The sequence below is a fragment of the Pseudomonas frederiksbergensis genome (assembly GCF_003732705.1).
GTDB classification, from domain to species: domain Bacteria; phylum Pseudomonadota; class Gammaproteobacteria; order Pseudomonadales; family Pseudomonadaceae; genus Aquipseudomonas; species Aquipseudomonas frederiksbergensis_F.
The window spans coordinates 1-57,671 of the sequence record NZ_MOBR01000007.1 but is presented as its reverse complement, the minus strand read 5'-3'; the positions used below and the strand labels follow the sequence as shown (position 1 = coordinate 57,671).

At 55.8% G+C, this 57,671-nt stretch carries 50 protein-coding genes and 6 pseudogenes (1 of these 56 running past the window's edge); 29 read left to right on the top strand and 27 right to left on the bottom strand.

What is annotated here, in order from left to right:
• Positions 1–686: the 3' portion of a DeoR/GlpR family DNA-binding transcription regulator gene (locus tag BK667_RS08040; RefSeq protein WP_123597276.1), read on the top strand. Its footprint begins 76 nt before the window's first position; only the last 686 of its 762 coding nucleotides appear in the window; its start codon lies beyond the left edge, outside the window; it ends in the stop codon at positions 684–686.
• 8 nt (positions 687–694) lie between these two features.
• Here BK667_RS08040 and BK667_RS08035 read toward each other — a convergent pair whose 3' ends face one another.
• A complete protein-coding gene (locus tag BK667_RS08035) occupies positions 695–1,864 on the bottom strand; it encodes a Gfo/Idh/MocA family protein (protein ID WP_123597275.1) in 1,170 nt (389 codons plus the stop codon).
• A gap of 467 nt (positions 1,865–2,331) precedes the next feature.
• Between BK667_RS08035 and BK667_RS08030 the strand changes: the two genes are divergently transcribed.
• Positions 2,332–3,198 carry an XRE family transcriptional regulator gene (locus tag BK667_RS08030; RefSeq protein WP_123512810.1) on the top strand — a complete coding sequence of 289 codons (867 nt, stop codon included), beginning with the start codon at positions 2,332–2,334 and terminating at the stop codon, positions 3,196–3,198.
• Positions 3,199–3,206: 8 nt separating this feature from the next.
• On the opposite strand, the pseudogene BK667_RS08025 reads toward BK667_RS08030, so the two are convergent.
• Both BK667_RS08025 and BK667_RS08020 read right to left on the bottom strand, forming a co-directional pair.
• A pseudogene (locus tag BK667_RS08025) lies at positions 3,207–3,359 on the bottom strand (twin-arginine translocase TatA/TatE family subunit); the annotation flags it as partial.
• A gap of 27 nt (positions 3,360–3,386) precedes the next feature.
• Complete coding sequence (locus tag BK667_RS08020; RefSeq protein ID WP_123597274.1) at positions 3,387–4,670, bottom strand: thiamine pyrophosphate-dependent enzyme; 1,284 nt, start codon at positions 4,668–4,670, stop codon at positions 3,387–3,389.
• Between the two features lie 516 nt (positions 4,671–5,186).
• Here BK667_RS08020 and BK667_RS08015 point away from each other — a divergent pair.
• From BK667_RS08015 to BK667_RS08000, 4 genes are all read left to right on the top strand, one after another.
• Complete coding sequence (locus BK667_RS08015) at positions 5,187–6,347, top strand: ABC transporter substrate-binding protein (protein WP_123512806.1); 1,161 nt, start codon at positions 5,187–5,189, stop codon at positions 6,345–6,347.
• Between the two features lie 134 nt (positions 6,348–6,481).
• Positions 6,482–7,417: an ABC transporter permease gene (locus tag BK667_RS08010; protein WP_123597273.1), complete on the top strand. Its 936-nt coding sequence runs from the start codon at positions 6,482–6,484 to the stop codon at positions 7,415–7,417.
• A 29-nt stretch (positions 7,418–7,446) separates the two neighbouring features.
• The gene (locus BK667_RS08005) at positions 7,447–8,238 is read left to right on the top strand and encodes an ABC transporter permease (RefSeq protein WP_123512802.1); all 792 of its coding nucleotides are present in this window, start codon (positions 7,447–7,449) and stop codon (positions 8,236–8,238) included.
• A gap of 5 nt (positions 8,239–8,243) precedes the next feature.
• Positions 8,244–9,323: an ABC transporter ATP-binding protein gene (locus tag BK667_RS08000; protein WP_123512800.1), complete on the top strand. Its 1,080-nt coding sequence runs from the start codon at positions 8,244–8,246 to the stop codon at positions 9,321–9,323.
• Positions 9,324–10,895: 1,572 nt separating this feature from the next.
• Here BK667_RS08000 and BK667_RS33930 read toward each other — a convergent pair.
• From BK667_RS33930 to hisD, 3 genes and pseudogenes are all read right to left on the bottom strand, one after another.
• Positions 10,896–11,435, bottom strand: a pseudogene (locus BK667_RS33930) (methyl-accepting chemotaxis protein); the annotation flags it as partial.
• 318 nt (positions 11,436–11,753) lie between these two features.
• Positions 11,754–12,749: pseudogene (locus BK667_RS33925) on the bottom strand (methyl-accepting chemotaxis protein); the annotation flags it as partial.
• 441 nt (positions 12,750–13,190) lie between these two features.
• Positions 13,191–14,474 carry a histidinol dehydrogenase gene (gene hisD / locus BK667_RS07975; protein ID WP_123597268.1) on the bottom strand — a complete coding sequence of 428 codons (1,284 nt, stop codon included), beginning with the start codon at positions 14,472–14,474 and terminating at the stop codon, positions 13,191–13,193.
• 396 nt (positions 14,475–14,870) lie between these two features.
• Between hisD and BK667_RS07970 the strand changes: the two genes are divergently transcribed.
• Genes BK667_RS07970 through BK667_RS07960 form a run of 3 tightly spaced genes read left to right on the top strand, consistent with a single transcriptional unit; the run spans position 14,871 to position 18,990 of the window.
• Entirely contained in the window at positions 14,871–15,587 is a 717-nt protein-coding gene (locus BK667_RS07970) for a ThuA domain-containing protein (RefSeq protein WP_123512794.1), read from the top strand.
• Positions 15,584–17,371, top strand: a complete 1,788-nt coding sequence (locus tag BK667_RS07965) for a thiamine pyrophosphate-binding protein (RefSeq protein ID WP_123512792.1) — start codon at positions 15,584–15,586, stop codon at positions 17,369–17,371. The genes BK667_RS07970 and BK667_RS07965 overlap by 4 nt, the downstream gene beginning before the upstream one ends.
• A gap of 17 nt (positions 17,372–17,388) precedes the next feature.
• The gene (locus BK667_RS07960) at positions 17,389–18,990 is read left to right on the top strand and encodes a GMC oxidoreductase (protein WP_123597267.1); all 1,602 of its coding nucleotides are present in this window, start codon (positions 17,389–17,391) and stop codon (positions 18,988–18,990) included.
• 62 nt (positions 18,991–19,052) lie between these two features.
• Here BK667_RS07960 and BK667_RS07955 read toward each other — a convergent pair whose 3' ends face one another.
• Positions 19,053–20,138: a LacI family DNA-binding transcriptional regulator gene (locus BK667_RS07955; protein ID WP_123512788.1), complete on the bottom strand. Its 1,086-nt coding sequence runs from the start codon at positions 20,136–20,138 to the stop codon at positions 19,053–19,055.
• 56 nt (positions 20,139–20,194) lie between these two features.
• The gene (locus tag BK667_RS07950; protein ID WP_123597266.1) at positions 20,195–21,322 is read right to left on the bottom strand and encodes an MFS transporter; all 1,128 of its coding nucleotides are present in this window, start codon (positions 21,320–21,322) and stop codon (positions 20,195–20,197) included.
• A gap of 284 nt (positions 21,323–21,606) precedes the next feature.
• Here BK667_RS07950 and BK667_RS07945 point away from each other — a divergent pair, with 284 nt between their 5' ends.
• Positions 21,607–22,887 (top strand): MFS transporter, encoded by a 1,281-nt coding sequence (locus BK667_RS07945; RefSeq protein ID WP_123597265.1) that lies wholly within the window; start codon positions 21,607–21,609, stop codon positions 22,885–22,887.
• A gap of 20 nt (positions 22,888–22,907) precedes the next feature.
• Here the strand turns inward: BK667_RS07945 and treS are convergent, their stop codons facing one another.
• Positions 22,908–24,974 (bottom strand): maltose alpha-D-glucosyltransferase, encoded by a 2,067-nt coding sequence (gene treS / locus BK667_RS07940; protein WP_123597264.1) that lies wholly within the window; start codon positions 24,972–24,974, stop codon positions 22,908–22,910.
• Between the two features lie 118 nt (positions 24,975–25,092).
• Positions 25,093–25,293, bottom strand: a pseudogene (locus BK667_RS33815) (Lrp/AsnC ligand binding domain-containing protein); the annotation flags it as partial.
• On the opposite strand from BK667_RS33815, the pseudogene BK667_RS33205 reads away from it, so the two are divergent.
• Positions 25,290–25,522 (top strand): annotated as a pseudogene (locus BK667_RS33205) (LysE family translocator); the annotation flags it as partial. The pseudogenes BK667_RS33815 and BK667_RS33205 sit on opposite strands and share 4 nt — an antisense overlap.
• A gap of 327 nt (positions 25,523–25,849) precedes the next feature.
• Here the strand turns inward: BK667_RS33205 and BK667_RS07930 are convergent.
• Positions 25,850–26,539 carry an SGNH/GDSL hydrolase family protein gene (locus tag BK667_RS07930; protein WP_123597263.1) on the bottom strand — a complete coding sequence of 230 codons (690 nt, stop codon included), beginning with the start codon at positions 26,537–26,539 and terminating at the stop codon, positions 25,850–25,852.
• A 578-nt stretch (positions 26,540–27,117) separates the two neighbouring features.
• On the opposite strand from BK667_RS07930, the gene BK667_RS07925 reads away from it, so the two are divergent.
• Positions 27,118–27,954 carry a Crp/Fnr family transcriptional regulator gene (locus BK667_RS07925; protein WP_123597404.1) on the top strand — a complete coding sequence of 279 codons (837 nt, stop codon included), beginning with the start codon at positions 27,118–27,120 and terminating at the stop codon, positions 27,952–27,954.
• A gap of 189 nt (positions 27,955–28,143) precedes the next feature.
• Here the strand turns inward: BK667_RS07925 and BK667_RS07920 are convergent, their stop codons facing one another.
• Positions 28,144–28,776: a trimeric intracellular cation channel family protein gene (locus BK667_RS07920; protein ID WP_046047628.1), complete on the bottom strand. Its 633-nt coding sequence runs from the start codon at positions 28,774–28,776 to the stop codon at positions 28,144–28,146.
• Positions 28,777–29,444: 668 nt separating this feature from the next.
• Between BK667_RS07920 and BK667_RS07910 the strand changes: the two genes are divergently transcribed.
• Positions 29,445–29,630, top strand: coding sequence for a ribbon-helix-helix protein (locus BK667_RS07910; RefSeq protein ID WP_123597261.1), 186 nt, complete (start codon positions 29,445–29,447; stop codon positions 29,628–29,630).
• A gap of 69 nt (positions 29,631–29,699) precedes the next feature.
• Here BK667_RS07910 and BK667_RS07905 read toward each other — a convergent pair whose 3' ends face one another.
• Positions 29,700–31,355, bottom strand: a complete 1,656-nt coding sequence (locus BK667_RS07905; protein ID WP_056744499.1) for a SulP family inorganic anion transporter — start codon at positions 31,353–31,355, stop codon at positions 29,700–29,702.
• A gap of 140 nt (positions 31,356–31,495) precedes the next feature.
• Here BK667_RS07905 and BK667_RS07900 point away from each other — a divergent pair, with 140 nt between their 5' ends.
• The 4 genes from BK667_RS07900 to BK667_RS07885 all read left to right on the top strand — a co-directional run bounded on the left by BK667_RS07900 (position 31,496) and on the right by BK667_RS07885 (position 36,078).
• Complete coding sequence (locus BK667_RS07900) at positions 31,496–31,726, top strand: hypothetical protein (protein WP_046047630.1); 231 nt, start codon at positions 31,496–31,498, stop codon at positions 31,724–31,726.
• Between the two features lie 729 nt (positions 31,727–32,455).
• Positions 32,456–33,700 carry a malic enzyme-like NAD(P)-binding protein gene (locus BK667_RS07895; protein ID WP_123597260.1) on the top strand — a complete coding sequence of 415 codons (1,245 nt, stop codon included), beginning with the start codon at positions 32,456–32,458 and terminating at the stop codon, positions 33,698–33,700.
• A 258-nt stretch (positions 33,701–33,958) separates the two neighbouring features.
• On the top strand, positions 33,959–34,720 hold the full coding sequence (locus BK667_RS07890; RefSeq protein ID WP_046047632.1) for a YoaK family protein: 762 nt from the start codon (positions 33,959–33,961) through the stop codon (positions 34,718–34,720).
• 344 nt (positions 34,721–35,064) lie between these two features.
• Complete coding sequence (locus BK667_RS07885; protein ID WP_046047633.1) at positions 35,065–36,078, top strand: isocitrate dehydrogenase; 1,014 nt, start codon at positions 35,065–35,067, stop codon at positions 36,076–36,078.
• Between the two features lie 540 nt (positions 36,079–36,618).
• Here the strand turns inward: BK667_RS07885 and BK667_RS07875 are convergent.
• Positions 36,619–36,849 carry a hypothetical protein gene (locus BK667_RS07875; RefSeq protein ID WP_045060682.1) on the bottom strand — a complete coding sequence of 77 codons (231 nt, stop codon included), beginning with the start codon at positions 36,847–36,849 and terminating at the stop codon, positions 36,619–36,621.
• 521 nt (positions 36,850–37,370) lie between these two features.
• Between BK667_RS07875 and BK667_RS33030 the strand changes: the two genes are divergently transcribed.
• The 8 genes from BK667_RS33030 to BK667_RS07835 all read left to right on the top strand — a co-directional run bounded on the left by BK667_RS33030 (position 37,371) and on the right by BK667_RS07835 (position 45,389).
• Positions 37,371–37,637, top strand: coding sequence for a hypothetical protein (locus tag BK667_RS33030; RefSeq protein WP_076030514.1), 267 nt, complete (start codon positions 37,371–37,373; stop codon positions 37,635–37,637).
• A gap of 773 nt (positions 37,638–38,410) precedes the next feature.
• Complete coding sequence (locus BK667_RS07870) at positions 38,411–39,865, top strand: tyrosine-type recombinase/integrase (protein WP_123597258.1); 1,455 nt, start codon at positions 38,411–38,413, stop codon at positions 39,863–39,865.
• Between the two features lie 89 nt (positions 39,866–39,954).
• A complete protein-coding gene (locus BK667_RS07865) occupies positions 39,955–41,145 on the top strand; it encodes a hypothetical protein (RefSeq protein WP_123597257.1) in 1,191 nt (396 codons plus the stop codon).
• 170 nt (positions 41,146–41,315) lie between these two features.
• Positions 41,316–41,525: a hypothetical protein gene (locus tag BK667_RS07860; protein ID WP_123597256.1), complete on the top strand. Its 210-nt coding sequence runs from the start codon at positions 41,316–41,318 to the stop codon at positions 41,523–41,525.
• Between the two features lie 294 nt (positions 41,526–41,819).
• A complete protein-coding gene (locus BK667_RS07855; RefSeq protein WP_185058183.1) occupies positions 41,820–42,224 on the top strand; it encodes a response regulator in 405 nt (134 codons plus the stop codon).
• An 889-nt stretch (positions 42,225–43,113) separates the two neighbouring features.
• Complete coding sequence (locus tag BK667_RS07845; RefSeq protein ID WP_123597253.1) at positions 43,114–43,497, top strand: hypothetical protein; 384 nt, start codon at positions 43,114–43,116, stop codon at positions 43,495–43,497.
• Positions 43,498–43,602: 105 nt separating this feature from the next.
• Complete coding sequence (locus BK667_RS07840; protein ID WP_123597252.1) at positions 43,603–44,745, top strand: sensor histidine kinase; 1,143 nt, start codon at positions 43,603–43,605, stop codon at positions 44,743–44,745.
• Between the two features lie 233 nt (positions 44,746–44,978).
• The gene (locus BK667_RS07835; RefSeq protein ID WP_123597251.1) at positions 44,979–45,389 is read left to right on the top strand and encodes a DNA-binding transcriptional response regulator; all 411 of its coding nucleotides are present in this window, start codon (positions 44,979–44,981) and stop codon (positions 45,387–45,389) included.
• A gap of 566 nt (positions 45,390–45,955) precedes the next feature.
• Here the strand turns inward: BK667_RS07835 and BK667_RS07830 are convergent.
• The gene (locus BK667_RS07830) at positions 45,956–46,729 is read right to left on the bottom strand and encodes an alpha/beta fold hydrolase (protein WP_259697957.1); all 774 of its coding nucleotides are present in this window, start codon (positions 46,727–46,729) and stop codon (positions 45,956–45,958) included.
• A 115-nt stretch (positions 46,730–46,844) separates the two neighbouring features.
• On the bottom strand, positions 46,845–47,276 hold the full coding sequence (locus BK667_RS07825; protein WP_123597249.1) for an HhH-GDP family DNA glycosylase: 432 nt from the start codon (positions 47,274–47,276) through the stop codon (positions 46,845–46,847).
• Between the two features lie 416 nt (positions 47,277–47,692).
• Here BK667_RS07825 and BK667_RS33490 point away from each other — a divergent pair, with 416 nt between their 5' ends.
• Positions 47,693–47,902: a hypothetical protein gene (locus tag BK667_RS33490; protein ID WP_375539167.1), complete on the top strand. Its 210-nt coding sequence runs from the start codon at positions 47,693–47,695 to the stop codon at positions 47,900–47,902.
• 532 nt (positions 47,903–48,434) lie between these two features.
• Here BK667_RS33490 and BK667_RS07815 read toward each other — a convergent pair.
• Complete coding sequence (locus BK667_RS07815; RefSeq protein ID WP_123597403.1) at positions 48,435–48,638, bottom strand: DUF2934 domain-containing protein; 204 nt, start codon at positions 48,636–48,638, stop codon at positions 48,435–48,437.
• Positions 48,639–48,718: 80 nt separating this feature from the next.
• Positions 48,719–48,946, bottom strand: coding sequence for a PLD nuclease N-terminal domain-containing protein (locus BK667_RS07810; RefSeq protein WP_123597247.1), 228 nt, complete (start codon positions 48,944–48,946; stop codon positions 48,719–48,721).
• Positions 48,947–49,309: 363 nt separating this feature from the next.
• Between BK667_RS07810 and BK667_RS07805 the strand changes: the two genes are divergently transcribed.
• On the top strand, positions 49,310–49,528 hold the full coding sequence (locus BK667_RS07805; RefSeq protein WP_123597246.1) for a DUF2934 domain-containing protein: 219 nt from the start codon (positions 49,310–49,312) through the stop codon (positions 49,526–49,528).
• 452 nt (positions 49,529–49,980) lie between these two features.
• Here the strand turns inward: BK667_RS07805 and BK667_RS33485 are convergent, their stop codons facing one another.
• Both BK667_RS33485 and BK667_RS07790 read right to left on the bottom strand, forming a co-directional pair.
• Positions 49,981–50,232 carry a hypothetical protein gene (locus BK667_RS33485; protein ID WP_375539164.1) on the bottom strand — a complete coding sequence of 84 codons (252 nt, stop codon included), beginning with the start codon at positions 50,230–50,232 and terminating at the stop codon, positions 49,981–49,983.
• A gap of 18 nt (positions 50,233–50,250) precedes the next feature.
• Positions 50,251–50,952, bottom strand: coding sequence for a glycosyltransferase family 2 protein (locus tag BK667_RS07790; RefSeq protein WP_123597244.1), 702 nt, complete (start codon positions 50,950–50,952; stop codon positions 50,251–50,253).
• Positions 50,953–51,654: 702 nt separating this feature from the next.
• Here BK667_RS07790 and BK667_RS07785 point away from each other — a divergent pair.
• Positions 51,655–52,065, top strand: a complete 411-nt coding sequence (locus tag BK667_RS07785) for a response regulator (protein WP_123597243.1) — start codon at positions 51,655–51,657, stop codon at positions 52,063–52,065.
• A gap of 225 nt (positions 52,066–52,290) precedes the next feature.
• Here the strand turns inward: BK667_RS07785 and BK667_RS07780 are convergent, their stop codons facing one another.
• The 6 genes and pseudogenes from BK667_RS07780 to BK667_RS07755 form a co-directional block, all read right to left on the bottom strand.
• Positions 52,291–52,824 (bottom strand): hypothetical protein, encoded by a 534-nt coding sequence (locus BK667_RS07780; protein WP_221179156.1) that lies wholly within the window; start codon positions 52,822–52,824, stop codon positions 52,291–52,293.
• Between the two features lie 265 nt (positions 52,825–53,089).
• Positions 53,090–54,617, bottom strand: a pseudogene (gene tnpC, locus BK667_RS07775) (IS66 family transposase).
• Positions 54,618–54,679: 62 nt separating this feature from the next.
• On the bottom strand, positions 54,680–55,015 hold the full coding sequence (gene tnpB, locus BK667_RS33480; protein ID WP_185058182.1) for an IS66 family insertion sequence element accessory protein TnpB: 336 nt from the start codon (positions 55,013–55,015) through the stop codon (positions 54,680–54,682).
• Positions 55,016–55,145: 130 nt separating this feature from the next.
• Positions 55,146–55,319, bottom strand: coding sequence for a transposase (locus BK667_RS07765; RefSeq protein ID WP_123597242.1), 174 nt, complete (start codon positions 55,317–55,319; stop codon positions 55,146–55,148).
• Positions 55,320–55,378: 59 nt separating this feature from the next.
• Complete coding sequence (locus tag BK667_RS07760) at positions 55,379–55,582, bottom strand: hypothetical protein (protein ID WP_259697955.1); 204 nt, start codon at positions 55,580–55,582, stop codon at positions 55,379–55,381.
• A 149-nt stretch (positions 55,583–55,731) separates the two neighbouring features.
• On the bottom strand, positions 55,732–56,070 hold the full coding sequence (locus tag BK667_RS07755; RefSeq protein ID WP_375539163.1) for a DUF1652 domain-containing protein: 339 nt from the start codon (positions 56,068–56,070) through the stop codon (positions 55,732–55,734).
• A gap of 93 nt (positions 56,071–56,163) precedes the next feature.
• Between BK667_RS07755 and BK667_RS07750 the strand changes: the two genes are divergently transcribed.
• Positions 56,164–56,373, top strand: coding sequence for a hypothetical protein (locus BK667_RS07750; protein ID WP_123597240.1), 210 nt, complete (start codon positions 56,164–56,166; stop codon positions 56,371–56,373).
• Between the two features lie 864 nt (positions 56,374–57,237).
• Here the strand turns inward: BK667_RS07750 and BK667_RS07740 are convergent.
• Positions 57,238–57,444: a DUF3606 domain-containing protein gene (locus BK667_RS07740; protein ID WP_123597238.1), complete on the bottom strand. Its 207-nt coding sequence runs from the start codon at positions 57,442–57,444 to the stop codon at positions 57,238–57,240.
• Positions 57,445–57,671 lie beyond the last annotated feature (227 nt).

The following is a 57,671-nucleotide window of genomic DNA, read 5'->3' as shown; positions in this document are numbered from 1 at the left end:
TGGCGGGCGATCTGGCCCAGGAATTCAATGTTTCCGAGCATTCGATCCGGCGCGATCTGGCGGCACTGGCAGAAGCGGGTATCTGCAAGCGGGTCTATGGCGGGGCTATTTCCGTGGCACCGGTACGCGGTGGCGACCATGCACAGGCTGATCGCAAAAGCTCACTTGGGCTCGCGGCAGCGGCGCTGATCCAGTCCGGCCAACATATCTTTATCGATGGCGGCACCACCAACGCCTCGATTTCGAGCGCAATCGATCACAACCTCGCAATTTCCATCACCACCAATTCGCCAGCGATTGCACTGGAACTGGAAAAACTGCCATTGGCCGATGTGATCTTGCTGGGTGGGCGCCTGCACAAGGCGACCGGCAGCACCGTCGGGCTAACGGCGATTCAGCAGTTGTCGAACTTCAATTTCGACCTGTGCTTTTTGGGCGCCTGCGCGATTGATGCGGTAAAAGGCGTGACGGCGTTCGACATGGACGATGCGGAATTCAAGCGCACGGTGGTTTCCCGAAGCGGCCAGATCGTGGTCCCCGCGACCAATGAAAAACTGTCGAGCATCGCGCATTACCAGGTCGCGTCCTGTGAGGAACTGGGTGTATTGGTGGTGGAAAAAGACGCCCCGGCCGAACGCCTTGGCCCGATTCAGGCCAAGGTTTCAAACATCGTGGTCGCGTCCTGACCACGGGTTTACCGTTCAGGAAAAACCACCCAGGCACGCCGTCGACTGGATTCGACGCAAGCCTGGGACAGCAACACGCCACGCACGCCCTCATGAATATCCGGCAACGGCACGGACGTCGCCGTGCGCCAACCGTCCCCGGCATCGAGTGCCTCGGCGAAATCGGCATAGAGCACGGCCAACGCCTCCAGATAACCCTCGGTATTGCCCGCCGGCAGACTGGTGAAGGTCAGTGTCTGCGCCGCGTTGTCGCTCTGGCCGCGACGGTAAATGCGATCGGCGCCGTCGATGGGGGTGAACAACAGTGTTTCCGGCGACTCCTGGCACCACTCGAGTGACGCCTTGCTACCGACGATCTTGAAACGCAATCCATTGCGATGACCCGGTGCCGCGAAACTGGCCCACAGCAGGCCGTCCGCGCCACCCTCAAATTCCAGTTGGACCACACAGGTGTCGTCCAGGCCCCAGCCGGGTACGACGGTGCTCAACTTGGCGTTCAGGTTCGTGCAGCGTTGGCCGGAAAGGAATTCGAGCATGTTGAAAGCGTGGGTCCCGACATCGCCCAACGCGCCGGTCGGGCCGGCCTTCTGCGGGTCGCCACGCCACGCGAGACTCTTGCTCAAGCCGTCGACGCCCGGCGCCAGCCACTCCAGCAAATACTCGACATACATAAAGCGGATGTCACCCAATTCCCCGGCCTGGATACGACTGCGCGCATCCCGGACCATGGGATAGCCTTGGTAGGTGTAGGTCACCGCGAAAAACGTGTTGTTGTATTCAGCAAGGCGCGCGAGCTCGTGGGCTTCCTGCGGGTCATTGACCAATGGCTTGTCGCAAATGACCGGGATCCCGGCTTGGAGAAACAGTCGGCACGGTTCGAAATGCAAGTGATTGGGCGTGACGATGATGACCGCGTCGATGGGGTCTGGCCGACGGGATTCGGCGGCGGCCATGTCCGCAAATGACAGGTAAATCCTGTCTGGCTCAAGACTGAACGCCGCTCCGGCCTCACGGCACTTGTCCGCGTCCGAAGAGAAGGCGCCGGCGACAATATCAAAGCGATTGCACAAGCGCATGGCCGCACGATGATAACTGGCGAAATAAGCGCCCTGCCCTCCGCCCACCATGCCGACCTTGAAACGCCTTTGCCGTGGAATGTCGTCGGTTAACCTTGCCATTGTTCAAAGACTCCAATAGATAAGTACGCCCCACGAAGTATCAACCGTGCCTCTTTTTATCTCCATTTCGCACGCCTTCGATACATGACGCGTACTGAAGCACCCGGACCGCCAAACAGTATCTTTCAGACGAAACAACATCAGTTGTTACCTACGAAAAATCAATGTGTTACTGGCTGGGGTCGGGAGTAACCCGAAGGCTCTGGACTGCCCCGTCCGGCCAAGGTTTTCCAAGGATTATCAGCACCAATCAAAGCGAAAACAGGCTGCATTCGCCTGTTTATAAAAGATCCCTGTGAATTGAATAAACCGGCATAAAACCTGCTTGGCTTAATGGCAGGAAATTCAAGCACTTGTGGTTAAGCAAAGGGTTATTTCGATAACTGCGCTATAACTTTTATAACCGACTTCTTAATTAACCAGACCCCATCGAGATAACAATGCCCAGCCGAGGAGATCAGCCCCCCATGTCGTTGACTGCCGCCACCTCGCATCCCGAGCGACAACAGGTTCGCAGTGACTTGCAGGCCAATGTGCAAAAGAACTTGAGTACCCTGGTCGAGTCCTGCCGGTCAGTGGCCGACATGTGCCGCAAGGTCGACGTCAATCGCCAGCAGTTCAACAAGTACCTGGTGGGTCAGCACGTTCCTTCGCAGAAGATCCTGCAGAAGATCGGTCGCTATTTCATGATGGAAGCCGAGGATCTGTTCCGCCCACCGGCTGAATTCAAGAAGTTTTATGAAGGGTATGAAAACGAACTGCCGACGGACTTGCGTGCCTCGGCGCAATTCAATCACTTCCTGCCACTGGCCAAGCAGTCGGCCGATCTGCTCGAAGACTATCTGGGCGTCTATTACCGGTACCACAACTCATCGATCTACAAGGGCCGGATTCTGCGTTCGGTCACGTGCCTGTATCGCGCCGATTCGATGGTGCAGTACGTCACGGTAGAACGTTTCCCGTTACTCGATGGCAGCGGCAAGATTGGCTACTCATTTACCTATCACGGCTTTTGCCTGTTGCTGGGGGACCGTTTGTTCCTGGTGGACTTCGAAGGCAAGCAACGCAACGAGATGACGTTTTCGATCCTGACCCCGCAGCATCGCCGACCGATCCGCTTCCTGTATGGCCTGGTGACCGGCGTCGCGTCTTCGTCTTTCCGCCAGCCCTTCTCTACCCGAATGGCGCTGGGGCTCGTGGACAAAGGCAAGATCCGCAAGCATCACCTGCGCAATGCCACCGCTGTCCTGCCCAGCGACCAGTCGTTACCGTTGGAAGTGCGCGAATACATGACCGGCGACAACGCGACCATCGTGTGGGGCGGTCAGGATTGAGGCGGTTGCTCACCGCCCTTTTCATCGTCATTCATGGCTTTGCGAAAGCCCTTGATGGACTCACCGACATCCGTGCCCAGGTGCTTCAGTTTTTTGGTGCCGAAAACCAGCACCACCACTACCAGAATGACGATCCAGTGTTTCCAGTCCAGAATTCCCATCGCTTTATTCCTCTGCAAACCCGTTGATTAATTCAACCGCGAACCGCGCGCCGTGATCACCTCGACCAACGACGGCCCCTTGCTGTTCAGGGCCTTGATAAAGGTTGGATTGAGTTGTGAAGCGTGCTCGACCCGCCACGCCTCAAGACCGAAATTGCGGGCAATGCCGGCAAAGTCCGGCGAGTAAGGTTTGCCGTCCGGCAAGTTGAATTCGCCGGCCCGATGCTGCTCGACGATGGGTGTCTGCACATCGCTCAATGACACATATCCACTGTTGTTAAACACCAGGAACACCACCGGAATGCTGTGCATCACGCACACCGCCATCTCCTGCATCGACTGCAAGAAATCCCCGTCGCCCACGGCACACACCACCTGACGCGCCGGCATGGCGAGCTTCGCGCCGATGGCCGCGGGCACCGCCCACCCCGGCGTACCGACACGGCCGGTGCACAGGTGATTGCTTGGGAACATCTCCCGCGCGATGGCCTCGACACGCCCCGCGCCGATGACCAGCACCGCATCTCTTTCCAGCACTGAGTGCAACTCGGCCAAGGGCTTGTGCACGGTCAAAACCGGAAGATCGCTGACGCTGTCCTCGATCCTGTGCGCCACTGGCTGCTCACCCGGCGCGGCTGTTTTCAATCGCGGATCCGGCCGTTGCACTTCGCTGGTCGCCCGTAACGTGGCGGGCGCCAGGCTGACGTCAAGCGAGGCGTTCTGGACAGCGTGCGCAATCTCCAGGCTGACCGGGCCGACCCGCCCACTCAACATCGTATCGAACGACTGACGCAGGGCTTGCGGCAGCTGCTCAATCGACGAGACCTGCACATGTTCTTTGGTAATGCCAGGGACCAACCCCCCTGTGGGAGCGGGCTTGCTCGCGAAGACGCCGGCAGATCCAACATCTATGTCGCCTGACACTCTGCTTTCGCGAGCAAGCCCGCTCCCACATGTGGCCCGGCACCGATCACCGGTGGGAGTGTGCGGGTCAAAAAAAACACCGTCATCACTGATCACCAGCATCGCCGATGAGTCCGCCAACGCGGCCGCCATCGCGCCCAAGGCTTTCGATATACCCAGCGGGACGGGCAGCAACACCGCCATGGGACGACCGCAAGCGCGGAAATAGCCGTCAGCCAGATGCACCGAGCTTTGCTCCTGCATCACTTGAATGAACGGGATATCGGTGCCGGCCGTCAGCAAGGCTTCGACCACGGCCCACGAGCCGTCACCCGGCATGCCGGCCACATAGTCGACACCGTTCGCTTTCAGCGCTTTCGCCACAATCTGGCCGCCAGTGAGTTTCACAGGACACTCCAATCAAAACCTCAGGATCGCGATTGGAGTATTCGCCGGCAGCACCCGCCACTCAATTTCGCACCTGCGGCAAAAGAGACGCAGGTTGACGCAGCTCATCCATCCATCTCACCCGTTCAGGGAGAACTATGGTTATGGGGAGTCTGCTGCGCCGATTAGGTCACTTTGATGCGTCAGAGTGCGTCGCTTTTAAAGATGCTGCGAAATTGAGTGCTCTGCCTGCCAGGCCAATACTCGATCCATGAAAACAACAAGCCGAGCCTATCAAGCGCTGGGCGCGCCGCTTCAAGTCTTGACCTTGCAACCCGAGGAAAGCGGCGTAGCCCAGCCAAGGAAGAGTCAATCGGATCAGTGGAGATCGACAGCGCAATGCCCGTTCCATCAGGCATTTTCGCGCCGTCAATCTCCCCAGCTGCAAGGGACCAATGCTGGCCATAACACTGCCGATCTACAGACATTGCTAGTCGCTAATCGTTTGCTAACCACCACCCTAGGCAGGAACTCGAAATGAAAAAAGAAACAGAGACGGGTTATGGATTGACCGGCATTGACCTGGATTCGATTAGCTTGAAACGGCGCACGTTTTTGCTCGGGGCCGCCGCCTCTGCCGTGGGGTTATACGTGGGTTCTTTCGTGCCCAGTGCGTTTGCCGCGGCGGGTGGGCACCTGGAGATTCTTGGCTGGGAAGGTGAAACCGGTGACGCGGAACTGGCCGACTGGCGCAAGCAGCGTGGCATCACCGTACGCTCCAGCTACGCCAGCAACCAGGACGACATTACCGCGCGGCTGGCCGGCTCCGATCCGGTGCAGCTTGACCTGACCATGTACGCGCTGGGCTACGAGACCATCTACCAGGAAATGGGCCTGCTCAAGGCCATCGACACCTCGAAGATCCCCAATTACTCGCAAGAAAATACGGTCCCGCTGTTCTACAAGGGCAAACGCTGGTTCTGGGATGGCAAACAGTGGGGCGTGCCGCTGCTGTGGGGCATGAACACCATTGTCTACAACCCGAAAAACGTGAAAAAGCCTACCGAGTACAAGGACCTGCTGGATCCGAAACTGAAGGGCAAACTGACCTTCGTCGATGACGGCACCTCGAACTGGTCACTCATCGCGATCATTGCCGGCTACGGCGACAAGTTCCCCAACCTGACCCGTGCCGAATTCGACGACGCCTTCGAAAAACTCAAACCGTACCGCGATCAATGCCGGGTCTTTGCCGCCTCTTCGGGTGACGCAGTTTCCCTGCTGGTGTCGGGCGAAGTGGACGCGGTGTTCTCGGCGTCCGCCAACACCCCGAGCGAAACCGTCAAACGCGGCGTCACCACCGCGCTGTCCGTTCCCAAGGAAGGCGCGGCCCTCTGGTGCGATGCCTTGTTTATCCCGAAAACCGCGAAGGATGTCCCGCTGGCGCTGGAGTTCATCAACAAGACGCTCGAAGCCGACACCCAGGCCAAGATGGCCACCACCATGTTCTCCGGGGTGGTCAACCAGAAAGCCGTTCCACTGCTGCCGGCCGACCTGCGAAACACCTTCGACTACGCAAACCTGGACAGCTTTTTCGAGAAGTCAAAACTCTACGGCCAGCCACCCCTGAGCTCCGACAAGTATGTGACCTATGCTGAATGGATCGATCAGTGGGCGAACTTCAAAGGCTCGTTCTAGAGCGGCCGACCAGCCGCGCGATTTAGAGGCTGGTTTGAACGGACGGTTATTTGAGGGTGCGTGTTTGCGGACACGCACGCCTGCGCGCTCGCCAAAGCGCCCTCGTTATCGATAAAAACAAAGGCACAACAATCATGAACGTAGTCAACAACAGCGAGCCCATCCTTCTTGATGAACGGGAATCGCAGGCCGGTAAACACGTGAAAATCGACAAAAAAACCCTGAGCGGTTATTTGCTGGCGTCGCCTCCCCTGTTTTTCCTGGTTGTGTTCTTTCTCATCCCGTCGGTGCTGCTGCTGGTCGCCAGTTTCTGGACCGCCAAGACCTTCAGCATGGAACCGGCCGCCACCCTGGCCAACTATGCCAGGGCCCTTGGTGCCAGCGGGTTTTACGACTCGCTCTGGATCGCACTGCAAAACGGCTTCTGGACGGCCGTGCTGTCAACGGTGATCAGTGCCCCGGTCGCCTATTACATCGTGTATCGCACCCGCTCCAACGCCGTGCTGTACCTGGCGTTGATCTCGTGGTTTTCCAGCTATCTGGTGCGGGTCTACGCCTGGCGTTCGATCCTGGGCACCAACGGCGTGATCAACTCCACCTTGCTGCACCTGGGCCTGATCGATCAGCCGCTGGACTGGCTGGTGTTCAGCAAGTTTTCCGTGGTGCTGACCCTGGTCCACATCATGCTGCCCTTTACCCTTCTGCTGCTGGTGTCGGGCTTGCGCGATATCAAAAAGGACTACCTCGAAGCGGCCGCCGATCTGGGTGCCAGCGGTGCCACGATCCTGTGGCGGGTGATCATGCCGATGGCGCACAAGAGCATCGTCAGCTCGTTCATGTTCACCTTCGTCCTCGCCGCCAGTGACTACGTCACGCCGCAGTTGCTGGGCGGTCGAGATGCGATGACCACCGGCCTGGTGATCGCCAACCAGTTCCGCTCGGTGGGCAACTGGCCGCTGGGCGCGGCGATGGCCTACCTGCTGCTGATTGTTTTCATGCTGGTCTATGCGCTGCTGCTGGGTGTGTTGCGGGCGGCCAACCTGGCGCCCGGCAAGCGTTACCACGACTGAATGCCGCCCATAACAACAAGGTGACCGCCATGATCAGACTCTTTACTTACGTTTACATGTTGTTTCTCTACGCGCCCATCGCGATTATCACGCTGTTCAGCTTTCACTCGTCGGCCTCGTTATCGTTCCCTTTCGAGGGCTTCTCCACCCAGTGGTATGAGGCGCTGTTCAACAGTTCGGACTTCATGACGGCCCTGACCAACAGTGCGATCGTCGCGGCGGGCTCGACCGTGCTCACCACCCTGCTGGGCACGTTTTCGGCGCTGGCGCTGATGCGCATGAAAGGTCGGGTGAAATCGGTCTTCGCCTTCATGAACTTCGCCCCCATCGCCCTGCCCGGTCTGTTCCTCGGAATCGCGCTGGTGATTTTCTTCTCGCTGATCGGCCTGCCGCGTTCGCTGCTGACCGTGGTCATCGGCCATACGTTGTTCACCTTTCCGTTTTTCGTCGAGTCCGTGCGTTCACGCCTGGAGTACTTCGATCTGTCGTTCGAAGAAGCGGCCCGTGACCTGGGCGCCACACCGCTCAAGGCGTTCTGGCTGGTGACGCTGCCGATCATCGGGCCGACGATTGCCGGTGCCGCGATCCTCGCGGTGGCGCTGTCGATGGACGAATTCCTGATCACCGTGTTCGTCACCGGCAGCGACACCACGCTGCCCCTCATGATTCTTTCGATGATGCGCCGCGCCGTCAGCCCAACCATCAATGCCGCCTCGGTATTCATGCTGGTCGTGACCATCGCCATCATCGTTATCGCCGGCCTGGTCATGACCCTGCGCCGTCGTCGTCTCGAACTTGAACGTGCTGAAACTGCAGAGTAATCACCATGACCAACAGTATTGAACTGACCGGCATCTCCAAAAGCTACGGTGGCCTGACTGCCCTGGGCAAAGTCGACCTGACCGTCAAGCGCAACGAAATCCTGACCTTGCTCGGCCCCAGCGGCTGCGGCAAGACCACCCTGATGCGCATCATCGCGGGCTTCGAAGAACCCACCACCGGCAAGGTCGTGATCGATGGCAAGGACTCCACGTCCCTGCCGCCGGAACAGCGCCCGGTGAACATGGTGTTCCAGAAATACGCGCTGTTCCCGCACCTCGATGTGTTCGACAACGTGGCGTTCGGCTTGCGTTTGAAGAAGAAACCGAAGGATGAGATCAAGCGTGAAGTGACCAAGGCGCTGGAATTGGTGCAGCTGGAAGGCTTCAAGAATCGCTGGATCTCCGAGCTCAGCGGCGGGCAGGCGCAACGTGTCGCACTGGCCCGGGCGCTGGTGAATCGTCCCGCCGTGTTGCTGCTCGACGAACCGCTGGCGGCGCTGGACCTGAAGATTCGCCACCACATGCTCAACGAGATCAAACGGATCCACGAAGAAACTTCGACCACGTTTGTGTATGTCACCCATGACCAGGATGAGGCGATGATTCTGTCTGATCGCGTGGTGTTGCTGAACAAGGGCGGTATTGAGCAGATCGGTGGGCCGCAGGAGATGTATTGGTCGCCGCGCACACTGTTCGCCGCGAAATTTTTCGGCGACACCAATATCGTCAACGGCACGTATGGGCTGGGCGATACCAGCAATGGCTTTGTCGATCTTCCGTTCGGTCGCTACGCACACACGGCCAAGAACAGCCTCGGGGCCGGGCCGGTGAATGTGTCGATCCGTCCTGAAACCATCGGCCTGGAGCCAGCCCTTGGCGCAGCGCTGGCTGACGGCGCGTTTGCCGGGAAGGTGAAAGACACGTCGTTCATTGGCAACCGGGTTATTTACCGGGTGGCGGTTGCTGGCGGCACCATCGACCTCAAATGCCAGCAACTGCCGACCCCGGGTAGCCTCACACTACCGCCCGGAGCGGACGTGGCGCTGACCTGCAAGCCGGATAGTTTTGTGGTGATACCGGCATAGACAATTACCCCTGCCGAGACCGGCGCGGGTTTTATCAACCACTTCAACGCTGGATCATGACCTCTTTCAGAAGAGCATGATCCGGCGTTTTTTTTGACCTGAGCGGAACACCACAACTCCAGTGTGGGAGAGAGCCTGCTCGCGAAGGCGGAGTGTCAGGCGATATGATGTTGGATGTACCTATGTCTTCGCGAGCAGGCTCGCTCCCACAGGGAGGCTGTGTCGGGCCCAAGTTTAGTCGGCGACGCCAATCCAGTGTGGGAGCGGGCTTGCTCGCGAAGGCGGTGTGTCAGGCGACATGGATGTTGAGTGTGCCGGCCTCTTCGCGAGCAAGCTCGCTCCCACAAGGGGGCTGTGCCTGGCCCAAGTTTTGTCGGCGACGCCAATCCAAAGTGGGAGCGAGCCTGCTCGCGAAGGCGGTGTATCAGGCGTTATTGATGTTGGAAGTGCCGGCCTATTCGCGAGCAGGCTCGCTCCCACAGGGGGGCTGTGCCGGGCTCGGGTTTTGTGGGCGATGCCGGTCCAGTGTGGGAGCGAGCTTGCTCGCGATGGCGGTGTATCAGGCGATATTGATGTTGGAAGTGCCGGCCTATTCGCGAGCAAGCCCGCTCCCACAGGGGGATGTGTGTCGGGCTCGGATTTTGTGGGCGACGCCAATCCACTGTGGGAGTGAGTCTGCTCGCGAAAGCGGTGTGTCAGGTGACATGGAGTTGGATGTGCCAGCCTATTCGCGAGCAAGCCCGCTCCCACAGAGGGACTGTGCCGGGCTCGGGTTTTGTGGGCGATGCCGGTCCAGTGTGGGAGCGAGCTTGCTCGCGAAGGCGGTGTATCAGGCGACATGGATGTTGAGTGTGCCGGCCTCTTCGCGAGCAGGCTCGCTCCCACAGGGGGGCTGTGTAGGGCCCAAGTTTTGTCGGCAACGCCAATCCAGTGTGGGAGCGAGCTTGCTCGCGAAGGCGGTGTATCAGGCGACATGGATGTTGAGTGTGCCGGCCTCTTCGCGAGCAAGCTCGCTCCCACACGGGGGCTGTGCAGGGCCCAAGTTTTGTCGGCGACGCCAATCCAGTGTGGGAGTGAGCCTGCTCGCGAAGGCGGTGTGTCAGGCGACATGGATGTTGAGTGTGCCGGCCTCTTCGCGAGCAAGCTCGCTCCCACACGGGGGCTGTGCAGGGCTCGGGTTTTGTGGGCGATGCCGGTCCAGTGTGGGAGCGAGCTTGCTCGCGATGGCGGTGTGTCAGGCGATATTGATGTTGGATGTGCCAGCCTCTTCGCGAGCAGGCTCGCTCCCACAGGGGGACTGTGTCGGGCTCGGGTTTTGTGGGCGATGCCGGTCCAGTGTGGGAGTGAGCCTGCTCGCGAAAGCGGTGTGTCAGGCGACATGGATGCTGGATGTGCCGGTGTCTTCGCGAGCAGGCTCGCTCCCACAAGGGGATGTGTGTCGGGCTCGGATTTTGTGGGCGATGCCGGTCCAGTGTGGGAGTGAGCCTGCTCGCGAAGGCGGTGTGTCAGGCGACATGGATGCTGGATGTGCCGGCCTATTCGCGAGCAAGCTTTGCTCCTACGGGGTGGGGGTCAGGCTTTGAAGTTGTTCATCAGCACTTGTTGCTGGTTCGCCAGGTCGTTGAGGGATTGGCTGATGCGGGCGGATTGATCGGCCTGTTCTACCAATGCGCCGGTCACGTCCCTGATCGCCGAGACGTTGCGGTTCACTTCTTCGGTCACTGCGCTCTGTTCTTCGGCCGCGCTGGCGATTTGCAGGTTCATGTCGGTCATGATTTCGATGTTCTGGCTGACATTAACCAGCGCACCGGCCGCCTCCAGCGCCTTGGCAGCGCTGGCGTCTGCCTGGCGGTGCTGGCTCTGCATGGCATTCACCACATCGCGTGTACCGCTTTGCAGACTTTCGATCACGCCCTGGATCTCACTCACGGAATCCTGGGTGCGCTGGGCCAGATGACGAACCTCATCGGCCACCACCGCAAAGCCCCGCCCCGTCTCCCCGGCCCTCGCCGCTTCAATGGCAGCGTTCAACGCCAACAAATTGGTTTGCTGGGCGATGGTGCGAATGACATCGAGCACGCTGCCGATTTTCTCGCTGCTGTCGGCGAGTTGACGGACTCCGGTCATGGCGCCGCTCATGTGATCGGCCAGCGACTGAATGGAATGCGCCGCCGTCTCGATCGTACCTTTGCAGGACCGCGCAGCGACGTCGCCATTGCGCGCGGCGGTCGCGGCCATGGACGCATTGCGCGCGACGTCCTGAGAGGTGGCGCTCATCTCATGGGCGGCGGTGGCGACTTGCTCGACTTCGCGCAGTTGTTGCTGCATGCCGCTGCTAGTCCGGGTCGCGATGGAAGACGCCTGGTCCGCCGTGGATCGAGTCTCCAGAACGCTTTGGCTGACCTCGGCAATGATCGGCTGCAGCTTATCGAGGAAGCGATTGAACCACCCCACCAGCGCGCCCATTTCGTCGCGCCGCTCGGCGCTCAACCGGCGAGTCAGGTCACCCTCGCCATTGGCGATGTCTTCCAGCATGGCGGACACCCGACGAATAGGCCGTGTGACACTCACCGCCAGCAACCCCATCAACAATGTACCGGCCACGGTGACACCGATCCCGGTGGCCACTTGCAGCATGATCGACCGACGATTGGATTGCTCCATCACCTGCTGCATCGCCGCGACCGAGGCCATCAGCGTGGCGCGCGGCACTTCGATGACGGTCATCCATGGGCTGGCGTTCGGAATCGGGGAAAACGGCACGGCGAGCATGACGTTGGCGCTGCCAGCCTCATCGAGGGTCAGGGTTTTACCCGACTTCGCGCCTTCGAACATCTCAGCCGCCTGCTGCGGGTAGAGGTCCTTGATGGCGGTCCCCAATGCCGCCGGATCACCGCTTCGGCCCATGACGGCACCGGCGGCGCTGACAAAAGTCAGCTGCCCCTGGCCTTCGAACAGCGAGGTACTGGCTTTCTGCGCGATGTTTTGCAGACTGCTCAACGGCAGGTCGATGCTGACCACGCCAATGAATTTGCCGCCATCCATCAATGGGATCGCGATGCTTGAGGTCAGGGTCGGCACACCGTTGAGCTGGAAGGTATAGGGCTCGATCAAACAGGCCTTTCGGGTTTTCTTCGGGCAGTTCCACCAGGCTTTGCCAGGGTCACCGTCGTCCAACATTTCCTTTTCGTCGAGGACGAAGTTCTGCATCGACGAGACGTACACCGCAAACCGGCCCTTGGCATTGCCGGTGAATTCGGCGCCATTGATGGCGCTCCCGTCGGCACCGTCCAGTGCATTCGGTTCGAAGGAGATGCCAACGCCGAGGATCTCCGGAGTGGTCGCCACTTGCGCCCGAATCAAGCGGTACAGATCGCCACGCAACTGCGCCGCAGCCAAGCCATTTTGCTTGGCTTGGCGACGCATCATCACGACCTGTGTGGCCAGGGAACGGGTAAACATCAGGCTGCTGAGGAATCGCTGCTCAATTCCGTTGGCCTGCAAGAACCCCGTCGCCTCCAGGTATTGCATGGACGCCTGGGACAGCGCCTGGGTACTGGACTCGCTGACCACCGCCGAGGTGTCGCGCATCTGAAGAATCGAAAAACCCACCAGGCACAGCACCATGGCAAACAGGCAACTCCCGGCAGCCAGCGTAATTCTTGTTTTAATCGACAAGGTTCCCATCGCATCGCCTCACTAAAATCCAGCCTGGAACAACGAGTTCTTTCGAGCGCTTCAAAAAAAAGCTCCCCATACGGAGAGCCTGAAAACACTTGGAAAGACGGTGAGAGTGACCAGCAGCAGCGAGAAACGACCCTTTTTCTCGCTACCCGCTTGCCAAGTGCTGCAACCGGGCCATAGCCCTCAAGCGGTTTTCTTGTAGCGACGAATGCGGATATCCGCCTGCTCCTTGTGCCCGGCAAAGCCTTCCATGCCGCACAAGCGCGAGCAGTATTCGCCGACCAGCACCGACGCCTCGTCCGTCAGCACACGTTGGTAGGTGCAGGTCTTGATGAACTTGCCGACCCACAAGCCGCCGGTGTAACGCGCGGTGCCGGTGGTGGGCAGGGTGTGGTTGGTGCCAATCACCTTGTCGCCGTAGGAAACGTTGGTCCGTTCACCGAGGAACAGCGCACCGTAGTTGGTCATGTGTTCGAGGAAATACAAGGGCTCGCGGGTCATCACCTGCACGTGCTCGGAGGCAATCCGGTCGGCTTCCTGCACCAACTCGTCGACGGTGTCGCACAGGATGATTTCGCCATAATCGCGCCAAGCGATCGACGCGACTGGCGCGGTGGAGAGGATGGCCAACTGGCGTTCGATTTCCGCCGGCAGGGCTTCTGCCAGTGCCAGGCTGTTGGTCAAGAACACCGCAGGCGAGTTAACGCCATGCTCGGCCTGGCCCAGCAAGTCAGCGGCGATGATTTCAACATCGGAACTGTCATCGGCGATCACCAGGGTTTCGGTAGGGCCGGCGATCAAGTCGATACCGATTTTGCCGAACAGTTGGCGCTTGGCTTCCGCGACATAGGCGTTGCCCGGCCCGACGATCATGTCCACCGCTTTGAAGGTGTCGGTGCCCAGGGCAAACGCAGCAATTGCCTGCACGCCGCCGACGCAATAGATCTCATCGGCACCGGCCAGGTACATCGCGGTGACGATGGCCGGGTGCGGTTTGCCATCAAACGGCGGTGCTGCGGCGACCACGCGTTTCACGCCCGCGACCTTGGCGGTCAGCACACTCATGTGCGCCGAGGCCAGCAACGGGTATTTGCCGCCGGGGATGTAACAGGCCACGGAGTTCACCGCAATGTTGCGGTGCCCCAGGATCACCCCCGGCAGCGTTTCCACCTCGACATCGTGCATGGAGGCTTTTTGCACTTCGGCAAAGCGGCGGACTTGTGCCTGGGCGAATTTGATATCGCCGATTTCCTGCTCCGAAAGACTGGCCACACACGCCGCGATTTCTGCGTCGGTCAGGCGGAAGGACGTGGGCGCCCACTGATCGAATTGCCTGGAGTATTCACGCACAGCGGCGTCGCCGTTCCTGGCGATGTTGGCGATGATCTGCTCCACCGTATCGCGAACTTGGGAGGCGATCTCGGCTTGAGCTTCGACAGGCTTACTTTTTTTCAGATAACGAATCATCAATTTGCTCCAGGTGGTTCTTGAGGGCACGCCAGATGCACTCAGCATTGGCGACCATCTTTTCTTACCCCCCTGCCCCGGGCAATTTCGCAGCCTCCTTATTGATGACGCAATCTGACGCAGCACAGACGCAGTGTTGAAGCACTGACAACGGCAACTTCCGTTATTCGTATAACCTTTTCTTATTAAAACCTGACGACCTGGTCTTTCTAAGAATGAACGGACATCCAAGACCCGCGCCCTTAAAGGCTTAGAAGCCCGTGCATCAAGGGCCGCAAGCGACCAGGCATCAAAAGATTTACATAGGCATTGACTTAGCAATTCGGAGTGATAGCTTAAATAAGCGGTTATACGTATAACCTAATAATCACACCCAACTTGAAGAGGTGACCAACCGTGAGTCGAGTCTTGTATCTATTCGGTGGCTGGCCCGGCCATTACCCCTATGAAATTGCTGCATGGGCCCGGACCGTTTTTCAGGAGCTGGATTTCGAGGTCGAAGAGTCCACCGACATCTTCACACTGGACAGGGACTTGACCGGTTACGACCTGATCGTGATCGGCTGGAACAACGCCGTCACCACGGAAACCCTGACCGCCTCCCAGGAAAACCGCCTGCTCGAAGCCATCGAAAGCGGCACCGGGCTGGTGGGTTGGCACGGTGCGGGCGCGGCTTTTCGCGCCAGCCTCAAGTATCACTGGGTGCTGGGCGGATCGTTTCTTGAGCATCCGATGGGCGAAGGTTTTCCCCATCCGTACCAGGTCAACGTCATCGATCACAGCCATGAAGTCACCCAAGGCGTCGAGGATTTCGAGGTGCGGTCCGAGCAGTACTACATGCAGGTCGACCCGAACATCCACGTATTGGCCGAAACCACGTTCGACGGCAATCCGTTCCCATGGCTCAAGGGCCATCGCAGCCCGGTCGCCTGGGTTCGCCAGTGGGGTCAGGGCCGGGTGTTCTATCACTCGATCGGCCACGACACCAGCAACCTCGCCGACCCCAATATCCGCCGCCTGACCAAGCAGGGCCTGAACTGGGCGACTCGCGGACGCGCAAAAAGCATCGAGACCTCCACCCCGCTTTCATCAACCCAAGGAGTCCTGTCATGACTAAATTGACCGGCAGCCAGATCGTGGCTCAAACCCTGAAAAACTATGGCGTCGAATACGTCGCCGGCATCCCCGGGCACGGTATCTGGACCCTCACCGACGCCTTCCTTGAGGAAGACTCAAAACTCAAGTTCATCCAGGTCTTCCACGAACAGAGTGCGGTGCACCTCGCCGACGGTTACTACCGGGTTAGCGGCAAGCCGATGGCGGCGGTCACGTCCATCGGTGCCGGCGCCGCCAACACCGTGATCGGCATGGCCACCGCCTTCACCGACTCCACCAGCCTGATGCTGATCACCGGCGGGCCGCCCACCCACATGCGCGGCCACGGTTTGTTGCAGGAGCTGGAACGCTACACCGACAACGACTTCCCGAAAATCGCCGAAGCGGTGACCAAACGTCACTGGGTCGCGACCCGCGTTGAAGAGTTGCCGTTCATGATGCATCGGGCCTGGAGCGCGATGGTCACCGGCCGCCCGGGTCCAGTGCACCTGGAAATCCCGATGGACGTTCAGGCCGAAGCCGCTGAAGTCACCCTGCATGCCCTCGAAGAACGCACCCCGATCGGCAAGTGCTTCCCGGACCCGGCGGCCACCGCCCGTGCGGTTGAAGAGCTGAAGGCCTGCAAACGCCCGGTGCTGGTGATCGGCGGCGGTGTCATCACCGGCGAGGCCAGCGCTGAAGTGCTCGCCCTGGCCGAGGCCTGGAAGATTCCAGTGGTGACCACCTGGAACGGCAAAAGCGGCTTCCCGGAAGATCACCCGCTGTTCGCCGGCAGCGTCGGTCAGACCGGCACGCTGTGCGGTAACCAAGTGGCGTCCACCGCCGATGTGATCATCGCCGTGGGTTGTCGCTTCACCGACTGGTCGTCGTCCAGTTATGCCAAAGGCGTGACCTTTGCGATTCCGCCGTCGAAGCTGATCCACATCGACATCGATCCGCACGAAATCGGCAAGAACTACCCGGTCACCGTGGGCATCTGCGCCGATGCGAAATACGCTCTGGCTCACATCGTCGAAGGTTTGAAAGGCCAGACCGTGGACCGCGAGGAATACCTCAGCGACCTGCGCGGCTATCAGGATGAATGGGAAACCAAACTGGCGGGGCGTCGCGACTCCGATCGCTTCCCGTTTACCTCGCAACGTCCGCTGGGCGCCCTGCGCAAGATCTTCCCGCGGGACACCATTGTGGTGGTCGGTTCCGGCAACACTCAGGGCGCGGTCAAGCAGACGTTCCCGGTGTACACACCGCGTACGCACCTGACCTCGGGCGGTTTCTCGTCCATGGGCTGGGCGGTGCCTGCCGCTATCGGCGCCAAACTGGCGGCGCCGAATCAACCGGTGGTGTGCATCCTCGGCGATGGTGACTTCCTGATGACCTCCCAGGAAATTGCGATCTGCGTGACCAACAACATTCCTGTGGTGTTCATGATCCAGAACAACGCCGGGTACATGTCGATTCGCGGTGGCCAGCGCAAGCAGACCAGTCGCCACATCGGTACCGAGTTCAACCACCCGGATGGCACGCCGTACAGCCCGGACTTCAAAGCCGTCGGCGAAGCGTTCGGCCTGAAATCCTATCGCGTGGAGCGCCCGGAAGACCTGGAGCCTATCCTGCAGGAAGCCCTGGACCTGAACGCGCCGGTGCTGATCGAGATCCCGACTGACCGTGACGCCGCAGGTCCTTGGGTGCCGGGCTGGTGGGACTTCCCGATTCCGGCGTACATCACCGACGAACGCCAGGACGAGTACCAGGAACTGCGCAACTCCGAACAGCACCTATAAGAACTGGAGCAGCTCAAATGAGTGATGCCTTGATTTCGCATCATGCAGAGCTGAATCCACAACCGGGGGCGCGCCGCGAGCGGCGCGTCCTCGACGTGGTGACACCTGATGCAGATGGCAATATCAACTGTGATGTCGTGATTATCGGCTCGGGCATGGGCGGTTCGACCTTTGCCCATGCGTTGCGCGAGAGTGGGCTGGATATTGTGATCGTCGAACGGGGTGATTTCCTGCCCCGGGAAATACAAAACTGGAGTACCGAATCGGTGTTCGGCGACGGCCGTTATCGCAATGCCGAGCAATGGCTGGATGAATCCAATCAAGCGTTTTCCCCCGGCGTTTTTTACTATGTCGGTGGCAACACCAAATTCTATGGCGCCATGCTCCCTCGGTTTCGCGAAGAGGATTTTGGCGAGATTCAGCACGCCGAAGGCGTGTCCCCCGCATGGCCGATCAGCTACGCGGAACTGGAACCCTGGTACGCCGAAGCTGAAAAACTTTACCGGGTGCATGGCCAGGCGGGTATCGACCCCAGCGAACCCTGGCGCTCGGGGCCTTTTCCGCAGCCGGCGCTCAAACATGACCCGGCCCTGGCCCCGCTGGAGCACAGCATGCGCCGCTCCGGGCTCAAGCCCTTCGTGATGCCGGCGGCGGTGGATTATGGCGATGGCGGTGACTGCGTATTGTGTTCAACCTGTGATGGCTATCCTTGCCTGGTCGATGCCAAGGCTGACGCTGAAGTATCGGCGCTGCGACCGGCCCTGCGCAGTGGCACGGTCAGGCTGATGACCCGCACCACGATCAAACAACTGATCACCAGCACCGATGGCCGCAGCGTGACCGAGGCCCGTGGCCTGATCGATGGCCGCGACGTGACGCTTCGCGCCAAACGCTTCGTGCTGGCGTGCGGTGCAGTGAACAGTGCAGCGCTGTTGTTCAAGTCGGCGAACGAGCGGCACCCGGAAGGCCTGGGCAATAGCTCCGGGCAACTGGGGCGCAACTACATGGTTCACAACAGCACCTTCATGCTGGCGGTGGACCCGCGACGCAAGAACAAAGTGATCTTTCAGAAGACCCTGGCCCTTAACGACTGGTACAGCGCCAGTCCGCACAATGCGTTTCCGCTGGGGAATGTGCAGATGTTGGGGAAAATCCGCGAGCCGATGATCACATCGATGCGCCCGTGGCTGCCAAAGTTTGCCTCGCGCTACATCACCGACCACAGCGTTGATCTGTACCTGACGTCTGAAGATTTGCCGACACGGGAAAACCGGGTCACGTATGACCAGCAACGCGGCGCGATCAAGGTCCATTGGACGCCGAACAATCTCAAGGCCCATGAAGGTTTGGTGAGCAAGACCAGTAAAGTCATGCGCGAGGCGGGTTATCCGGTGATTCTGAAAGCGCGCATGGGGATCGCCACCAACTCGCATCAATGCGGCACCGCCGTGATGGGCACCGACCCTGCTTCAAGCGTGCTGGATGTGAACTGCAAGCTGCATGACCTGGACAACGTCTGGGTGGTCGACAGCTCTTTCTTCCCGTCATCGGCGGCGGTCAATCCGGCGCTGACCATCGCGGCGAATGCCCTGCGGGTGGCGGCGAATTTCACCAAATAACCTGTGGCGAGGGAGCAAGCTCCCTCGGCACAAGTAAGTCTCTCGCCACAGGTTTTGTGGTGTCAGATCTTGAGCGTCGAGGTACGCACAATTAATTTCGTGGCGAAGATCTTCTGCTCGGGTTCGAGACGGGTGCCGGCCGGTGCATTCAACTGTTCGGTCAGCATTCTCGCGGCGTAGACGCCCTTCTCCACCATCGGCTGGCCAATCGTGGTCAAACCGAGCTGAACCGCCTCGGGAATATCGTCAAAGCCAATCACGGAAAGGGTTTGCGGGACGTTGCGATTGAGCGCATGCGCCGTTTTCATGCAGGCGATCGCCATCACATCCGAGCAGGCCACCACCGCCGTGACGTCATTGGACGTCAACAGCGTGAAAGCCGCCGCTTGCCCCGACGTCGAATCCAGCCCGCCGGCTTCGATAATGCTCAGGTCCTCGAAGGCCAGGCCGGCTGCACTCGCCGCTTCCACGTATCCGGTCAGTCGTTCCCGGACAATGCGCTCGCTGGCGCTCTTGAAACGTTGCGGGTCAATCGGGCCGCGATAACCGTCGGGGTTGAGGCGGTCAATGATCACGCCGATCTTGCGATGCCCCAGGTCGAGCAAATGTTGCATCTGCGTGCGGGCGGCACCTCGGTCATCGATCCCGACAAAAAACGAGTCGTCCACCAACGGCGAATCGATCACCACAAACGGAATGTTCTGTTTCACCACCGCCAACACGGCCGGGTGATCATCCGGCAAGGTCGAAATAATCAAACCATCCACCAGCCCGCGCAGGGCCAGGCTGCCATGATTGGCGGCGGGTGAACGCCCGACCAGGCGATTGTTATTCAGCGGGAACAGCGTCAGCGCGACGTTTTCCAGTTCGCCCACCTCGCTGATGCCGCGCAACAAGGCAATCGTGCAGGGATCGGCAAATGCCAGGGACAGTTTGTCCATCATCATCAGCCCGATCGCGCCGATCTTGCCCGAGCGCAGGCTGCGCCCCAACACGTTCGGCCCCGGGTAGCCCAATGAGGCCGCCACCTCCAGGATATGTTCACGCTGGGCTTGCGACAGTTTGGAGGGGCGATTGTAAGCGTAGGACACCGCAGGCTGGGACACCCCCGCCGCCAGTGCTACATCTTTCATTGAAACGGATGCCATCGCTTGCTTCCCGATCTTTTTGAAACCTCGTTCGAGGTCCGTGAAAAAACATGCACTCAGTGTACCCGTTGACGGGAAACCTTCGGAACCAGTCGCGTGGCACTGACCATGACCGCGATCATTAACGAGGCCACGGCGAGCAGCGCCGCCGACAGACTTGTCGCGTGGGCAAACAGCCCGATGACCGCCGGCCCCATCAAGATGCCGAGGTAACCCAGGCTGGTCGCCGCGGCAATCGCCAACTCACCCGGCATCGTTCGCTGGGCGCCGGCCAAAGATAAGTAAACCGGGGCGATGTTCGCCAGACCGGCGCCAATCACCGCAAACCCCACCAGGTTCCACAGCCAGTCGGTCGCCAGCACGACCATCAGAAACCCCAGCATCACAATCAAGCCGCCACCGATGAGCACCGTGCGTGAACCCAGCTTCAGCAGAATCCGGTCACCGCTCAATCGTCCCAAGGCCATCATCACTGCGAACGCGGCGTAACCCAGACCGGCAATCGAATGCTGGACCCCGCGCACCTCGGAGAGAAACACCGCGCTCCAGTCGAGAATCGCGCCTTCCGCGAGAAACGCGAAGAGGCAGAGCACGCCCAGCAACAGGACCTTTCGGGTAGGCCGGACAAAAATCGGACTGCCTTCATCGCCGCTGCGCCCCAGCATGTGTCGCCCGGCGGTGAGGACAAACGCAACCAGCGCCATCAGCACCACACTGCTGGCCAGCAAGGGCGTCGCGCCGAGCCATAACAACGCGGTCATGCCCGCCGCGCTGACGATCGTTCCGAGGCTGAACAAACCATGAAAACCGGACATCAATGAGCGACCGGTCGCGCGCTCCACCATGACCCCCTGGACATTCATCGTCACATCCACTGAGCCGCAGCCGGCGCCGAACACCGTCAGGGCGAACATCAAGCCTGCGAATGAATGCGTGGTCGCCAGCATCGGCAATGTCAGCAGCACCAGCGCGATGCCGACGTGCATGGTAAAGCGGCAACCTTTCCTGGCATTCAGGATACCGGCGAGCGGCATCATCACCAGCGAACCCAGGCCGAGGCAGAGCAACAGTAGACCCAGCGCACCGTCGTCGACCCCGGCTCGACTGCGCGCATAGGGCACCAGCGGTGCCCAGGCGCCCATGCACAGGCCTGACAACAGAAACGTCAGCCGATAAGCCGCCATGTGAGGTGTAGCGCACGGCAGTACCAATTCTTGAGACGACACGGAAACCTCAGTGCTGGAAACATGAAGTTATACGTATAACTCAAAAATACTTATCAGGCTAGACGAGCATGGCAACGCCTCACAGCCTGACCAAATGAATGAGTGTTTGTTCGCCTACCTTTCTGGCCGCAAGTCTAAATGGGGTTGACAGCCCATCGGCTGAAAATGTTACTTTCGACGAGTTATACGTATAACTCAATTGCATAAACACCCCACAAAAACAAAAGGGACAATGCAGCGCAATGAACAACCTTCCGGCAACACCTATCCCCCTGCGCATTCGCAAGGCGCGCATCGCGACTTTCATCGGCTTCATGATGATCGGCGCCCTGATGTATATCTGGTCCACGGGCGTCAGCGTGTTCAGGGTGCAACTGGGTTTAACCGGCGAACTGGGTGACGGGAATTTCGGCCTGATCGCACTGGGGGTCGGCGTAGGCTCGGCAACCGGTGCGCTGTTTGTGGGGCGATTGCTGGACAGCTTCGGCGCGAAACCGGTGATCACGGTGTGTGCACTCGCGTATCCCCTGTCCATTATTCCGCTGGGTTTCGTCAGCGGATTCTGGTTCGCCTTGTGCTTCGGCGTCATCCTCGGGCTGCTGCGTGGCGCGCTGGATACCGCGCTGAATGCCCACGGCGTTCAAGTCGAACGCTTCTACCAGCGCTCGATCATGTCGGGGTTCCACGCGTGCTATTCGCTGGGTGGTTTTGTGCTGGGGATGGTCTGCAGTTGGCTGACCGGTTTCTATACCGACAGCGTGCAAGTGCCCTACACCGTGCTGGGTGTGCTGCTGTTTGTCGTGGGCTGTTTTTTCAGCCGATGGCTGCTCGGCAAGCATGATGTGCCCGACGCGTCATCCGGCGAATGGCACACCGGCGCCCGCTCGACCGATGAGGCCGGCAAAGGCCCATCGACCAAAACATTGCTGGTGATGATTGCCCTCGGGACTCTGTTACTCGGCAGCATGATGGGGGAAAACGCGATTGCCGACTGGGGTCAGGAGTACATTCGGCGCGAATTCTCGACAACGACCTCGACGGCCGGCATGGCGGTTTCCATCTTCGTCGGCGCCGCTTTTGTCGGGCGTCTTTTCGGTGATCGGCTGGCGGTCGCGTTCGGTAATTCACGGGTGGTTTTCGGCTGCGGGACGCTGTGTGTCCTCGGCATGACCATCACCATCCTTGGCGGCACGGCGCCGACCGGCATTGTCGGCTTCGCCTTGTTCGGCCTGGGCCTGTCCTGCATCGCCCCGCTGATGATTTCTGCCGCCGGACGTCGCGATCCAAAACACGCGGGGCGCAACATTGGCATCGTCAATTGCATCGGCTTCTCCGGGATGCTGGTGGGGCCGGCCGCCATCACCGTGATTGTCAGCAACTTCGGCCTGGGCAGGCTGATGTTTTTCCCGTTGATCATGCTGGGTCTGCTGGCGACGTTCGGCCCTTTGTTGATGCGAACACCCAAAACGGTCACCACCGAAAAACAAAACTACGCGAGCACCTCACCCCGTCGAGGTGGCTGACCACCTCGACCTGCGCTGCGCTAGATCATCGGCGAAGTACTCACCACACGCAGCGCCAGACCTTCAAACGCATCCAGGGTAATGGTGAACTCACCCTCAGCCGTGAGATCACCTTCGACCCGTTCATTGATGATGTCGACCACCGGTCCCGGCGCAATATTGGGCAGGTGCAGGGTTTCAGTGATCGGCGTCGAACCAAAGTTCAGCGCGGTGATTTGTGTGCCTTTGCCGGCCGGCAACTCGTGGACCATGATCAGCAGCCCTGGATGCTCAACGTCCGGAATCAGGATCTGGCGACTGGCGGCAATGTCGTAGGCGCGGCGCGCGGCGAGGATTTTGCGCAGTTGCGAGACGAACGAATCCGGGTCTTTCAGTTGGCTCGGCAGGCTGCCATACAGCGTCTTCGGTCGGGGCATTTGCCCGGCCGACAACGGTGCTTCCGGGTTGAGGTCCACCAGATCGTAGGCGCCGCGATGAATCCAGCGCGTGTCACCATCGCCCATCAAATGCTCGACCTGTTCCGCCGGCAACGGCAGCGCGCCCACCAGGTCCCAACCCGACAGCGCAAACACGCCCGGCTGCATGGCGTTGTACATCACCAACAGTAAATGGACCTGGCGAATCTGCTGGATATCGGCACTGGTAATCGCGTCGAGATCACGAATCCCCAAGGCGGCGGTGATGATGCTCGCGGTGGTGCAGGACACTCCGTTAGTGACGAATTTCAAATTGTAAGGCGCGTGCTCGCCGGCCAGGCGCTCGTACATTTGCTCGCGGATATGTTCACGCAAAATGTTGCCGGGAAAAGTCTGGCCCTGATAGAGGAAATTATCGTGGGCGTGCAGCGTCCAGAAGTGCACCAGCTCCAGGGTCAATTCGTCGTGGTTCTGCAAGGCATGGATCAGCGAGCCCGGATCGATGCCCTGGGTGTGCATCTGCCGCAGCATCAGGCGCAGGAATTCGGTATCGCCCATCAACAACGCGTGCTGGTAGGCCGGTCGGGTGATGAAGTCGTACGAAAGATCGGCCCCCCCATGGGACATGGCGGCGATATCGTCGACGGTCAGGTTGAGTTCCTGAAAACTGAAACCACCGGCCTTGCGGATCGCCCCGGCGAGCAACTGATTGCCGGTGATCGATAACGGATGGCTTTCAGACCAGGCGGTGCCGTCGAGCTTGCGCTCCACGCCGAGGAAACCGTTGGCGTCCAGGCGCAGGATTTTTGCGCCCATGACATCGATGGCATGCAAGGCATCACCGATGATCATCTGCTGCGCGGCGAACGTCGGGTCCAGCCAATTCAACGACGGCTGCCCTTCCTTGAAGTAATGCAGGTAGACCCAGCGCCGTGGCTTGCCATCGACCCCCACCACCACCGCCGTCGCACTCCAGTCCGTTTCCTTGACCCCAGGCTCGAAAAAGATCACGCGCTGCAATTGCCCGACGATGTAGTGCTTGTCCCGCAGCACATCGACCTGCGCCGGACTGAGGTTCTGGGCATCGCGACCTTCGGCGATGTCCGGCAGCAGCGGCCAGTCTTCCTCACGGATTTCGACCATGTGGTACAAGCCCGGATAATCCTCATACGCCATCTCGGCCAGGCGGAAATCCGCACCTTTACCGGTGTGCGAAGGGATCACGTCATCGATGATCACCGCGTTATGCGCAGCGGCCATGCGGGTCAGCGCCTGAAGCTGCGCCTCGGTCCCCAACTGCGGGTCAATCTCGAAACTGATACGGTCAAAATTGCCGTCAATCGTTGGCGTGCGCTCAGTCCCCGTCAAGCCGCCGGACATCTTCAGCGGCCCATTGTGGATGCCCTGAATGCCGATTCTCGACAGCGCATGCCACAAGGTTTCATCCCCAAGCGCCTCCAGCACCGTGCCATTTTCACGGGTGACAATGGAGGCCGGGTACGCGGTGAACCACACCGACGCCAGGGCCGAAGCATCCCGGGGCCGCGTGTGGGCATAAGGCTGCTGCCACAACCGGCCTTGCCCGGAATACAACTTGGCCCGCTGTTTTGCAGCATGCAGCATGGATTGCTCGACCAGCCAGGTCACTTGGTTCTTTTCAGCAGCCGTCATAAAACAAATACCTATCGTCGGGATAAACCGCAAATGGCCAGTGCCTACGTGCATCAGCAAAGGCGCGACTCGTCTTTATATGAGGGCCTGATGTGGCATTCGTTGCGTCTGTTGCTCATTACAGAGGCAGCGGTCGATCCTGCACAACCCGTTTCATGACCAGCGTCGAGGTTAGCCGCTGCACATTGGGCAATGTCGAAAGGCTCTCATCGTAGAGCCGCTGGAACGCCGGCAAATCCTGAGTGATGACGTGCAGCAGGTAGTCCGGCTCCCCGAATAACCGCTGGGCGTCGACGATTTGCGGGATGCCGACCAGCGCTATTGCCGCAATTTACCGACGCTGCCGCCCCCTGACTGTGCCGATACAGATGATCGCGCTGGGGCTTATTCACACCGTCAGTTGTGGCGTTATCTACTTGCTGGTCGGGTTTAGCTCACAGATCGTGCGGCAGGCTCGTCCTGCCGCGGCTCGTTTTGTCAGTCGCTTTTCTGGAACGGCGATGATCATCGTTGCGATCGTTTTGATCATTGAGCCGATGCTGGGCTGATAAGCCCTACGTTTTAACCGTCGCCCAAGGAGTCTTTATGAAGAGTATGAGAGCACGTGCTGCCGAAGGCCTCCAGGTCGGTGAGTACGACTGGGGTACTGCCCGGAACAGAAGAATGTGAATGCCTCAGACAGATGCTTTCTGAGGGGGATCCTACCAACGGGGCTGCCGGAATCGCCGGTTGATGGATCGAGGGTAAGCCGCAGACAAATAAAAAGGGCCGCGAGATTAATCTCGCGGCCCTTTTGAATTATAGGGTCGGGACGGAGTTATTCGAACACTCGCCCCTAAAACAGCCGCCGAAGCGGGTTTTTATCTATGTCCAGGTCAATTTGGCGAGGCGCCACTCAAGTTTTCAATCAATGACGGGATCACCACTGCGCGATATCCATCAGCATTTGGGTGCAATCCATCCGCAACATACTGATTAAACAGGTCGGGATTTGATTTCAAGACCGCTTCCCACTTTGGATAGTTGTCGATCAGACGAAGTCCCTTGGCTTTTGCGACATCGCGGTACATCTGGAAGTAATCCCTTAACTTCGGTCTCTCCACTCCAGAGCCTCCAGTCACTGGATTCGTCACCATTAAAATGATCTCCGTCGATGACTTGGCAGCCTTGATCCGGTCAATCATTAACTCGAGGTTTTTCCGCGCTTGTTCGACGGTGGTTTTGTGGGGAAGGAAAGCGTCGTTGATCGCGAATTCGATAAACACCGTGTCCGGGCTTTTGGAGATAACTCGACTGTCGAGATTTTCAACCCCCCACCCCGACCACATCGAACCTTTGCCACTATTGATAACCGTGGCACGTCCTGGGTAACGCTGATTCAGATCATCCCCAAGCTGCTGCACCCAGGCGCCAGAGGCCGTCAAGCTCGTACCATAAGCGACGACGGTCTGCGCCTTGCCAGCATCAAGGTTTGAATAGAGATCGCTTTGCTGACCAGCAAAGCTGGCCGCGCTTAACGAAAGTAACATTCCAGCAAAAAGAGCCTTGGCCCACAAACCATTCATTCAACTGTCCCGATCTTTTCACAGGTGGCAAGGATGAACCTGTGAGCTTGAGGCGTCCACAGGTGGCATTGGGCCTCACCCCGTAAGGTGACAGCGAAGATGTCTCGGTCATTGTCAGGAACGATAGGCTTGGCCAAAAACTACCAGCGGGGACCAGGAAATCGTCTGCTCCGAGGCGATTTCTGACCCGAATATCAGCGAAATCACCAGATAGTTTTGCGCGGGTTTGCGCAGACCTAAAACGAGAAAGGGATCAAGACCGTTAAGTACTTGATCCCTTACGAAATATGGTCGGGACGGAGTGATTCGAACACTCGACCCCTAGCACCCCATCCCCTTTTTCATACTTCTTGAAAGCTTCCAAAATTTTACTCTGGATTTTTCCAAGTGAGTATTTACTTGAGCTCCAGCGGAGTTCTGCACTACGAGAGTCCAGTAACGTCCATCAAGAGCCGACGTTTTTGTGGGGGGAAAAGTAGGGGGAGTCCATTTTATGGTCAAAATTGCCCGACTCGTACTCCTGCGGCTGTCGAGTGCTCAAAATCGTCCTTCCTCACCATAGACGCCCCATTTTGTCCTTGAAAAAACGCCGCTCCCCCAATCCAAAACAGAATCATTTGCTTGCCGCATTGCCGGCGCAAGTTCAGAGCCGTCTCCTGCGCCATCTTGAACTCGTCACATTGCCGCTAGGTAATGTGTTGTACGAGTCAGGTGACACCTTGCGCCACGTGTACTTCCCAACTGATGCCATCGTCTCATTGCTTTGCGTGATGGGGAGCGGGGCCACGGCAGAGATATCGGTAGTGGGTAACGAAGGCATGATCGGCGTCGCCGTGTTTATGGGCGGTGAAAGCACACCGAGTAGTGCGATTGTTCAAAGTGCTGGGCATGCATACCGGCTACCCCGGCGTCGGCTGAAGGATGAGTTCAATCGGCATGGCGACATGCTCCTGCTGATGTTGCGTTACACCCAGGCACTTATTACCCAAATGGCGCAGACCGCCGTTTGCAACCGCCATCACTCGATCGATCAGCAGTTGTGTCGTTGGCTTCTGTTATACCTCGACCGTTTACCGGGCAACGACTTGTCCGTGACCCAGGAAATTATTGCCAACATGCTTGGTGTGCGCCGCGAAAGTGTGAACGAGGCCGCCGGCAAACTACAAAGACAGGGGGTAATCGAGTACAGCCGCGGTCACGTCAAAGTCATAGACCGAGCGCAACTCGAGCAACTGAGCTGCGAGTGCTATGCCGTCGTGAAAAATGAAACTGAGCGGTTGCTGCCATACCTGCCAGCACACCAACACCCGTATTTTGGCGAATCAAGATCAGCTGCTGGGGTTCGTCAGCAAGGCCACCTACCGCACGTGGCGCTTGTATATGACGGCGTGCGCACTCGAATTCGAAGACGGTGATCTGGGGCCTACCAGATAATGTCGAGTAAACGTGCCGGCAGCTTTTCAGCCCTTCCCTTGACGCGTAATCATCTAATGGCGAAGGAAAAAAAAGGCTGCAGGAGCAGCCTCAAGGATGGGGGGGCAGAGATGACTAAGCATCACTCATGTTTTCTTATAGAGCGTAGCTTTGTCGGCCAGGCAACAAGATCAATCGACTACATGGAACCTGGGTAGCATCCATTTCCAACGAATGGCGGCAATACGGCTGACAAAAACGAACGCAATGGCGATTGCAGACGCCACTTCAAGAGAAATCTGCAAATCCAACAGCGTGATGTAGGCGACGGCACCCAAAATACTAATGGATGCATAAACCTCACGCTTAAACACCAACGGTATTTCGTTACACAACACATCACGCATCACACCCCCAGCGACTGCGGTAGCTACACCCATGATCACTGCGATGCTGGGAGGGAGGTTTTGCTGAAGAGCCATATCTGTTCCTCTGACCGTAAATACAGCCAATCCAAATGCATCGGCTACCAACAACACCCTCTCGTTGAAGGTTTTCAAGGTCCTCGCCCAAATCATGGTTCCTAGCGAAGCACTAACCCCTACCAAAAAGCCATTCTCATTGGAAACCCACTCGATCGGATAATGTGCCATCAGTACGTCACGCAAGGCACCGCCGCCTAAAGCGGTGACTAAACTGATGGTGATTACACCGAACCAGTCCAACGATTTTCGCCCTGCCATCAGGGTGCCTGTCACTGCGAAGGCTGCAACGCCTGACAACTCACAGTAATAAATCACCCAACCAGCGTGGTAAGCCTTCATCTACGGAACCAGCCTGTACTGCAAATGGGAGAATTTCTTGAAATGAAGCGCCCTCAAAGACACACATCAAGGTCTAATTACATTATCATAGTATGATAATAAAAGTACAATTGAGGCGTGCAATGAATACAGGGCAAAAAACACAGCCGCGTATCGTCACCAGGGTTATCCACTTGGAAAAACCACTGTCGAATCAAGGGTGCGGGTCGAAACGGTAGGTGACCTGGCAATGGCGTACAGCCCAGGGGTCGCGCAGCCCTGCTTGGCGATAGCCAAAAATCCGGACGACGTTTACCGCTTTACAGGTAATCAGCCGCAACGAGCGTGCGGCGACCGAGTGTGTGAGGCTGATGCTGAACGTGGGTGCGCACTCATCTCGTATGGACCCACGCAGTACTCGCCTGCAGCGGTGCTGGGGAGGGATTACATTATTCCCAAGCCGTTGGATGGGCGCCTGCATTCGAGGGTAGCTGGAGCAGTGGCTAGAGCGGCAATTGATTCGGGCGCGGCCATCTATCCCTTCTTTTACCCGTTCCTGGTAGACGTACCGTCGCCGTTTTCTGATCACGGTCAATCCAGTTAACTGTAACGAACCTAATCGGTGACAAATAAATCCCCGACCATTACAATTTGATTAACATCGACCGTTTTAAGGTACTGGCAATTCCATGGAAAATAAGACTGCACGACTAACTGTGCTCATTGATCCCATCAAGAAAAAAGCACTTGAAGAACTGTGCGCATCTCAGGATCTGACGCCCTCTCAGGTCGTTCGTCAGCTTATTCGGGACTATCTGGAGACGCATGGCGTGTCCTACGCCACCAAAAGCAAAACTGCGGCCAATGGTAAGTGATTCATCTGCGCATGAGCGGGCACGACGAATGCCTGCTCATCGCTCCTTGTACTCTCTTGCACCTCATCTCTAGCCCTGGGGCTTGTCGATCTCGGCGTAGCTGCCCAGTGCACCACTGAAGTCAGCATGATAATGCTGTGAGCCGAGTGCCTGAAGAACCCCTGCCTTATCGAGCTTGCCAAGGACTTTTTCGTTGGCTTCACACAACTTCACGACGATGCTGCGTTTACGCAACTGCTCAATAACTTCGAGCAGCGTTTGTAAGCCCGTGATATCCATGAACGGCACCCGTTTCAGACGAATAATCAACGTCCCGGGATCGGTGTGCGTCTGAGCCAAAACGCGCTCAAAGGTTTCTGCTGCGCCAAAGAAGAGAGGCCCCTCAATGGTGTAAACCAAAACACCGGGTGGAAGATGTACATGCCCATTCAAGCGCAACTCTGCCTCCAGCTCTTTTTCGACCATTAACTGCACCTCTACAGATGCAGCCATCCGACGCATAAACTGCAGCATGGCGAGAATGACCCCGATATTCACTGCAATCGCCAGATCGCTGAAAACGGTCAGGCTGAAAGTGATTAAAAGGATCGCAACATCCGCTTTTGGGGCTCGTTTGACCATGCGTGTGAAGTGCTTCAGTTCGCTCATGTTGTAAGCGACCACGAATAAGATCGCAGCCAACGCGCACAGCGGGATATCCGAAGCCAGAGGTGCCAGGAAGAAGATCAATAAAATCAACGTGACGGCGTGCGCAAAACCCGCAATGGGGCTGTTGCCACCGTTGCGGATGTTGGTCGCTGTTCGAGCGATCGCGCCTGTCGCAGCAAAACCACCAAACAGAGGAGTGACCAGGTTGGCAATGCCTTGTCCGATTAACTCCTGATTGGAGTCATGTTTGGTGCCGGCCATCCCGTCGGCGACAACAGCAGACAACAGCGACTCGATCGCCCCCAGCATCGCGATCGCGAACGCAGGACCAATCAATTCAATGATCTGCGGCAGCGTTATTTCAGGAGGGCCAATTTTGGGCAGTCCTTGAGGAATCCCCCCGAATGCACTCCCGATCGTTGCCACGCCATCGAACTTAAAACAGGAATGCAACGCCGTCACAACGACCATGGCAATCAGAGGACCAGGAACACGCCTTACGCCTGGTACTTTAGGCGCGAGTATCACCAACAGCAGGCTCAAAAGGGCTAATAGGGTCGTGGGCACATGGAGTCCGGGCAGAGCCTGGATGAGGTGCCAAAGCCGCTCATGAAAATGGTCGCCACTGATGTTCGGCAAGCCCAAAAAGTCTTTCCACTGCCCGACCCAAATGATCACACCGATGCCGGCGGTGAACCCAACGATCACGGGATCGGGAATGAACTTGATAAGTGCGCCAAGCTTGGTGATGCCAAGCAGTAACAATATTGCACCCGCCATCATTGTCGCGATCTGCAAGCCATCAACGCCGTACTTGGCTGTCACGCTGGCCAAAATGACGATGAACGCCCCAGTAGGGCCGGCAATCTGTAGTCGACTCCCGCCGAAAAGCGAAACCAATAAGCCACCAACAATTGCCGTGTAGATTCCTTGCTCCGGCTTGACGCCCGAGGCGATGGCAAACGCCATGGCCAAGGGTAACGCCACGACACCGACGATGACCCCCGAGACGATATTTCGAAGCCAGTGCTTGCGCCCTAACAAGCCCGCTTTCCAAGCTTCTCGTATGGCAATCATGGCTAGCCTCGCGCTGGTGGCATGTGCATACTATTCACACGTAGTGATAATAGTAAAGCAATTGGCCTAGCCTCGTACGACACCAGCGACCCTGTAGATACAGTGTCGAGAGCGCAGAAACATATGCCCGGAGACCCCGAATGAAACGCGAAGACGTCAAAACCAAACACGGTGAAGGCATGCACTTCGACACGCACGTGATAGCCAACCCGGCCAATACGCACGAGTGGATCATTCTTTTCAAAAAGGAAGCAGGGAGAAGCTATTTCCTGGTCAATGACAATGAGGAAATTGAGTCATTTGGACACCTCGATGAACTGATCCGCGAGCTTCGAGAGCTGGGTATAAAGTCCGCCGAAGTTCATTTCTGATTGTTCCACTTAGAGAGTTTGACCCTGTCAGTAAAAGTCGAGTATCTGTCCGGTCAAAGCGAAGCGCTCTGGTCTGTTTGGTTCGGTAGCCGCTGCATCCAATTTGGGACTGAGCAGGGAGCAAAGGACTATGCCGCCACACTCAAAGAAAGAATCGACGCGCCCCATGCCTTCCCGCGAACCCACCACGCCTCTCACAGTCAAGACCACTGATCAACGCAGACCCAGGTCATTTCCTTCCATTGGACAGGCTCGACGTTTGGCTAACAGGAACAGAACACCAAACACCTTGAAGATGGACCGCATCGAAAGACAGCTCAGCACAACACCTGAACTGTTGCCTGTTAGTTGATGGCCGGCTAAACCTCTCTCAGCGCCTTTGTCATGGCCTGCTCCCCTTTCGCCCCCCGCTATTTTGATCACCGCGTTCATTTGAGCCACGTCCATCACCTCAGCGTCTTGACGCTGGGGACATTCGAGCGCGTAAAAAAAATGGCCACACGAGGTGGCCTAAGACGGGTTCAAGCATAGGAGGATCTCTATTGACCAACAGATACAGGCCCACCCTGAAGTCTTAGGGCCAATAGAGTGGGTCCGCTGGCTGATAAACCCCTTCATCAGCAGCGCGCAACTGGCAATTTGATCCTGGACTGTGGGTCAGGACCTCGTTGCCTATCATTATAATAGTGTTAGCATGTGATTGTAATCAACATCTAATTAGGTGATCGCATGACTACCGACTTCAAGAAGGCTGCACTGGATTACCACGAATTCCCAACCCCAGGAAAAATCAGCATCGCGCTGACCAAGCCTGCCGACACAGCCGCCCAACTCGCACTGGCCTACAGCCCAGGCGTAGCGGAGCCTGTACGCGAAATTGCGAAGAATCCAGAGAATGCTTACCGCTTCACCGGTAAAGGCAATCTGGTGGCCGTGATCACCAACGGCACGGCCATTCTGGGCCTCGGCAATCTAGGCCCCTTGGCCAGCAAGCCGGTCATGGAAGGCAAAGCATTGCTGTTCAAGCGTTTCGCCGGAATCGATTCGATCGATATCGAAGTCAATGCCGAGAGCTCCCAGGCCTTTATTGAGACCGTCGTGCGCATTGCCGACACCTTTGGTGGCATCAACCTGGAAGACATCAAAGCGCCTGAGTGTTTTGAAATCGAAGAAGCACTGATCGAACAGTGCAGCATCCCAGTCTTCCATGACGACCAACACGGCACGGCCATCGTCACTGCCGCCGGCATGCTCAATGCACTTGAGATTCAGGGCAAAACCCTGGGGAATGCGAGAATTGTTTGCCTCGGCGCCGGTGCAGCTGCCACTGCTTGCATGCGCCTGCTGCTTAGTCTCGGCGCTCAAAAAAGCAACCTATACATGGTCGATCGTGTCGGTGTTATCCACTCTGCTCGGGAGGGCCTCAATCAATACAAGGCACAGTTCGTTAACGACGGTGGCCCTAGTACGCTGATGGAAGCCATGACCGGTGCAGACGTGTTTGTCGGCCTGTCTGGAGCCAATCTCCTCCCGGCAGAAGCATTGGCAGCGATGGCACCTAACCCGATCGTGTTTGCCTGCTCGAACCCGGACCCTGAAATCAGCTACGAGCTGGCCATGGCCACACGTGATGACCTGATCATGGCGACCGGTCGCTCTGATTACCCTAACCAGGTCAATAACGTTCTGGGCTTTCCGTTCATTTTCCGCGGGACGCTTGATGTTCGCGCAACCCGGATCAACGAAGCGATGAAAATTGCGGCGGTGGAAGCACTGCGCCAATTGGCCAAAGAGCCGACGCCTGTGGAAGTGCTGCAAGCGTTCAACGTCGATAAGCTTGAGTTTGGCCGCGATTACATCCTCCCCAAAGCGCTCGATGCTCGCCTGCTCGGAGCAATAGCCGGTGCAGTGGCCAAGGCCGCTATCGACACCGGCGTTGCGAAGCTGCATTACCCGGCGCACTACCCGCTCTAAGCTGACGTCAATCATGCTGATGTGTCGCAGCTGCTCAACCTATTGCACGGTTGGCAGCTGCCGCACTTGGGACTATCCAGTCGTTGCACCGTCTGCTGCTCCAGCAGGCGATCCTGTTCACCGACCAGTAGAAACAACAGCCAACGGCTTCAACACTCAACGAGCAGCCCCGTCTAAATTGCGAGGACCTGGTGATATCAGACATACATAATCGGTTGGCTTTTTTGCGCCTCATACCCTTGAGACAAGGGTGAATAAATGCCGATCAAATATGTCAGGAGTCTCACCGGGCGAAGGCGTACCACCGCCGCAAACCGACATCTTGGCTTTGCCTTGGCCTTCGTCGCGGGAGCAATCAACGCTGGCGGTTTCCTGGCAGTGCATCAGTACACCTCACACATGACGGGCATCGTCTCTTCGATGGCAGACAACAGTGTGCTGGGAGCCTACGACCTGGTACTTAGTGGCGCCGGCGCATTGTTGTCTTTTCTGGTTGGGGCTGCGTGCTCTGCGGTCATGGTCAATTACTCCCGACGCAGACGGATGCACAGTGAGTTTGCAGTGCCACTTTTGGTCGAGGCCTTTCTGCTTATCTGCTTTGGCTTTCTGGGCGCCCAACTATCCACCGTGGATGGTTTGTTCGTGTCAGTCACCGTGATGCTCCTGTGCTTCATCATGGGGCTACAAAATGCGGTGATCACCAAAATTTCAAAAGCCGAAATCCGAACGACACACATCACCGGCATCATCACGGACATCGGAATTGAGTTGGGAAAACTCTTTTACTGGAATGCCGCCAGCACATCGACACACCCAAAAGTTCTCGCCAATCGGACCCGGCTCAAAATACTGATACTGCTGGCGCTGAATTTTTTCTTCGGCGGCGTGATGGGGGCATTTGGGTTCAAGCACATTGGTTACATCTCAACGGTACCGCTCGCGATGGTTCTGGTGACGCTGGCAATCGTGCCTGCCTTTGATGACGCCAGGCTTTTGGTCCGCCGCGTCATGCGAAAGTGAGCCGATGACTTTTGCCGAGCGCGCCTACCGCATAACATTAACATTGTATGTTAATGTTATGCGCATATTCGGTGGAGTAGTGACAGCACGCTTGATCCGGTAGCTCGCCCCGTAACAGCAGCATCCTCGAGTAGTTCTGTGCGGCGCGAGATCTGACATCCGTCTCAGGACGCCCGTCATTTGATCCGCGATGACCTGCGCAGTCACGGCGCGGAGGATGAAACACAGCACACTGGCGCGGTGAAAGCCGTCCGACAGTCAATGCCTATCAGCAGACTCGTGACACTAGTCTCAATGACCCAATCAATACAGCAGGCTGACAAAGCTCTGTTAAGGAAGAGACCATGAGCAGAACAATCGCAATCATCAAGGGCGACGGCATCGGCCCCGAGATCATGCAAGCGACGCTACGCGTACTCGACGCCCTTGACTGCAATCTTCGCTACGACTTCGTTGAGGCCGGCCTGGAGGCGTTGCAGCAACATGGACAGCTGATGCCACCCGCCTCTATCGATACGATCGCCAAACATGGCATCGCACTTAAAGGCCCTTTGACGACACCGATTGGCCGTGGGTTCTCATCGATCAACGTTCACCTTCGCCGCCATTTCGACCTCTACGCCAATGTCCGACCAGCGATCAGTTTCCCGGGGACCCGTTCGCGCTTTGAAGATATCGACATCATCACAGTGCGCGAAAATACCGAGGGGGCTTACTTACCCGAAGGACAGAGTATTTCAGAAGACGGCGAAGTCGCTTTGGCGAGTATTCGCGTAACACGCACAGCCTCCGAACGCATCGTGCGATACGCGTTCGAGCTGGCTCGTAGCAAAGGCCGCAAGAAAGTTACCGCGGTGCACAAGGCCAACATCATAAAGTCTTGCTCCGGTTTGTTTCTTGAGGTTGCGCGTGAGGTCGCTGCGGATTATCCGGAAATCGAATTCCACGAAATGATCGTCGATAACGCCTGTATGCAGCTGGTAATGAATCCCCATCAATTCGATGTCATTGTCACCACCAACTTGTTTGGTGACATCCTTTCAGACTTGTGCGCAGGCCTGGTGGGTGGATTGGGCTTGGCGCCCGGGTCTAACATCGGCGCCGATGCGGCCATCTTCGAAGCGGTCCACGGCTCGGCACCGGACATCGCTGGCAAGAACATCGCGAACCCTTGTGCATTGTTGTTGGCTGCCGCGGACATGCTTGATTATCTGGGCATGGTGGACAAGGGGACACGCATTCGTACCGCTATCCGCGTTGTTTTGAAAACCGCCTGCGATCAGGTGACACCGGATATGGGGGGAACCGGAACGACTGAGTCCTTCGCTGACGCCTTGGTGGCCTACTTGCGTGACTAGATAAACGTAATCGCCAGCTCAGTCAGAGCTGGCGTTTTTATATCCTGCGCTACGCCTACCGCCCCTCTTTGATTGAAGAGAAATCAAAATGCCCAAGAGGGGTAGATCTTTACCCATCAGCACCGACCCCAGGCAAAAACGCCCAGGAATCACTGGCGCCCCTTCGCAACAGGAAGACAGGCCAACCGATTAAAAAATCTCCTGGTGTTCCTCTGATTGGGACTTATAACTCGTCGAGTCTTGCATCACCCTCAAGCAGGGGATCTTGTTATTTTTTGTTATGTTTCAATCTTTATAATAAAACAAGGGCAACACATTTAATTACTTACTGCAGTTTCTGTCGCCGGTTGCCGGCACTGCATTCGGGTATATATGTGGAGCTTCTATACGCTCTTTCAGCTTTGCCGCATAGTCCTTTGCACCCTGCTCATTGCGGAACTGAATTCGCCGGGCACCTACACACACGGACCATAGATCTTCACTCTGACTAGACAGATGTTCGACCCTGACAGACATGACGACACTCCAAGAAAAAAGAATTCAAAAATGAATTTCAGCCACCTTGATACCGATTTCACGCAGCTCATGAATCAAATCATCAAGGTGTCGGAAGGGTTCAATTTCTTCATTGTCATTGACCAGGAAAAAGCTTCTTCCTGCTTCCTTTTTAAAGAAGGCGATCCACTCCTGGGTGTTGGCCGGATTGGCAATTAAATGGGTGTCAAACTGAATGCCTTCAGCGTGTTTGATTTTTACGTCCTCACGTTTCATGCAGCTCTCCAAGCGCTCACATCTTTCTGTTCTCATGCGTGATTTTGCCTCCCGGCAGTTGAGCAAAAAACGTCGCTCTTGCCTGAGGCAAGGTCGAGCAGATTGCCTTTATATTATCACTGCATGATAATATTATGCATATATGAACCCTCGGAGGCTAGTCATGAACAGAACCACTGAACTCTATGAGGTACGCCGGCCTGAGCGCTCCCACCCAATGTTTTGTCTTTGAAAGCCCACAACCTTGCGGGTAAGCGTCAAGTGATAAAGCTCTGACGGCCAGATCGAGAACAAAACCGAACCCAAAAAGCTCTCACGATCAGCAATGAGCTATCAGCTCCACACCCTGGAGGTAATTGCCTGTACGGGTTCAAAGTGACTACTTCACCGTAATGATTGCACCTTGAAGTGCACATAGGACGTCATGTTCAAAGACATGAGACGAATCCCTCACCGCAACGGGTCGCCTTTGCTTTTGATTTACCGCGTACGGTTTCTGAATTTTAAGGACGAAAGTCATCATGCGAAAAACAGAAATTAATATGTGTGTCCCGCTCAATGTGCCGACACTAGAGCCCGGGCAGCGATTGTTGGTTTGCCTTGAGCAATGCGTCGTCGTCCAGCAGCGAGAAACAAAAATCTATCAGGTTGTTTTTGACTGCAAAGCACCTAAAACAACACGAATTCTTTGGACAGAGGACGAGTGGATTTTCATCGGCAGGCACAAGCAAAATGCTGAAAAAGATCCTTTGCTGGCTACATTTGTATCAACACTAAAAACTGAATAGAGGGTTTCCTGCATAATGCTAAAAATAACTAGTAGCGTAGGGTATTAACTGCTTCAAGACGCTTAACGCCGATTACTTGCAGGGGAGTACTTTAAATATTCTCGCCAATCAAGCCCACGGCCATTGATCACCAACAATGGAACTCCCATGGAGCGCTCATAATCTGCGCGAAGCGGGAAGAAGCTGCCCTCCGGCCGGCCGTCGAGGAGCGGCATCGGGTCAGTTTCTGTGCATAAAGAAAAGCTGCCCATATCTCACACGCCAGCTTTGGCGCCTGGCAGCTTCCCCCATGGATAACCGGAAACCTGCAGGGCTGATACGAGCATCATCATGTGGTTTGGGAATGACGATCGGTTTCGCTCTAATGGAGCTGACTGTCGATCCATTGCTCAGCCGCCGCCATCGCCTCGGCCAGCGCACTGGGGCCGAGAAAACCATCAGATGCGGGGGTGTAAAGCTGTATGGATATCGTGAAGTTTCTACCTAGAGCCAGTCGTTTTGTGGGGGTAAAAACGTCCAAAAATAAAAAAGGGTCGCGAGATAAAATCTCGCAACCCCTTGAATTATATGGTCGGGACGGAGTGATTCGAACACTCGACCCCTAGCACCCCATCTCCTTTTTCATACTTCTTGAAAGCTTCCAAAATTTTACTTTGGATTTTTCTAAGCTAGTATTTACTTGAGCTCCAGCGGTGTTCTGCTCTACGAGAGTCCAGTAACGTCCATCAAGAGCCGACGTTTTTGTGGGGGTAAAAGTAGGGGTAGCCCATTTTATGGTCAAAATCACCATCAAAGAACTCGAGTCGCTGACCGCCAACGATGCCGGCCGAATCCTCCGGGAAGATGGCAATCTGGCCGGTCGAATCTCAGTCCGTAAGGACGGTGTGTCGGTCAGCTTTTTCTATCGCTATCGCTGGGGAGAGCAGAACAAAGAATACGCCTGCGGAACCTGGCCGCGCAAATCCCTGACAGACATCCGCAAGGCCCGCAACCAGGCACGGGCACTCATTGATGAGCAAATCAATCCCAACGAGTACAAGAAAACCGCCAAGGCACAGGCATACGCCGCGGCTAACGTTGAGGCCGAACAAGTAAAAACGACGAAGGTGCAAACGCTGACCGTCCAAGATCTGGCCAAGGCGTGGCTGTTGGATGGCGTGGCGCGCAAAGACGGCAATGCTGAATTGCAACGACGCTTTAACAAGGACCTTTTTCCGCCACTCGGCAAGACCGCAGTGAGCAGCGTCTCCGAACACGATGTTCGGGCGCTGATTCGCGCCGTGGTCAACCGCGGCGCTCACCGGCAAGCCATCAGTTTCTTCGCTGACCTCACCCAGATGTTCAGCTGGGCTAGAAAGCGCCAACCTTGGCGGGCGTTACTGATTGAGGGTGATCCGACTGAACTGGTCGACATCTCCCCATTGATCCCTGCCGACTACGAAGCTGAAAGAAGCCGCATCCTTTCCCCGACTGAGCTGTTGGAACTGCACAACCGCTTCCAGCAAATGACCGTCGATTACGACGCCCTCCCCGCGGGCCAAAAATACGACGGTATTCGGCCGCTAAAGAAGGAAACGCAGCTCGCGCTGTGGATCAGCCTGGGCACCTTGTGCCGGATTGGCGAGTTGCTGCAGGCCGAATGGAAAAATGTCGATCTGGACCAGCAGACCTGGTTCCTCCCCAGTGAAAACGTCAAGGGCACCCGGGGCAAGAAGCAGGACCACCATGTCTTCCTCTCCCCCTTTGCCCTGCATTTCTTTCAGGAGCTCAAAACCCTGACGGGAGACTCCCAATGGTGCTTTCCGAACAAGCAGGATGATGGGCATGTGGACGTAAAGGTGGTGAGCAAGCAGGTGGGTGACCGCCAGGCCCGCTTCAAAAACCGCAAGGCCCTCTCCAGACGGTGCCATGACGACACCCTGGTCCTGGCCGACGGCCAAAACGGCGACTGGACGCCGCATGACCTGCGCCGCACTGGCGCGACCATGATGCAGGCTTTGGGTGTCAGCCTGGACGTCATCGATCGCTGCCAAAATCATGTGCTGGCCGGCTCGCGAGTGAGGCGCCATTACCTGCACCACGACTATGCCGAAGAGAAGAAGTGTGCCTGGAATCTGTTGGGCGATCGACTCAGTGCGGTGCTGTCCTCGACCTACGAGCACACGCCAAACACGTCGATGTTGTCCTTTCCAGCGTACGCGGCGACAGAGACGCAGACACCCTCATAGGCGGTTGCACCTAGCGCTCCCGGAATTTAAGATCCACGACAACCAATATTGTGACCTTACATTCGCGATGAGCAAAGGTGACCGACTGCATGTACACATTCGTGAGCTTCACCGTTGCGGAACTGTTCGAAAAAGTATGGCAAATGCCCATGGTCAAGTTAGCCCACGAAATTGGTGTTTCCGACGTCGCCGTCGCCAAAGCTTGTCGCAAAGCCGGCATCCCTCTCCCTGGCCGTGGCCACTGGGCCAAATCAGAAAAGCAGCGACAACGCCAACCCAAGCCTCCTCAGGTCGAAGGCAAGGTCCGATTCCAGATGCTCGACCGTGACACTCTGCCTGCCAAGACTGGCACTGATTTGAACTCACCTGTAGCCCAGCGAACGATTGACGCTCCCTCTCAATTAACCGAGCCTCACGCGCTAGTGAGTCAATGGCTAAAGAGCGCAAAAACGTCGAAGTTCAAGGACGGCTACCTCGATTACGCAGGCAAGCGTGTCTTGAATGTGATGATCTCCTCGACATTGATAGAACGCTGCGCGATCCTTTTTGATGCACTGATCAAAGAGGGTGAGGCTGAAGGTTATTCATGGAAGATCAACGCTGAAGGAAAAACCATTACCACCGTTAACGGCGAGACCATGGCCGTGCGACTCATAGAGCGATTAGACAAACGCGCGCTACCACCACCGCCTCCCCCAAAACGCCGCCCCGGTGCTCCTTGGGAGCCTAATTTCATGTCCCTGCGAAGCCCACAGTTTGAATGGACCTCAACGGGTGAACTGACGTTTCAGATCGAAGCGCGGATGGATTACGGAGAACGGAAAAACTGGAAGGACACCAAGACCGCACCGCTCGAGAAAAAACTTTCTAGCATCCTGGCGGGCTTGAGTTCCGCATCAGTTTCTATCAAGGTCCTCCGAGAGAAAGAGGAGGCAAGAGATCGTGAATGGGCTGAAGATGAAAGACGACGTCTTGAACGTGCCCGCACATCAGAAACTCAACGTCACCTCAGACGAAGCCTCGTTAAACATACAGAGCAATGGGAGCGCGCCGAGCGCTTAAGAGCCTTCATAAAAGCGGTGGAAGATCGGCTGAAAATTGCCCCGTTAGCAGATCCAGAGATGGTACAACCCTGGATCGATTGGGCTCGCAAGCAGGCTGATCTCCTGGATCCTCTGCAGGAGAGTCTGGCATTAATCACCACCTTGGACGTACAGCTAGAAAACTGGTTCAGTGGTTCACACTACGGACAAGTTGAGAAAGGTTGGTGGCCTGAGTAATTGGCGATTAGTAGCACAAGTGTCATCCCTATTTGATCTTGAACGGGCTTTCACAGCGCCGATGTAAACTCGGGTAACGCGCATTTGAATGGGCTCTGATCGTAACGTATAGACAATTGGTCACCTCAAATTTTCCTGCTGCTACGCTGTCCTCTCACGGAGGAAAACCAATGCCTAATTCAGACCTGCTCCCTTCCCCGCTTTTCAAGATTAATCAAAACCAACTCGCCCTTGAGGCTGCCATCATGGAGCTAACACTCTGGGTCGAGCAGCGCGGATCCGCAGAAGTCGCCGATAACGTTCGCGGTGCCTTAGAAGCAATCAGTAAGAACGAAGAGTTTATCAATATGACTCTCGCGGTAGTGATGGCGCCGGAGTGACTTCGTCTGCGAGTCACAAGGCGCGCTGCTCAATTCCTCCGCTGGTAAAAGTATCCATACAATCCCGTTGGTTGACTGCCTAAAATTACTGCTGCAACTCAACCGTTGACGGCATGCTCAGCATGCCTTCAGCTAATGATAACGGGCAAAAATTGGCTAAAAGCGGCCCGTCACCGCTGGTCAAATCCATTTTTCCCGGTGATCTTCCTAGATCACCCTTTTAACCGCCATACGCTTAAAAACTCTTACACTCTACCTATAGAGTCAGCGGTAATCCGCATAAGGAACACCAGCGTGAGCGTAGATTGGAAAGACGGGCGGCCTATATATGGGCGCGTAATCGTTATCGAGGACGAACCGGTTGTCAGGATGCTTTTGGAGGAATTGTTGGCGGAGCTTGGATATGCCTCTGCGGGTTTCGACAACGCCGTTCAGGCGCTGAGCTACCTAGTACATATTGAAGGCGATTGCTCCTTCATCATCGCGGATCAAGGTTTGCCTGGAGGCATGCGAGGCACCGATTTTATACGCATGGCGAACGAACGATGGCCTTCCATTCCTTCGATACTCGTCTCCGGCTATTCTCTGGACGAGCAGTTGATCCCGCTTTCAACGATTTTTCTAAAGAAGCCTTACACACTGGCTCAATTGGAAAGCACCATCGCGACCGCAACCCGCTATCGACCGAGGCAGTCGTAAACGGGCGACCGTCTATACTCAGCGTTTGGGGCGGCGTACAACATGATCAAAAAGGTAGTGCTTATCCTGCTTTTCACAATAAGCGTTTTGTGTCTTCTCATCGCCGTCGTGGGGGTAGCGCTCACATAGACACACCATTCCAGCACTCCATCACACTGGCATTGCTTGGTCCGAATAGAGCGCTTCTGACCCGTCGCCTTAGCGGCGATGCCTTGTGAACGTCAGTGTTGGCTCGTCGCGGGCCCCCGCGACCGGCAGCTATCGGCCAAGGCTGTGTAAAAACGTTTTAGAACACTTTTGGCGGTCGAGGCTGGAGCCAAAATCGCGTTCCTACGCAAATTTCTGGTCTGCTGATTACACAAGCACCAGCAGATTTTACGTAGCAACGCAGACTACAAAACGGCACATGCGTTTTTACACACTCTGGGCCACAAGCGGCCTGTGTAGAGCGACAGCAGCTTAGATCTTGTCGGAAGCAGCAGTACTATGGCTGGTCGACGAGTGAAGGTCTTATGATATGAACTAGCGACACTCTTGAAGTAACCTTTGGTCCATGGTTTCAGAGCGTACTGGTGCGTCTTGTTGTTCGATCGTAAGAGCTGGTGGAGAAAACCATGAGAGAAGCTCAAACGATTTGCCCGAGCCTATAAAGCGGCAGGCAGAGAGGATTCACCGCGAGATCGAACTCGCAGGTTCGATGATTCTCGTGGTTAAAAGTGGCGCTAAAGCCCAGGGACTTATACTCGGAATAACATGCTGTGACGGCCTGCCCATAGAGCGCTGTGAACTGTTAGCAGACCATTTTGACAGCATCGTGGAGCAAAGGTTGAGGTCGCTGACATTAGGGCTGTAACGTCAGCTGGATAGCAGAAACTGCGTAGAGAATCGGATGAAGTACGTCACCTCCCTTTTAACACTTGCGCTAATAGCAGGTTGCAAAAAGTCACCCGTTCCGGAAGAGATCACTACTGTTCCCCAAGAGCGGTTTTTGGGTTTTACAAAAACATCTGATACCCATCTCGTCATCTTGGCCGCGACCTCATTAGGAAATGATTGCGCGATCCGTATTTCAATAGACGAAAAACCGGCCGCTGACTTTTTCGGCGCAGAAGTAGCTCATTTTGGGCTCACATTCGGATCACACACCCTCTCGGCGCGAACCTCGGAGGGGAGCTCAAGGCAATGGACGCAGGAGATCAGGGTCAGTGTCAAAACTGGCGACGCCTTGATCATGCGTATCGACAAAGCGGGCCTAATACGGACCGAGCTTTAAAAGCTATAAACAACCTCCTACACTGCTGAGCATTCGCTCACACCGTACCGGCGCAGCTTCGTTTTCCTCCCGACCTTTGCACCGCTTCCCATTAGGATCATCGACATGCGCCTGTCCAATTTCATTCTCGAGAACCTTGAGCCGATTCTGCAGGCCTGGGAAGATTTCGCCAGAACCATTGAGACGCCGGGCGCGGACCTCGATAGTGAAGCGCTGCGAGATCATGCCGAAGAGATGTTGCGGGCAATAGCAAGCGACCTGCGAACAAAGCAGACGAAGCGAGAGCAAGCTGTCAAATCTCAAGGCCGAGTCCCTTCAGATGATGAAGAAACCGCAGCTGAAACTCATGCAATGACGCGGCTGATGGCAGGTTTCACGATTGATCAAATGGTGTCGGAATACCGAGCATTGAGAACGAGTGTGGTCAGTCAGTGGATGAGGCAAGTGAAGGATGGTACGCCAATTAATGTCGACGACATGACCCGATTCCACGAGGCCATCGATCAGGCTCTCGCCGAATCCATCGCCAGCTACTCGCGCGCAGTGGAGGCGTCACGCAACGTATTTTTAGGCATTCTCGGCCACGACCTGCGCACCCCGCTAGGAGCGATCTTGCTGGGTGCCGACGTGTTGAGGCGCTCAGAAGGAGCCGGAGCCCGGGCCACCAAGGTTGCCAATCAGATATATACGAGCGTGCTGCGAGCGAGCCAAATTGTTGCAGACCTACTTGATTTAACACGCTGCCAAATGGGCCCAGGCATTCCTGTCAAAAAGGCGGATATAGATCTCTTGCACGTTTGCGAACGTGTTGTCGAAGAAATCCGAGCGTTTCATCCAGAGGCCATAATCTTGTTCGACGCGAAGGCTCCAGTTCAAGGGCAATTCGACGGTGCCAGAATGGAACAAGTCTTCTCGAACATAATCAGCAATGCTGTACAGCATGGAGATAATCAATTCTCTATCAAGGTGAAGTTAGAGATCTCAGAAGACTGCGCTATTTTCACCGTCCATAACAGGGGTGAGCCCATACCAGAGGACGTTCTCCCGTTTATATTTAACCCTATGGGTCGTTTCTCTCTGCGATCTGCAATTGATCACGGGCCGACAGAGGGTCTTGGCTTGGGGCTGTTCATCGCGTCAGAGATCGTGGCATCACATAACGGTTCAATCGATGTCAGCTCTGACTCGAGTGGAGGCACCACTTTTCTAGTCAAGCTTCCAATTTCTGAGTCGCCCCTACATCCGTAGGCACATTCGAGAGGCAGCTTCGGGTCGATTGCGGTCGAAGCCCATTAAACCAACGCATTCAGGCCCATTGCCACCCCATATAGCGGATTCGCTCTTTTTAACAACCATTCCACTTAAGTATCGATCTCATAAAACAACTTTTTCATTGAGCTTGAGCGCATATTCCTCGAATTAAACGCCTACACTGGTAGCTCTGTGGCCTCCGGTGATGGAGCCTATAAAGGAACCGATCCTTGGACGCTAAATGGGGAAAGCTCTCACCGCTAACGGGCTGGGCTGTCGTTGTTGAAGGCAACCCAACCTTACGTAAGTTGATAGTGGAAACTCTGGCGGAGATCGACCTTCAGTCTCTGGTCTTTGAATCAGCTGATGCTGCTTTGATTTTTCTGCAACAGACGCACGGCGGTTGCCCGCTGGTAATCGTGGACCAAGGGGTGCTAGGTCGACTCCAAGGTACGGAATTCATCGAGCTGGTAAAAACTAAATGGCCCTTAACCGCGGCGATTCTCACCTCAGGTACGCGGGACGCCTCAATTGTGCTCTCCTCAACGACGTACCTGGAGAAGCCCTGGTCTCTGAATGATCTTGTAATGGCTGTAGCAAACTTACTTCAGCCTGGCCGCCCCCTCGAAAAAACGTCGTGACATTTGTGGACTCGGTGAGTCACCGATAACTTCGTTTTAAACGAGTCATCTGCAAAAACCATGGACGCTGGACGAACTTGTACTGGCAATCGCGCCTTCCTCCAGCCTGATATCCCCCCAGGAGACTTGACCTTTATCTATACAGTTCAACATTGTCGTATGCGTCGGTCAAATGCAAAGTCCGGATCCACATTGAGACCAGCCATCAGTACATGAGATTCAAGCTGGGCTCCAGCAATCCTATCGGCGGCCAATTTAAACCCTACTGGTAGTCCGCTTTCGGCCAAAAGGAATCGTTAGGGGAGGTAATAAAGCTGTCCCCTTTTCCCTTTGGAGTTTCCTTACGTGGGCGCGCGAAACTAACAGGCGTTGAAAATCTATTTGCGCTGGCAATATGATTAAAGACAGCCTCAAAATGCTCAATGACATGTCATAAACTTCGCCTAGCCGTTTTAGCTTTGCGTTACCTGCCTCGCCTAAGTTTTTCAACGGTTTGGCAATGGGCTTGCAGGACCCTGAGCAGCCTCTTCAGCAGGCGTTAGCGATCAATTCCGCTCGGATGGTGGCTAGAACTTGCCGTGGGCGATCATCGGCGCGAGCTCTTCATCGCTGTGCTGCTGGCAGAGGAATTCTCGTATCGCTTGTGCGGTGCGCCGGGCGCTCGTCACCACGAAAAAATGCCCCTCGCCTTTTAGGACGTGCAGTTCGGCACAGCGAATGCTGCGTTGCAGAAGATGCGCGTTGTACAGCCGCACCAGGGTGTCGCGTTCGCCGGTGAGGATCAGCGTGCGCTGGCGCAGACGGAACAGCCGTAGCAAGCTTGTCCAGCCGACCAAGGCGGCGAGCTGGTGATAATAGGTTCGCGGATTGACCGAGAGCATGCCGTTTAACACACCGAAGCGCAGCAGCGTCTGTATCGAATTGGGCGAGCTCTTCTGCTTGCTCAGCTTGGCGCTTTTGCTCCTGCCAAAAAAATCCCGGATGTCGGCGGGATTCACCAGCACCGCCGGGCCGGCCGAAGTCGCCGCTAGGATCAGTCGGCGCACCATGCTCGGGTAACGCAGGGCGAATTCTTGCGCTAATGCACCACCCCAACTCACGCCAAACACATCGACCTTGTCGATTCCCAACTGCTTGAGCATCTCGGCGATCAGGTTTGCATGGCTCGGCAGACGCATTGGCCAGCGGGGCATTTGCGAATTGCCAACTCCAGGCACGTCCAATGTAATGGTCGTGTAGTCCATCAGTTCATTTCGCAGGAGATCGAAGGTACGGATCAAACCACCCAGGCCATTGAGCAAGAGCAGCGGCGAGCCTTGACCGCAGATTGAAACGTTCACCTGCAAGTCTTTAATGGTCAGTTTGTGCGTTGTCATGGTTTCCCCTTCCCGCACGTAGCTGAGATGGCAATGGCGGATAAGGACTCCAATTCTCAGAGGAGCAGTTTCTGGGTGCTCAGAACAGCAAAGCGGCTGCTTCCCTCATGAAAATCTCGATGGTCTTCGGCCCTATCCCTTCGAATTCTGACAGGCGTTTTTCAAACTCTTGACGATCAGAGCTCGCTTCCACGATGTTGCCCACCTTGCCGCCGTAATCATTGTTGAGCTTGCCGGCCAATGCCAGCAATCGCGACGCGGTGGTCTCGTCGTAACGCACGTAATGAGCCTGACCAAGCATCACGACCAATTGACGGTGGGTGCAGTGCGCGAGTTTTTGCGGCGTATCTCGCTGATGCTGATCGACGATTACATGGTATGCCTTTGCCGCAATTGCACTCTGGATTCTTTTACCCATCAGAAAACTGGCAATTAGCCATTTGAATAGGGCAGCTTCGTGCGCATCTCGAAGGTCGATCTGCAGGTCTTGTGCGCTGATGATTTTGTTCACCGGTTCATTCCTTCAAGCAATGATGTAAATCATGAATTTAGACCCGGCACCACGGCTAACGCTCCAGAGCGGAGAGGTATTAATAAAGGAACCTCTATCGTTTCTCTGCGCCTAACGGTTGAACACTAGAATTCGGGAATTACGAAAATGCATGTGTCGGAGACAACCCAAGTCATGGAAGCGCTGTCGACCAACGAGGTGAACCTGAAGCTTCAGGAGGGCTGGTCATTGATATCCGTGGTTGTCACAACACATCCTAATGGTCAGCTTCATCCCTGTTACATTCTGGGAAAATCGAAAGCCATACCCAACCATCAGAACCCGGGTTGAATAAACGCGGCACATAGCGATTGAGCACTATAGAAAGGTATTGGGAGTAGAGTTTGGCTTATCTGGATTGGGTTCAATGGCCAGCGATGGTTGTGACCGTTCTCGCTGCATGGCTAATCGGATCGCAGCGACCAGGACGGCGAATGACCGGGTTTGTATGCTTCAGTTTGAGCAACATGTTGTGGGTGACTTGGGGAGTTTACGCGGGGGCGTATGCGCTAATCGTCCTGCAGATTTGCCTTTTCCTTATGAACCTACGCGGGTTCAAAAAGAATTTTAAAGTCCAGCAGAAGTAAACCCATCACCCGCGTCGATGGCTCGCAGCTTTTCTCAAATCCCTATGTCCCCTCACCAACGCCCTCCACAACTTGGGGATACCGTTTAGTCCTCTCGATTACCAAGCTTTCCCGTCATTCGCGACTTATGAAACCTTGTTTTAGGTATTCTTCGGCAAGCCTCAGTAACTCTACGTGTTGCACTTGAACAGTCTTTCGAATTTCAGACTTGTCCATCAATGATTGCCACGTCTCAAGCGCCTGCGCTTTCCGATCTTCATACATAACCAACGCTCCCGGCAATGTGCGGAGAGCCGTGGAGCGGCACGATGTTCATCTGATACAACGTGTGGCAATCTCAGGCCAGTATCAAATGAATAAATATAGACCACCCGCCTCCAAAGCAAAGTCGCAGGGAGTGGATCTGACTTATCGGGGATCGGCACATCAAAGTTATCACCTAAGGTGCTTCTCCCGGACAAGGAAGAATTTGAGTGCTAACCCCGTCGACGCCTTCGTCTTCGGCCTTTCTAGATTTGCGTCTCCACGCGTATCACGTGCAGAAATTAAAGGTATTAAGTACATCCTTTTTTTCGTTATCAAATTCAACTTTACGCACATCTGATTGTTGCGCATGCACCTGGGCTTGAAGTTGTTCCCGCGCTAGGTGCCAGTAGAATTGCGCAGCTCCTTCCGGACAAGCATCCTTTTCCCACAGTGCATACGCTCGTTCGCGGATGGCTGAATCGTCAATCATGACCTTCTCCTCGGTGATCAAGCTGTCGCTCCACAGCCCTCGATTTGAATTTGATGTACACGAGACTTCTGCTCTTTGTACTAGCCTTTGCTGTGCTCCGGAGAGGTTGGCCCCTCCTTGATTCCCCGTGGCCCTGCCACCCCCCAAACAATCAATCCCAAAACGGGAAAGATTATGATACCGATGGCCCAGGCTGCTTTTATGCCCACGGTTTTGTCACTACGAAAAACGCTGATCATTGCCCATAGATCCACAAGCAAAATGATCACAGCGACGGCGATAGCGAAGTAAGTGGTGGCTTCCGACATGATTCGACCCTCCAAGCGCTAGTAAAACTTAGGCCTCGGCGTCATGCCTGCGTTCAAACCAATTTGTTCTTGCAACGTGCAAAGCAATGCAACGCGTGGCCTCCATGACATCGACTTCTGACAATCGGGTGAGGCACATTGCATAGGAGCAGAACTCAGCCGCTAGTCGGATTGTTTTTTCTCCAACGTGCCGCCACACATTCATGGCTTGACCGAGACATAGATGTGCATGCGAAATCTGACCAACAGCAATGTGGAGCCCGTCATGGCGCCTATGCTTAATGCTGTGACGAATTGGGAGGCACCACAGATTTCTCCCGTTGGCCCGAAATTAACTCAGTGAGCAATGGGAGGAAATTTACGATGGATGAGCAAAAAATTCGAGAAGCGGCGTATCAGCTTTGGGAGAAAGAAGGCAAGCCGCAAGGGCAAGATCTGGAGCACTGGTTCACTGCTGAAAAATCAGCAAGCGAAGAGGATTCTGACAGTTCCATATCTGGCTCAACATCAGGGAGCGAAAATGCCCCGTCTCAAGCTGGCACTACTACCGAGACTGAAAACCCAGATACCGATGGTCGTTAAAGCTTGATTTGGATAAAGCAACCTTAGCGGATACCCATCGATAGCGCACACGCATCGAATGCGCGCTATCGCCGTGAATTTAGAAGGTGTCCGGGTGTGAAGAGACGCTCTGCAGCCGTCGCAGGTTTAACCACTGGCATTCAGCCTCAGCCTCTTCTCGACTCAAAAAGGTAGCTTGCGAGCGCGACTTTTTCTCATTGTCATAAATGTTAAATCCTATTGGCGCTGTTTTGCAGTATCCGGGCGCTCTCTTTCGAGAGGAGCCAGTTTCAGTGGGGACTACAGGGACAACGACGAATCTTGGGATCATCTTCACGTCCTCGCTGAGATACCTTCACCATAGGTCAGATCAGCAAAAGTCTTCATCTGTTTCCGCTAAGACACGTGAACTTGGGATTACTCTCTCAATTCTTTCGCGTAGACAGTCGCGTTTGGTCTATGGCGCCATGTCGTTAGGATGCTCGATACCCGTTGAGATTCTTCTTGAAGCCTCGGGCGTTCATTCCCAGCAGAACACATTCAAGGACTATCAACGCGTAAGCGTTTACGTGGAGTCCCCAGACAACCCACAAAGCATTACTCGCAATGAACCCCCAAAAGGCAATCATGCGCCGACGTGGTCGTTGCGAGCCAACGAACCAAGCTGAGACCACCGTTACTAACATGGCGGGCCATTGCACAAGGTCGATGTATTCCAAAGTCATCCCCACTAGCCCATCGATTCAAGGAGCAATACCGGCACTCACCTTAGGGTCAAGTACAGGCGTACCCACTGAAGCGCCCAGAGAAGTCAAATATTCGCCAAACCCGCCCCGACATTTGAAATCTAGGCGTGCGCTAGTGACCACTGGGTTCGTGGCTGTCCAAACAATGTGAGCGCCGATCCTCTCAAGGTCGGCTACCAAATGAACGTCTTCGTGTGCGGCAAGATGTTGAAAGCCGCCGGCGTTTCGATACGCTTTGGCACTCATTCCAAGATTGGCACCGTGAATATGGCGATGGTTCTCGACGAATTGGTACACCTCAAGATATCTGGAACGCACCAGGTCACCATGCTCAACCCAGCTATCCACTTCAACCGTTCCACATACCGCATCAGCATTGAACCCGATCTGGCGAGCGAGCCAATCGTGAGGAACGACTGTGTCAGCATCGGTGAACGCGAGCCACTGCGCTCCGGCATTGAGCAGTTCCTGCGCGCCAGTTGCTCTAGCTCTACCCACGTTCTGAAAACAAGCGTCGAGCTTTGCTACGCCCTGCGTGGAAACCAATTGTGCGGTGTTGTCTGAACAATCGTCCAGGACGACAAGTATCGTGACCAGCTGACCACGCAAACTCGGATGCCTAGCAGCCACCAAGACAGATGATAGGCAGTCGGTGATGTGGTTTTCTTCGTTATGGGCGGGTATCACAACACCGATCATTGGCCTTCTCTCATTCCAGCAAAGTGGGAGCTCTCCAGTTATCGACATTCGTTGTCAAAAGAAGGTTTAAAGAATCTATGGCGCAAGCGCTCTGATTCGCTGCTGAACAAGGAGTAGAGACCAGCCCTTCCGTGGTCACAGGCATCGATAAAAACATAGCTATGCATACCCATCTCATGTGAAGACGGTAAAGTTACCGTCGTCAAGGGTACTGAGCCACCTTGCGGCCACCCCGGTAGCCTGGTGTGATCACAACCCAAATTGGTATCCAATGCTGAAAGGCCCGCTCGAAAGTCTCTCATTCGACTCGAACATTGCTCGCGCTGAGCAACCAACTCCTCGCGCGTTAGCGAGAGCTGCACCGCATAGGCGTGCGACAACTCCCGCTCCTGAATACACTGAGCCGCAGTCTTGTGAGTAGTTGACTGCGGAGGTTTTTCGTCGACCAAAGAAGGCAAATCGCTGGAGGACATAGTGATTCCAGTAAGACGAATGTATGTATCTAACAAGACCAGAATCAATCGATCGATTCTCCTTTCCCATGACGGGCGGTAGCTCTCGGCGTAATACTTCGTAGATCCAAACCTGTGACTTGGGTCATCAAACGTAATGCTTGGTGGCGGCAAATCTCGGAATTAGGCATACACTAAGACCCTGACTTCAACGACGTCGGCACGTTTTGCCCGACTAAGGAATCGATGAGTGAACGTAAACTGGGAAGGCGTACTGCCAATCGAGGGAGACATAATCGTCGTTGAGGACGATCCTACCTTGCGCTCCCTGATGGTAGATATCGTTGCTGAGATTGGTGCACGGGCAATAGCATTTGAGACTGCGGACGACGCTTTAACCTATCTACTGCAATCACATGAAAAATGTCGCATGGTCATCGCAGACCATGGCGTACCGGGACAAATTCAAGGTATAGAATTCATCGAGATGGTTAGTAGCCGATGGCCCTTCATCGCAGCAATTCTGACGTCCGGATATCTTATCGATCCACAATTAGTACCGGTATCGACCGTTTACCTACACAAGCCCTGGGCTCTGGACGATTTGGTGATTGCGGTAGCATCGTTGCTGCAGCCCGAGTCACCCATCCACAAAACCTAAGCTACGTTCGACGAGCGTTATGAATTGCCTTTTTAGGCTGTTGAGCCTGATTACGCCCTTCAAAAAGAGTAAGCGTTCCGAGAAACACACCTTGCCAATTCCAGCATTCAGGCGGTCAGCGGCTAGGTAAGGCATGCACCCATGGCGTATTCCATGATTGCGCGCTGAACCTGAAGCAGGGCTGCCTTCTGCTCGTATCCAGCGAAACCGCTGTAGTCGACAGGATCAAATCCAACCTTCACCGATAAAAAAGGGCGGTGTTGGTAACACGATCGGGTTGCCTAGCTTTGCCAGATGTTCTTTTGTGAGCGACCACTCAGTGTCTGTGAAGTTGGCTGGCCACGAATCGGTAATCAAGATATCCACTTGCCGATTGGCAACGTCGGAAAAGGCAATATGAGGATTTAAATGATGAAGGTCTTGGCTACAGAAATGCATGATCGTTATTCCTAGCACTTCCGCGAGCTCGTGCCATGAGCGCAGCACATTTGTGGTTGGGCCCCACAGTCCTATCTTTGCCTTACGGATCTCACCAAATTTAGAGTGGACGTAGAAGGCATCGGAAAGAACCTCGCAGGGATGCCCCTGAGCCGACATGGCATTTATTACGGGCCTTCCACTCGCCGAAGCAAATTCCTTCAGCTTTTCGTGGTTCGACTCCCTGATGACATAAATAGAATAAAAATGATCAAGGTAGCCCGCTAGATCTTCTACACGCTCCTTCGACTTGAGAAGCTTCGGAAGCTCTATGAATTGCAAACCAGCTGTCCAAAAGCTTGTATGAACGTGGTACGGGTGCGAATACCATTCCCTTCGAATGACCAACCCACGGTGCCCTTGACGGATTTGGGAGGCTGCTTTGCCTGCTCCCATATCTCCAAGACATGCCGCGCAGTCAAATCTTTGAGGCTGATTATATTCAATTAATGCTCCTTCCCTAGATAGCGGCGGTTGCTGGTCTGGCTGCCGAACTCATAGTTTTCGCTTTCTAACAGCGAGCGTCCGCTGAGCGCGCTTTCCGAGGTTACACTGGCGCCCACTTATGCGGCAGCAACTCCGTAATTTCATTCGCCCGCTGTGTCGGCAAACGAGTCAGTACGTCCTTCAGATACGCATACGGATCATGCCCGTTCATGCGCGCAGACTGGATCAAGCTCATGATCGCCGCCGCCCGTTTGCCGCTGCGTAGCGATCCAGCAAACAACCAGTTCGAACGCCCAAGTGCCCACGGCCGGATCTGATTCTCGACCGGATTATTGTCGATTGGCACAGCTCTCCGTCATCAAGGTAGCGCGTCAGCGCTACCCAGCGTTTAAGGCTGTAATCCAAGGCTTTGGCCGTCGCTGATCCGTTGGGCACAAGATCGCGCTGGGTCAACATCCACTCGTGCAGTGCTTTCGCCAATGGTGCTGCTTTTTCTTGTCGTATTCGCCAGCGATCCTCGTCACTCATGTCTCGCGCTTGGCGTTCAACTTCGTACAAGCCGCCAATCGAGTGCAGCGCCTGTTCAGCCAGCTGGCTTTTATTTGCCACGTGCAGATCGAAAAACTTGCGACGGGCGTGAGCCATGCAGCCGATTTCGGTCATGCCTTTTTCGAAGCCAGCTTTGTAGCCAGCAAAGTCATCGCACACCAGCTTGCCGCTCCAGGAGCCGAGGAAGCTGCGCGCATGCTCGCCCGCTCGGCTTGGACTGAAGTCATAAACCACAGCCTTGAGCGTCGAAAACGGCGTGGAGCAATAAGCCCAGACATACGCTCGGTGAGTTTTCTTCTCGCCTGGCGCAAGCATTTGAACTGGAGTCTCATCGGCGTGGATCACGCCCTCGGCCAGCACCGTTTCGCGTAGCGCATCAACCAGAGGCTGAAGTTGCACGCCGGTTTGTCCAACCCACTGGGCCAGTGTCGAGCGGACGATCATCAGGCCGGCGCGGCCAAAGATTTTCTCCTGTCGATACAGTGGCAAGTGGTCGGCGAACTTAGCCACCATCACATGCGCCAACAGGCCTGCGGTTGGGATGCCCTTGTCGATGACCTGCGCCGGCACCGGTGCTTGAAGCAATGTTTCGCACTGTCGGCAGGCCCACTCTCCACGTATATGCTGCTCGACGGTGAACACGCCCGGCGTGTAATCGAGCTTCTCGCTGATGTCTTCGCCGACGCGTTGAAGCTGACAACCACAGACGCACTGGGTGTTGTCCGGCTCGTGATGGATAACGGTGCGTGGAAACTGCGGCGGCAACGACGCACGCTTGGGCTGCTGACGGGGGTCGGCCGGCGCAGCCGGCGGATTGACCGCTTTCAACTCAGCCTTGATGGCCGCGATATCTGTGTCTAACAGGTCGTCGAGCAACTGAGCCCTGATCAGGGCTCAGTTGCTCGCTGCGCTTGGCGAACTTGTGCCGTTGAGCACTGCGATTTCGTGGGTGAGTTGTTCGTTGACTGTTTCGATCCGATGGATCTTCTTGCCCATCGTGTCGACCTACGACAGCAACTGCGCAGCGAGTGCACGCAGTTGATCGGGGGCATTTGATCGAGATTGGGGGTAGAAGTCATGCCTTGGATTTTACCAAAGCAGATCGGCTGCGGCAGCAGGCTCAGGCGTTAATTACCGCGTTTTAAAGGACGGTGATTGCGCCGCCAGCTCCAACGCGTTGCCAAGGTAAACCGAGTACCAAAGCCTGAAGCTGATCGGAGTCCAACTCCACCTCGCAACCTTGCCGAATGCCTGGCCAGTGAAACTTGCCTTGGTTCAACCGGCGTGCCGCCAGCCAAACGCCGATCCCGTCGTGCACCAGAACCTTCATGCGAGTGGCCCGGCGATTGGCAAACAGATAAGCACAGTGCGGCTTCGCCGCACCGAACACCGTAATCACCCTGGCCAGCGCAGTTTCAGTTCCGGCGCGCATGTCCATGGACTCGGTGGCGAGCCAGATGGTGTCAATGCGGATCATTGGGCGAGTCCACGGATAAAACGGGCACAGCCTTCGGGGTCGGAGGTTGGCCATTTCACGGTGAGCGTTTGCTCGCCAAGCGGCAGCTCGATAGTCGCTGACGACTCCTCGGGCCGTTCTGGGTTGGCTCTTAACGGAACAACGCCGCTGGAGGCTGATCTCGGTAAAGCGGTAGCCACTTGCGGATCACGTTGGCATTGATGCCGTGGCTGATGGCGACGCTGGAAAGCGTTGCTCCCGGTTGCAGGCATTCCTGAACAACCTGGGCTTTGAAAGGTTTTGGGTAAGAGCTTCGTTGGCGCATGGAAATCCTGGCGTTAAGGGCTATCGCGTCCGCTTAAATATACGCGGACACCATCGCCCTTAATGCTGGAGTTCGGAAGGTGACTTGGCCGGACGCTTACCAAAAAGAAGCGTTAAGGCGCTTTCAATCTCGTCGGCAGCTCCATCTTTATGCTCAGCATCCGCCCACTGCCAGAAACGATCAGCCATTAAACCGCCCACTGCCTCCGCGCATAACACGTCACTGCTGATGCTTAGTTTCTTGGCTGAAGCAATAACAGCCAAGAGGGCTTGCTCAAGTTGGTAGCTTCTATCTACGGGCACTGGATTCCGGCTCATGAATTAGTGGAAAGCGCAGTCTACCGCGATATCAATTTGACATCAAAAGCAGCCGCCCGCCGATGAGCGGAAACGTAATCAGCACCCCTGTAAAGCTAAGCCCTCCCCTCTGCCGACGAAAAACTTATTTGGCGAGCGGACATCTCGGTGCGTAGCTCGCCTATCAAATTTGCAATTTCGCGGCTGGACGTAAGCCCCGTTACCGACACTCCGGTAACCAACAGTTCTACACTTCCTGAGGAAGGCTCTATCACCTTGATCATCAGTGACCCATCGGGATTGGTGGTGCAGGCGCAGGACAGTGGCAGGAAGCCGCATTCAATAATATGTCGAAGCTCAAGAGCGGAAATCATCACGTTCGTCCTAAGGGCAACATCCATTAATTGGTTGTCCATGAAGAGAGCTAGTAAAGAAGCTCTGGCAGCATTTTTCAACAATTCGTTTCCGCAGTATCGGCACCAAACCAATGCGCTCCATTCCTTCATTTCCTATGCGGCTACGCTATCCCTTTCCACGGAGAAAAATCGATGCCCGCTTCTGACCTGCTCCCCTCGCGGCTGTTCAAAATCAATCAAAACCAAATCGCCCTTGAGGCCGCCATCATGGAGTTGACGCTCTGGGTCGAGCAACGCGGTGCTGCTGAAGTCGCCGGTAATGTTCGCGCGGCCTTAGACACTATTGGCCGAAATGAAGAGTTTATTAATATGACCCTTGCGGTGCTGATGGCACCTGAATGACAAGGAAAAACCACGTATAGCTACCTGTTATAAGAGCTGTTATCGGACAGCAGCGACCGTTCATAACCGGTTGGATCTATTTTGCAAAGGTGGGCTGGCAGGCCCGTCCAAAATCACCCTTTACCGCGCGGTGCATGAAAAAGCGCTTACACTCAATCCCCTAGAGTCACCGGCAATCCGCATAAGGAACACCAGTGTGAGTGTGGATAGGAAAGACGGGCGGCCTATGCTGGGGCGCATAATTGTTATCGAGGACGAACCGGTTGTCCGGATGCTTTGGAGGAGTTCTTGCGGAGCTCGGATATACCTCGGCAGGTTTCAACAACGCCATTCAGGCACTGAGCTATCTCGTGCATATTGAAGGTGATTGCGTCCTCATCATCGCGGATCAAGGTCTCCCTGGAGGGATGAAAGGCACCGAATTTATACGCATGGCGAATGAAAGGTGGCCCTCCATCCCTTCGGTACTCGTCTCTGGTTACTCTGTAGAGGAGAAGTTAATCCCGCTATCGGCAACTTTTCTACACAAGCCATACACCCTAGATCAATTGGAAAGCACAATCGCTAACGCAACCAGCTATCGGGCGACGCCGTAACCGGGGCGACAGTCTATGCTCGGCGTTTTTGGGGACGGCGACTGCGACGTATTGCTCGTTCCAGTGGCCAGGCTGCCACTCTTCAAGCTGTGGGAAGGCTCGTCGTCTTAGTCGCGCTGCCTTGTGAACGACAGCTTTGGGTCGACTGAGGCCCTTCGCGATAGGCCACAATCGGCCAAATGGGGTCAGTCGGATTTGTCTACGAAAGCAGGGGCGATTCAGATAGCCTTGAACCAGTTTCGCAGTGATAAATCTGTCCATCGACGACTCACCACGTCGAGCATGTGTTATTAGAGTTTTTTATGCTTTCGAGTTGACTATGGACCGCGCTAGGGGCATCGCCCACCGCTTTCACTGCGGATTTGAGCTGGTTCGTAGTTACGCCGAATTTTTTTGCCCAATACTTAAGCTCGAAGGTGTCGTTAGCATTGATTCTGATCTCGTCAGAGCCATTTGTGAGATTTCGTTGCTGCATAGATTCATCCATGATTCGCTGGGTATGAGGAATAGGATAGCCGAATCGAGGCAGTTTCAATGTTTTTGGGAAGAATTCGCAAACTCGACTGAAATCTTATGTGGTTTTTTGTCTCTGTAGCGTGCATGAGACCCTTCTGATGGCCGTTAGTTATAGCAGGTTTAACGGCTGCTATTGGCCCAGAGTGTGTAAAAACGCTCATAACCTGATCGTCTTGAGCCATTGAC

Coding starts and splice junctions, on each gene's coding strand:
- BK667_RS07860 (WP_123597256.1), top strand. CDS start 41,316: ATGCCTAATTCAGACCTGCTCCCTTCCCCGCTTTTCAAGATTAATCAA.
- BK667_RS07885 (WP_046047633.1), top strand. CDS start 35,065: ATGAGCAGAACAATCGCAATCATCAAGGGCGACGGCATCGGCCCCGAG.
- BK667_RS07865 (WP_123597257.1), top strand. CDS start 39,955: ATGTACACATTCGTGAGCTTCACCGTTGCGGAACTGTTCGAAAAAGTA.
- BK667_RS33490 (WP_375539167.1), top strand. CDS start 47,693: ATGGTTGTGACCGTTCTCGCTGCATGGCTAATCGGATCGCAGCGACCA.
- BK667_RS07790 (WP_123597244.1), bottom strand. CDS start 50,952: ATGATCGGTGTTGTGATACCCGCCCATAACGAAGAAAACCACATCACC.
- BK667_RS07955 (WP_123512788.1), bottom strand. CDS start 20,138: ATGGCATCCGTTTCAATGAAAGATGTAGCACTGGCGGCGGGGGTGTCC.
- BK667_RS07930 (WP_123597263.1), bottom strand. CDS start 26,539: ATGAATGGTTTGTGGGCCAAGGCTCTTTTTGCTGGAATGTTACTTTCG.
- BK667_RS07875 (WP_045060682.1), bottom strand. CDS start 36,849: ATGAAACGTGAGGACGTAAAAATCAAACACGCTGAAGGCATTCAGTTT.
- BK667_RS07840 (WP_123597252.1), top strand. CDS start 43,603: ATGCGCCTGTCCAATTTCATTCTCGAGAACCTTGAGCCGATTCTGCAG.
- BK667_RS07900 (WP_046047630.1), top strand. CDS start 31,496: ATGAAACGCGAAGACGTCAAAACCAAACACGGTGAAGGCATGCACTTC.
- BK667_RS07905 (WP_056744499.1), bottom strand. CDS start 31,355: ATGATTGCCATACGAGAAGCTTGGAAAGCGGGCTTGTTAGGGCGCAAG.
- BK667_RS07765 (WP_123597242.1), bottom strand. CDS start 55,319: ATGCGCCAACGAAGCTCTTACCCAAAACCTTTCAAAGCCCAGGTTGTT.
- BK667_RS07910 (WP_123597261.1), top strand. CDS start 29,445: ATGGAAAATAAGACTGCACGACTAACTGTGCTCATTGATCCCATCAAG.
- BK667_RS07960 (WP_123597267.1), top strand. CDS start 17,389: ATGAGTGATGCCTTGATTTCGCATCATGCAGAGCTGAATCCACAACCG.
- BK667_RS08005 (WP_123512802.1), top strand. CDS start 7,447: ATGATCAGACTCTTTACTTACGTTTACATGTTGTTTCTCTACGCGCCC.
- BK667_RS08030 (WP_123512810.1), top strand. CDS start 2,332: ATGTCGTTGACTGCCGCCACCTCGCATCCCGAGCGACAACAGGTTCGC.
- BK667_RS07740 (WP_123597238.1), bottom strand. CDS start 57,444: ATGCAGCAACGAAATCTCACAAATGGCTCTGACGAGATCAGAATCAAT.
- BK667_RS07845 (WP_123597253.1), top strand. CDS start 43,114: ATGAAGTACGTCACCTCCCTTTTAACACTTGCGCTAATAGCAGGTTGC.
- BK667_RS07950 (WP_123597266.1), bottom strand. CDS start 21,322: ATGGCGGCTTATCGGCTGACGTTTCTGTTGTCAGGCCTGTGCATGGGC.
- hisD (WP_123597268.1), bottom strand. CDS start 14,474: ATGATTCGTTATCTGAAAAAAAGTAAGCCTGTCGAAGCTCAAGCCGAG.
- BK667_RS07945 (WP_123597265.1), top strand. CDS start 21,607: ATGAACAACCTTCCGGCAACACCTATCCCCCTGCGCATTCGCAAGGCG.
- BK667_RS07895 (WP_123597260.1), top strand. CDS start 32,456: ATGACTACCGACTTCAAGAAGGCTGCACTGGATTACCACGAATTCCCA.
- BK667_RS07870 (WP_123597258.1), top strand. CDS start 38,411: ATGGTCAAAATCACCATCAAAGAACTCGAGTCGCTGACCGCCAACGAT.
- BK667_RS08035 (WP_123597275.1), bottom strand. CDS start 1,864: ATGGCAAGGTTAACCGACGACATTCCACGGCAAAGGCGTTTCAAGGTC.
- BK667_RS08010 (WP_123597273.1), top strand. CDS start 6,482: ATGAACGTAGTCAACAACAGCGAGCCCATCCTTCTTGATGAACGGGAA.
- BK667_RS07965 (WP_123512792.1), top strand. CDS start 15,584: ATGACTAAATTGACCGGCAGCCAGATCGTGGCTCAAACCCTGAAAAAC.
- BK667_RS07810 (WP_123597247.1), bottom strand. CDS start 48,946: ATGTCGGAAGCCACCACTTACTTCGCTATCGCCGTCGCTGTGATCATT.
- BK667_RS07920 (WP_046047628.1), bottom strand. CDS start 28,776: ATGAAGGCTTACCACGCTGGTTGGGTGATTTATTACTGTGAGTTGTCA.
- BK667_RS33030 (WP_076030514.1), top strand. CDS start 37,371: ATGCGAAAAACAGAAATTAATATGTGTGTCCCGCTCAATGTGCCGACA.
- treS (WP_123597264.1), bottom strand. CDS start 24,974: ATGACGGCTGCTGAAAAGAACCAAGTGACCTGGCTGGTCGAGCAATCC.
- BK667_RS07890 (WP_046047632.1), top strand. CDS start 33,959: ATGCCGATCAAATATGTCAGGAGTCTCACCGGGCGAAGGCGTACCACC.
- BK667_RS33485 (WP_375539164.1), bottom strand. CDS start 50,232: ATGACTTTGGAATACATCGACCTTGTGCAATGGCCCGCCATGTTAGTA.
- BK667_RS08000 (WP_123512800.1), top strand. CDS start 8,244: ATGACCAACAGTATTGAACTGACCGGCATCTCCAAAAGCTACGGTGGC.
- BK667_RS07750 (WP_123597240.1), top strand. CDS start 56,164: ATGCCCGCTTCTGACCTGCTCCCCTCGCGGCTGTTCAAAATCAATCAA.
- BK667_RS07815 (WP_123597403.1), bottom strand. CDS start 48,638: ATGATTGACGATTCAGCCATCCGCGAACGAGCGTATGCACTGTGGGAA.
- tnpB (WP_185058182.1), bottom strand. CDS start 55,015: ATGATCCGCATTGACACCATCTGGCTCGCCACCGAGTCCATGGACATG.
- BK667_RS07805 (WP_123597246.1), top strand. CDS start 49,310: ATGGATGAGCAAAAAATTCGAGAAGCGGCGTATCAGCTTTGGGAGAAA.
- BK667_RS08015 (WP_123512806.1), top strand. CDS start 5,187: ATGAAAAAAGAAACAGAGACGGGTTATGGATTGACCGGCATTGACCTG.